This window comes from Sporolactobacillus sp. BBK16-2 (assembly GCF_059878335.1).
This window is the reverse complement of the sequence record NZ_CM187611.1, coordinates 1-57,671: the sequence shown is the minus strand read 5'-3', so window position 1 is coordinate 57,671 and position 57,671 is coordinate 1. Positions and strand designations below refer to the sequence as shown.

The window sequence follows — 57,671 nt, the reverse complement described above, 5'->3', positions numbered from 1 at the left end:
ACGGGCTGCCCTAAGCCATAGCCCTGATACGCAATGGATGCGTCGACAAATCGGTCGCAAAGAACGATTTGTCCGGCGTTAACAGCCGGCACAATTTTTTCTATCACATGCTGACTTCTTGAGGCAGCATAGAGAAGAATTTCTGTCTTTTCGGCCAGTTCTTGATCAGGATTCAGAACGAGCTGTCGAATTTTATCACCGATCTCTGTTCCGCCCGGCTCTCTTGTAAGCAAATAGGGAAGGCCTCGGCGTTCCAACTCTCCCGCCAATCGATGAATTTGCGTTGTTTTTCCGGAACCATCCGGGCCTTCAAATGTAATAAAAAGTCCTTTATGTGTCATTCTTATGATGCTCCCTCAACTGGTAAACCTTGATTTTCCCTTGATTAATCCATTCATTCTGAAAGACTGCCCCAGCCTCTTGCCAATACCGGATCAGCTCCAGACCATGCTCCGTCACACGTTCGCCTTCAACAACAATAGGAATCCCCGGTGGATATGGAATTACCGATTCCGCTGCAGTTCGTCCGACCGACCGATTCAGCTCTGTATGTTCACTGCTCAGCACCGCTAAATTCCGGTACGAATCGACAAGGGAATCGAATTTTGGAAACGAAGGCGCCTGTCCTTGTTCGGCAGAGGTACCCGAGGCACATTGGCCAATGACTTGGTTGATGCACCGAAACGCCTCGTCGTAATCGATGTCCTCAGTTAAGCCGAGAACCAGGAGGATGTGACGCGGATCAGCCATTTCAGGATATATTCCCGAAGCGATCAGCTGCCGCTGTACCTCAAACCCATTCTCCCGAGTAGCCAGCTGCAGCACCACCTTAAATGGATCAAGCATGAAGCGATTTGAATCTGCATGCAGAACGCTTAACCCGTCAATTGAACACAGACGCCGAACGAAAGCATCGCGACGTGCAAGCATCCGGTCGATTCGTATGTCATCAAGAGCCGCCATGTAATAACGCGCCAAATCGAGCGAGGCCATGATCGGGTAAGACGGACTTGAGCTTTGCAGCATAGCACGAACGCTCTCAATTTTTTCTAGTGAAACGCGTGTTGAGTTGACATGCAGATAGGCACCCATCGTCATTGCCGGTAGCATTTTATGTGCCGAGTGAACCACAAGATCGGCACCCAGATCCAAACTTGACGGTGGAACGGGCGCACCGATTTTGAAATGCGGTCCATGAGCCTCGTCCACCAAGACGTACAGTCCCTGTTGATGGGCACAGGCAATTAATGGACCTATTGATTGAGACGCGATTCCATAATAACTTGGATACGTCAAGATAAGTGCTTTTGCCTGCGGATAACGGTTCATACATTCAACAAGCGCCTGGAGTTCGATTCCCGCCGCAAGTCCAGACGACGGATCAACGGACGGAGCGAGAAACACCGGATGAACCTGCGCTAATTTCAAAGCATTGAAAACAGACTTGTGACTGTCCCGCTGAACCAAGACAACATCACCCGGTTCACACGTGGCAAGAACCATCGTCAAGTTCCCAACTGTTGATCCATTAACAAGAAAATAGCTGGCACGCGTCTCGTAATAGGCTGCAAGAAGCCGCTGCGCATCACGCAATATCCCCTCCGGATGGTACAAATCATCCAGATTTGCCACTTCCGTCGCATCGATGGACAGGATTGATTTAAAAACAGACTCCGCCTTTTCAGGAAAAACCAGACCATCTTTGTGTCCGGGAACATGAAAGGAATATTCCTGTTTTCGATGATACTTGATTAATCCGTCATAGACGGGGGTACTTTGCTGATTCATTGTTGAACTTCCTTGACGTTTAATATCTTCATTTTAGCATAGTCAAGGATTTTTCAACCATTATTAACTCGAGGGTTTTTTATTGAGATGAGCTTATTCTCACTGAGAAGTATAAATGCGTGTATCGATTATTTTTTCCCTATCTTAATCGTCAGCTCCGTGACGCCAATAATTAGCAATGCAGCAACAAAAAGAGAAAGTGCAGTAGTATTATCAGACGCTCCAACATTAAAGATTACGAGGCTGAGTAATAAGAGAAGAACGCCGATTATGAATCCGGCTGATTGTTTCATAAGAATCAACTCCATGAGACGCAGCGTGATCGCAGCTTGTGGAAGATCAATGAGGTAGATTAACGCCGCCGCTGCAAAATAGGAACAGCCTAAGCTAATAAGACAGTTGAGGTTTTTATCGAGTGGACATTGTTTCTGAAATATAATCTTTCATCCATTGTTTGGTTTCCATCCAGCGGAAAAACAATGTGCCGAAGAAAACACCAATTCCATTAAGAATCAAGGCATCGACATCAAAAAGGTGTTTTGGAAATTGAGGAATTCCATTCATGAGAAAAAGGGCAAGTTCAACTGCAAAAGAAGCAGACATACCAATCATTATGAGACCCGGAAGAGCGAACCGGCCTCGCGTCATAAAGCCGACAAAAAACATAAAGGGAACAGGCAGACAAATCCGCCACATAAGCAGCCAATGTCCTTGAGTACTTTGAATCTGCAAACCAATCGTTTGAAACGGCTGCAGATTGAGCAATATACTGTCCGGCTTCACGACCGACTGCTCTGCAGCGCCCATCGGCTGAACGGTCAGCAGGGCGGTGATCATAATGTAACCAACGAACAGAGACAGGAAAACACCGCGATTATAAGTCAGCGTATGTCGTATATATTTCTCAAATAACAAACATGCAGAGAGCAAAAGACTGTAGGTCACAAAAAAGTCAAAGATCGTCGGATTGAGTATATGGTCCACCAAGTCGCCACCTCTCGCCTACATTTTTCTTTGTACCCATCATAATATAGATTAGGCCGCATAAACGCGCATTTTTGATGCGTGATCACGCATTTTTGATGCGGTATCACGCATTATTTGAAAAAAGAGAGGATTTTGACTGTTACCTGTTTGTTTTCGTCTGTTGGGCAGCTCTTGTTCTATGGAGTTCATTCCCGATTCCCAGCTCGTTGACTTTTTCAACGGCTTCAATTCGTGAATGGACACCTAGTTTTTGAAAGATGCCGGTCAGATGCTTTTCAACGGTTCTCTGACCAATCAATAAATTTTGAGCGATTTCGCGATTGGTCTCGCCACGCATCACTGCAGAAAGAATAGCTCGCTCATTTTGATTTAAATGCACTTTTGCCCTTCCTGTTCGCGCTGCATCAGCGACCTGCAGGCGCTGGAAAAGCCAGACCGGGAGCAGCACCTCATCACGGAGTGCCGCATGCAGTGCAGCAATGAGCGAATCGATGGAGGCTGATTTACTGACAACACCTGCAATGCCTCGTTGAATCATGGATGCAAAAAGTGGCTCGATTTCTGTTTCATAACCTGTGTAAATAATGATCTTGGCATCGGGATCCAGATCTAAAATTAAGTCGGCTGTTGCCATACCGTCCATATCTGGCATATTAAGATCCACTAAGAAGAGATCGTAGCTCTTTTTCTTTAAAATGGCTTGAATCATTTTTGCCGACTGCTCCGTATCGACTTCAAAACCTGCGTTTTTCAGCACCGCTTTTGTTCCGCTTGCAACTACTGCATGATCGTCAATTACTAATATTGATGTCATAGATTCCAACTCCCTTAAGTGACACTCCAGCCGCTCGCTGTCGCGGACGCACCGCGAGCTCATACATGCTCGTATCAGCCGGGTCTCGCGCTTTCGTGTCTGGTTTCCTAATCCGACTTTCTTTTCTTGTTAAATAGGCAGATGAATTTGCACAGATAATCCTCCATCTGTTCCCTCAATTTTTCTTTCTCTGAACAAGACGTTCCCATTCAGACCTTCAACCCTGCTCATTATTCCGGTCAATCCTGTAGTACTGAAAAAAGGATCAATAGCAGTATTGGCCAAACCGGCACCATCATCTTGATAGCAGAGCAGACAGCTGTCCTCTTCAAAAGAAAGATCCAATCGAACTCTGGACGCTCGCGCATGGTTCATGGCATTGTGCAGCAATTCCTGAATCGCTCGATAAAGACAGAGTACCATTTCTTTGGAGAGTCCATGGGGTATATCGGCAAGGTGCGTTTCCAAATGAAAGTCTGCCGACAGATTGACTCGTTGAAATAACACATCGAGCGCATTTTCCAATTTTCCGTTGAAAATATCTGCCGGATACCATTCTCGAATCATTTTGCGCATTTCTTCAGTATTATCGAGAATGCGTTCGCGAATATAGCTGAGCTTTCTGACGGTCTCCGGATGATGAATCTTTTTAACCGCCGCATCGATTTCGCGGGCAATCGCCAATTGATCCTGAATATTTGTATCATGCATATCCCTTGATAAATGCGCTCTTTCTTGTTCTGAAATGGAGAACAGCCATCGATTCATGGCATGTGGAATTCTTTTGCGATCATTCTCGAGATGATGAAAGGCTTGCAAGAGTCCTTCCGTTTTATAGAGATTATCGATAACGACCCGTGCGTAGCTCACCAATGTCTCAAGCCACATATTTTCATCAAGATTAAGACTACGCCCCGGCTTCATCCACTTTCCGACAAGTACAACTTTATTGGTTTTATCATCTTTAAGCAAAACGGTAAATCCAATATTGCTTTTCTTTAAATCAAAATCATGATCAGCAATGATCGGCATGTGACGCATCAACAACGTTGTCTTTTTATTCACTTGACGCATCCGGCCTTTCGAATTCACAAGAAAAAGTGCCGTTTCTTCAACCGGGAGCTGAGACAAAACAGCACGCCGCAGCATTAAGTCAACATGACGAAGTGTGTACTCGGTCTTGGATTTCTGCAGAAACCGATTCAGCGTTTCCTGTCGCCTTCTGCGCTTTGGATGAAGAAACTGAATCAAATGGTAATCGGTGTACTCTTTGATATAAAAAATAATCAGTCCAACGACAAAGCATAGTGCCCCGAGCCTGGCTACATCCGCCGGACTCTCAGTTATATGCCGCTGTACCAATCCGAGAAAGCTGATCAAAATCAGCAATGTAATTGCGAAACTCAATGCACAGTAATAGCCGAATTGCCCAATATAAAAGGACATGTCGATCAGTGCTGAGGACAAGACGATATAGCACAGAGTAACAGGAAGCATGATCATCCATGGTGTTGTCCACTCTACAGGGACTAATGATGTCCCAATGAACATATTTGGGAGCGCATAAAGCGCAACAAATGGAAATAACGCAAGAAAAAAGCCAGCCATCAGCAAATGAATGATACGGCCGTATTCAGATGCCCGAATCTGATAATAGAGCCGCGTTAACTGAATGCACAACAATCCGAACACGAAAACGGAAAAGACCAATTCTTGCTGATAATAGGCACTGACTTCTCTCGAGGTAAAAAAACAGCTGTTGATGACGATCAACGTCCCGCACAGGTAGAGACAGCCAAGCAGCCAGTTGGACACGAGAAGAAATCCGCACACCGAAAAATAATTACGAAGAAAGTGTACGAGAAAAATTAGTGTGAATACGATTGCCACACTAGTCAGCCGCAAGCTCCAGCTGTCATGCCGGGCGTTAGCCGACATCTCAAACAGCACCGGACTAACCGTGATCAGTAGTGCAATCAAGATACGCACCACGGGACTGCTTTCTTTGCGCAAATAAAGGAACAAAACCGCTACAAAACACGTTGCAAAAAAGGCGAGCGGGATAATTAAATAGAAAAGAAGTGCCCATTCGGATGCACCGTTGTCAATGTTAAGGTTGCGAACAACTGCACCTCTCGCCACAGTGACCTGTTTTGCCTGTCCAACCATACCAAAGGTTGTGATGTTTCTGTTATCTTCCGGCTGCCTGCCATCAACGTTTAAAATGACATCACCCGTTCGCACACCCGCAGATTCGGCCCAACTGTAGGGAGCAACGGCGCTGACCTTGATCTGATTGTCCTCTTGCACGGTATAGATACCGACATACGGCCGATCAAGAATGACCCACATAAAGTGAGCGGCAAGAGTCAGCGCATAGATAAGCGCAGCTAGAAACAGAATGGAGCGCCTCCATTGTTTCCAAATGTTATTAATCATGTGTCCCGCCTCTCTCACAGTCATCCGGCATAGACCTCTTTGCTTGTCCATTGCATGATAATCTCTACGCCCTTTCCTTTTTCCGAGCGAATATTAATGCGCCCGCCAAGACCTTCTACTCGACCGATCATCCCCGGAAAACCCATTGTTCCGAAGGATTTGCCGATTTTAGCGACATCCAGGCCAACGCCATCGTCAGCATAATTCAGCGTAAACAGACCGCCTTCTTTTTTCAGACTTAACGTAACAAGACGGGCATGCGAATGTTTTCGCGCATTATTTAAAAGCTCCTGAACCACACGATAAACGGCCATTTCCCATTCACGCTGAAATCCGTCCAAGTGTTCGTCAACCGCCCAGCGAAGTGTAAAATCGGCTCGCAAATTCACTTTATTAAAGAGTTCAATAAGTGCTGTTCTAAGACCCGTTCGATAGATAAACTCCGGATGAAGATCATTGATCACCTGACGTAGCACATAGATGCTGTCCAGAATCTGCTCGCGAAACTTCACCATCAGCGCCTTTGACTCCGGATTATCGGCGTCTGCCCCCCATGCATCAAGCTGACGGGCAATATCAAGCTGATCCTGCATATTCTGATCATGAAGACTGCGCGACAGCTTCCATCGCTCACGTTCTGAGATGCGCAGCATCATTTTTTTAACGGTGAGCGGCACGGATGTACTTAAGACGGAGGAACCTTCCAGGTTTTCCAGCATATCCTTTGTATTTGCCAAATTTTCAATGACGATCTGTATATAATTAATTAACGTCTCCAACCAGACACGTTCATCGGGGTTTAACCGCCTCCTTGGCATTTTCCATTTACCCATAAGTACAATTTTTCTACGGACATTCTCGTACAGCAAAATACGGAATCCATCTTGAGTCGCGAAGAGCTTGCCCAGACCCTCCTTTGTCTGATTGGTTGCTGAGTCGTTTTCTGTGTCAAACGTCCTCATCATTGATTCATTATGTTCGGTCCGCGACATGCGGACGTCTTCCACAGGCAGGGTTGCCTCCATCTCCCGTTTGATAATTCTGTCGATATCTCCCAAATCATAATCCGTTTTCATCCATTGCAAAAATCTGTTTATACTCGTTTGCGCATCCTGCTGTTTGGGATAAAGTCTCTTCCTGAGTGAATAATCCAGGTATTGCTTTATATAAAGAATCATAAAGATGGCAAAAAAAGAAACAATAACGAAGCGGTAATCATTAACACCGTCATAGGTAATTAAATTCCATCTGTTCAGTGCATAAAAGGCTGTTCCAAGTAAAAAAGATGACGGTGCCGCGATCATCGCACAGTAAATGACGCTAGTCGTTACAAAGGCAGGATCCAAGAAGCGGTCAGAGACGATCATATAAAAAAGGACAAGGGGCAGTATGAATAGAAAAATGCCCGCGAGCGGACGAAAAATGAACTCATCTTGAATAATTGAAGGAATAATCGACAGCACAAGATTGGGAATCAATGAAACCACCAAGCCCAGCAGTAGTGTCTGCAGCATCGGCCTGTGCGCGGGTTCATTATAGTGTCTGGAAGCGTGAATAGCCAAGACAATCGCAAGAATCATCACTGCCGCCACAAAAAGCATACCTAATGATCGTACACCTGCATAATGTGTCATGCTTGCAAACACAAAGAGCACAAACGTTGATGCAGCGCTGCCGATCAGGGCAATTTTGACTTTTCCGGACATCCAGTTAAGGCCCCAATAGGAAAAATAGTTTTGAAGCACCTGCATGAACAAGATAAGTGCAGAATAAAAGATAACTAGATAGAGAATAAGGCAAAAAAAACGTTCGTGTTGCGTACGGCCGGCACCCCATGCAAGCCATAACAGGCTGATATCCGCTAAACACAGGATCAGCGTACGTTCGCCTTTCGCACGCTTATTCATGAACCATAAATAGAGTCCAAGGCTAAAACAAAAAAGGAAAAAGAAAAAAGGAAGGACATTGTCGAGAATCGGGTCGCTGCTTTGACGCCTAATCGTTAACAGAACCATCGCCGCGAGCAGGGAAAAAACCAGACTTGCCAAAGGCATCATCCGTTTTCTTAGTTTTGAATTGACAGCCACTGCCCGCACCTCCGTACTACTAGAGAACCTCTTCTCCATAATGCGGGAGGCCCCCCTTTGCATTCAGTGTAGCAAAAATGAGCCGCTCATAAAATAGCAATCACGCAGGAAAAAAGAAAAGTCGGATACGAATATACATTTATTTTGCTGGAAGAGATGAATCATTGATATGAGAGGATAGAAAGGGTCTCGAGCCTCTTTTGCTACTCTGCTTACTGTCTGGGGCTGTTGTCTTAGGCTTTCAGAGGTTAGAATATAAGGAATGTCCATGGTTTTTCATTAATAAGATGTAATTATAATTATGCGTCTTCATTGCAAAAAAAAGAAGCATCATCATTTGCCTGCTTCTCCTCCCGATCCTGCATGACCCACTGCTGTTTCCATCAACTGTCCCTTTTGGCCGATCTGAAGCTTTGCTAATTTATTCATATAAAATTTGTATTTCCAATCCGTCACATCGGTTTCCACAATTTTTTTCTGACAAGAGTCACAGATTAGTTGATTGCAGATATGAATACCTTCAACATCTTCGCGTCCGCAAATCAAGCATGCTTCCTTCGCCTGATTCAATTCGCGCATTGCCATCTTTCGTCACCTCCACACTCAGTTTCTCCATTCATTCAAAAACTATTCATCAATCAGCTAGCAAACTAGTTTCCCGTCTTATTTTAATAAAATGATGTGCGTCTCTGCTTTATCTAATGTATGTTTTTTGGGCTTGCCCCGTGTATGTGGCACAAAAGCTCACAATTAATCATTCACACTGGTTAACAAGCATTGACAGCATGGTAGAACAATGATTATAATTTATTAAAATTATTAGAAAATTTAATTGTCCCCGCGGGGATGGCCAAATGCCGGATATGCTACAAGATGCACTTCCGCAGGCTGCGGTGGCTTCGACGTTGCTCATAGGATGTACTTTCACAGGAGGTGATGACTTTCGCGTTGTGTACAGGACGTACGCGTACTTAGCGAAAGATCCTTTACTGTTAGTCGAAGATCCTTTATTTATCCGATCACTTACCTAAATTTCTTTAAGTCCTTTTATTTATATCTGTGTTTAAAAATTCAATAAAATTCATTGGGTTTGCGTCTGTTCGCATTGCGGCACAACTAATATTGCCGCAACAGCCCTCCTTAAGGGAGACGAGTTTGCCATGTTTACGATCGACCATTCGAAAACAACCTGCTTTAATGAAATGTTTCTGCCGGACGGTCGGATCAGGACGCACTATCAGAAATTGTTTGATTGTCTGCAGACACTTGGAGAGAACGAGCTTTTGGATCGCTCCAAAGAAATCAAACAACAGATGGTGCGTCAAGGCGTTACCTTTCAACTGTACACGGCAAATCAAGCAAGTGAACGTATCATTCCTTTCGACATCATACCAAGAATTATTTCACATGATGATTGGGAAAAACTAAGTGCCGGACTCAGACAGCGAGTACGTGCACTGAATCATTTTATTCATGATGTCTATCATCAGCAGCAGATTATAAAGGACGGTTTGATCTCTAGAAAACATATCGTGAATAATCCCTATTTTTTGCCGGCAATGGCCAATGTCGAAGTGCCTGAGAATGTCTATATCGCTCTTTCGGGCATTGATCTGATCCGTGATGAACACGGCGCCTACTATGTACTTGAAGATAACCTGCGGACACCGTCCGGTCTTTCTTATGTGTTTAAAAATCGTTCGCTTATGATGCATTATTTCCCTGAACTCTATTTTTCCTCAAACGTTCAAAGCATCGAGCAAGGTACTCAGGATCTGCTTACAGCGTTGCACGATCTGGCACCGCATCATAAGCAGGATCCCTGCATTGTCCTTTTGACTCCGGGTCGATACAATTCTGCCTACTTTGAGCATGTTTTCCTGGCACAGCAAATGGGCATCGAACTCGTCGAGGGACCAGATCTGCGCGTCGTAGACCAAAAAGTGTACATTAATTCTATTGAGGGATTGAGACAAGTCGACGTGATCTATCGCCGGCTTGATGACGATTTTCTTGATCCGCTTGCCTTCAACCCGAATTCACTGCTTGGCGTAGCCGGTTTGATGAACGCCTATCGAGCAGGAAATGTGGCCATCGCCAATGCGCCGGGAACTGGCGTTGCTGATGACAAAGCCGTTTATACCAAGGTTCCGGACATGATCCGCTATTATTTGCATGAAGAACCGATATTGAAAAATGTTCCCACCTATCATTTAGAGAAAAAAGAAGACCGAGAATTCGTTCTGGATCAATTGGAAAAAATGGTGGTCAAAGAAACATCGTTATCCGGCGGCTACGGCATGCTGATCGGTCCGCAATCCACGCCTGAGAAGGTTGCCCTGTTCCGGAAAAAGATTTTGGAACATCCGGATCGATATATTGCTCAGCCGACCATCAATCTTTCTGCCGTTCCGACGCTTACCGACGGCCACATCGAAGATCGGCACATCGATCTTCGCCCGTTTATCATCCAGGGCAAGAAAATTTCTGTTATTTCCGGTGGACTGACTCGCGTCGCCATGACGAAGGGTTCGCTCGTTGTTAACTCGTCGCAAGGCGGAGGAAGCAAAGACACTTGGATTGTTTAATCCCTTCTGCGCGACTCATTAGTTCTAGGAGCAGCAAAGACACTTAGATCGTTTAGTCCCTTCTGCGCGACTCATTAGTTCTAGGAGCAGCAAAGACACTTGGATTGTTTAATCCCTTCTGCGCGACTCATTAGTTCTAGGAGCAGCAAAGACACTTGGATTGTTTAATCCCTTCTGCGCGACTTATTAGTTCTAGGAGCAGCAAAGACACTTGGATCGTTTAATCCCTTCTGCGCGACTCATTAGTTCTAGGAGCAGCAAAGACACTTGGATCGTTTAATCCCTTCTGCGCGACTCTAGTTGTCCCGGAGAGCGGTAAAAAATAAGGGATTGTTTCTCATCTTGTGTAAAACAGAAATACCGGAACGCTCACCTCCATCCCATTTTCCACTCAAGCGGAGATAGATGGGCAAGAAATAAAATTCAGAAGCAAATAAGAGGGGATCCGCATGATCGGTAGAATCGCTGAATCATTATACTGGCTGGGGCGTTATCTGGAGCGTATCGAAAATCACGCCCGCCTCATTGATGTCGACTACCACCGCCAATCCACACACACTGAGCGGGAACAATATCCGTGGAAGGAACTTATTGAAACGCTGGCGGATGTGCACGCTTTTCAAGAGCAGAATCTTGCCTATAACGAGTCCTCCGTGCTCAACACCATTATTTTTGATCAAGCAAATACAAATTCAATACGATCCTGCGTGACGAGCGCACGCGGGAATGCGCAGGCAATTCGTGAACGTCTCCCGAGCGAACTGTGGGATGCAATCAACAGCTTTCACCTGTGGTTGAATGAACAAAAATTGGAGAATCTGCTCATCTACCCGCACACATTTTTTGAGCAGATCAAGAACCAGACCGCACTGTTTCAAGGTATAGCCGGATCAACCATGCTGCGTGGTCAGGAATGGCAGATGCTTCAGGTGGGAAAATATTTAGAGCGCGCCGAGAACACGCTGCGCATCCTGCGCGTCGTCTATTGCCAAAATGGAATGGAACTGCCGTACGGCGATGCGCTCGCTCTACTGAAATCTGTCAGCGGCTACGAAGCCTTCCGCAAGTGCCTCTCCAATAAAATTTCGACGAACAGCATTCTCGAATTTTTAATGCTCAGTCCCGTATTTCCGAGATCGACACGTTTTTCGCTCTATCACTTGAACGAACACCTTGCCAAGCTCTCCGAATTCCGCGGCGGTATCTCGCCTACTATTCAGAATGTGCGTAAATCAATTGGTAAGATGCACGCCCAACTCGATTATATGGATCCTTCCGAAATCGCTCGAACAGGAGTAGCCGATTTTCTCGACCTTGAAGTTCGACGCTGCAACATGATCGGAGCGGCGATCGGTCAAATGTTTTCTGCAAAGGGGGTCAGCGTGCTGTCTTTTTGATCCATTCTTCTCAATAAGCAGCCGCGCCAAACAATGAAATTTCAAATTCAGCATACAACTCATTATCAATACGACGGCGAAGTGGCAGACAGTGTCAATGAAATTCGTCTTTCTCCGCGAACGAATGGAAGTCAGTCTTGCTATCAGCACTCGATTACGACCTATCCCCATGCGCCGCTCTTTGTCTATGAAGATTACTTTGGAAACCGTGTGCATGCCTTTTCCATTTCAGAGCCGCATACGGAACTGACCATTACCGCACGCTCAGTGGTCGTCACCAGCGATGCTATGACGCCTCGAACAAGCATTCTTCCTTTTGAACAAGAGCAAGCAATCATGAAAAGCGATGCATTCCAGGATCAGTTTGCCGAGTATCTGGCACCGACTGACTACACGCAAAACACAACTGATGTTCAGCAGATCGCTCATCGTTTTTTGTCCGGTTCAGTTGAATCCGTATCACAGCTGTTGGCTGAAGTCACAACGGCAATTAAGAAGGAATACATTTACGATCCCGCCGCAACACAAGTACAAACGAAAATCGATGAAATGATCAAAATCCGCAGAGGGGTTTGCCAGGATTTCGCTCATCTGATGCTTGCGCTCTGCCGATGCCTCGGTATTCCCGCGCGGTATGTCAGCGGCTATCAATACATATCGGATTTAAGCGGCGGCAACGCGGACTTCGAACAAGCCTCGCATGCCTGGATCGAGGCCTACATCCCTGATGTAGGCTGGACAGGATTTGACCCGACAAACGATGTGCCCGTCGGCTGGCGCTACATCATACTTGCCTATGGACGGGATTACAAGGATATCGTACCCGTCAAAGGTGTTTACCACGGCACCCCGCGGCAGAATCTTAAGGTTGATGTGGACGTAAAAAAATTAGCTGATATTGTATAAAAGCAGACGCTCGGATTTTCCGGCGCCTGCTTTTTAATCTTGATTTAGTTCTTTTAATATATTCTGAATTCCATGTGTCGCATTTTGCGCCTTTGCCATTCGATCAATGTAGTCATATCGATTTTTATAAACCATGGAAAGGGTCTGTTTCAATTCATCGGGCGTCAACGAATCATTGTCGAGTACTTCGCAGAATCCTTTTTCTTTAAAGGATTTAGCATTAAGGACCTGATCACCGCGGCTGACGCGCAGCGGCAGCGGTATTAAGATCATTGGCTTTTTTAGTGCCAGAAACTCGAAAATTGCATTGGAACCGGATCTTGATAAAATAATTGAGGCAGCTGCCATGACATCCGGCAGTTCTTTATCAATAAATTCAAACTGCCTGTATCCTTCTGTGGACCCAAGTTCGGGAATGATATACCCCTTGCCGCACAGATGTACAATCTGATACGTTTTCAGTAGTTCAGGCAGCAGCTCACGGACTACATCATTGATTTTCTTTGCGCCAAGACTGCCGCCCATAATAAGCAGCACCGGTTTTTCTCCTTGAAAACCGAGAAATTCCAAACCCTTGCTTCGATCCCCTTTGCGCAGTACATCGCGTATCGGCGCCCCGGTATACACGACTTTGTCCTTCGGAAGATGCGCCCCGGCTTCCTCAAACGTCACAAAAAGTTTGGTGGCAAATTTAATCGCAATTCGATTTGCCAGTCCAGGCGTTATATCCGATTCATGAATATAAACCGGAATTCGGTTCATCCAGCCGCCGATGACTACCGGTACCGATACAAAACCGCCTTTAGAGAAGATGACATCCGGTTTAATTTTTTTCAAAATCAGATAAGCCTGCATTACACCCGCAAGCACCTTGAACGGATCCTTAAAATTTTTTAGATCAAAATATCTGCGTAATTTGCCGCTGGAAATGGCACGATAGTCGATTCCATGTGCCTGCACTAAATTTTTTTCGATCCCGGTCTTTGAACCGATATACGTAACCTCGCAGTCCTTCAATTCATCAATAAGCGCCAGATTCGGGGTCACATGTCCCGCTGAACCGCCGCCGGTAAACACAATTTTTTTTGCCATTGATCTGCCTCGCTTTATTCTTTACTCCACTGTAAAGAGTTTAATATACTTGCCCGCAAAGTAAAACAAAAAACGAAAAAAAGATTGCAGACAGAAAAAAAAGCAACCGGAACGCAGTCCGATTGCTTAGATTACATGAAATTATCCGATTTCCAAATGCTTCTCTTCATCAGCGAATTGACTGTTGTACAGATCAGCATAGAATCCTTGTTTCTCAAGCAGTTCATGATGCGTTCCTTGTTCAATAACATGACCGTGATTCATCACGAGAATCAAATCTGCCTCTCGAATGGTCGACAAACGGTGTGCTATGACGAAGCTTGTGCGATTCTTCATGAGCGTATTCATCGCTTTCTGGATATGAACCTCAGTACGCGTATCAACACTGCTGGTCGCCTCATCAAGAATGAGAATGACCGGATCAGCGAGGATTGCCCGTGCAATCGTCAGCAACTGCTTCTGCCCTTGAGAAATATTGCTGCCTTCTTCATTCAAAACAGTGTCGTAGCCCTCCGGCAGGGTACGGATGAAATGATCGGCATGAGCTGCTTCAGAAGCGCGCACAATCTCTTCTTCCGTCGCTCCCGCGCGTCCATAAGCAATATTCTCACGAATGGTCCCCTTAAACAGCCAAGTGTCCTGCAGCACCATGCCGAAGAGCTGATGCAGCCGTTCCCGTTTAATTGATCGGATATCTGTGCCGTCAACAGTAATTTTCCCTTTGCGCACCTCATAGAAGCGCATGAGCAAATTGACGAGCGTTGTCTTGCCCGCACCAGTTGGTCCAACAATGGCTACTGACTGACCTGCTTTCACGTCAATCGTCATATCCTCAATCAGCGGCTGATCTTCTTTGTAGCTGAAGTTTACATGATCGAAGGCGACATGCCCTTTCGGCAGCTGCAGTGGCTCCGATGCCTCATCATCCTTCGATACCTCTTCTTCATCAAGAATCTCAAAGATGCGTTCTGCGGACGCAATCGTCGATTGAATAATATTGGATATATTAGCGATCTGGTTGAGCGGTTGGCCAAATTGACGAGCGTACTGAATAAACGCTTGAATATCGCCGATTTGAATAGACCGATTGATCACTAAAATACCGCCGACCACTGAGATCAGAACGTAGCCGATGTTGCCGACAAACATCATCATCGGCATCATAATTCCAGACAAAAATTGTGCCTTCCATGCGGAATTGTAAAGCTTACCATTAATCGATTCAAATTTCCCTACCGACTCGCGTTCCTTTCCGAATGCCTTAATCACTTGATGACCGGTGAACATTTCTTCAACATGACCGTTGAGCTTCCCAATCTGCTCCTGTTGCTGTTTGAAATAGCCTTGTGAACGTTTCGTAATCTGCGCGATCCCAATAAAGCTGAGCGGAATCGTCACAAGCAGCACTAAGGTCAAAAGCGGACTGATCGTCAGCATCATCACGATAACACCGACAAGCGTGATAATCGATGTAATCGACGCCGTAAGGCTTTGCTGCAATGTGTTGCTGATGTTTTCCGAATCATTGACTGCACGGCTGAGCACATCCCCGTATGGATGCGCATCATAATAGCTGACAGGCAGCCCAGCCAGCTTCTCATTGACCTGCTTGCGCAGCTTATAGACCATTTTTTGCGAAACACCACTCATCAAGTACTGCATGATGAACGTGAATAATGAACTGAGTACATAGAGAAGAACAAGTGTGATCACGATCCCCCATATATAATTAAAATCAATATGGGCGCCCGGTACACCTTTCATTTTCATCATCATGCCTTCAAAAAGCTTTGTCGTCGCATTCCCCATTAATTTTGGGGCAATAATGGTAAAAATTGTGCTGAGAACAGCGGTTATAAATACCGCAATCAGCACCGCATAATGCGGTCTCAAATAACCCATCAGACGGCGAAATGTCTTCCGAAAGTTTTTTGGCTTTTGCACAGGCATCCTCATATGTCCGGGACCAAATCCGCCGGCACGTCGATTATTCTTAGTATCACTCATGCCAGTTCCTCCTTCTCCAATTGCGATGCGACAATTTCCTGATATACGGCACATGTTTCCATCAGCTCGGCATGCGTGCCTTCACCAACAATCTTTCCGTCATCGAGGACAATAATCTTATCCGCATGCAGAACGGTGCTGACTCGCTGCGCAACGATAATTAAAGCTGCCGTTTGCGTCATCCGTCCAAGCTCCGCCCTGAGCCGCGCGTCGGTACGATAATCGAGTGCGGAGAAGCTGTCATCCAAAAGATAGATATCCGCTTGGCGTGCTAATGCTCTAGCGATTGCCAGACGCTGCTTCTGGCCTCCGGAGACATTTTTACCGCCTTGTGCGATGACCGAATCGTAGCCGTCACTCATCTCCTGAATAAATTCGTCCGCCTGGGCAATGCGCGCTGCCTCTTTAATTTCTTCATCAGTAGCCCGCTCATTTCCATAGCGAATGTTTTCCGCAACGGTTCCAGAGAAGAGTACTGATTTTTGTGGGACATAACCAATCATTCGACGAAGCTTTTCAATAGAAATGGTCTTTACATCGACTCCGTTGACTCGCACACTGCCACTCACTGCGTCAAAATACCTTGGGATAAGATTAAGCAGTGTTGATTTTCCGGCACCCGTTCCACCGATAATGGCAGTTGTTTCTCCGGTTCGTGCCATAAATGATATGTCGTTTAATGCCGGATTTTCCGCCCCCGGATAACTGAACGTGACATTTCGAAATTCCACGCCTTGTGTGTTCTCATCATTGTTCACTAATGCAGTACTCTTTGCATCCTTAATATCCGGCCGAATATCGAGTACTTCATTGACACGTGTCGCAGAAATTTGCGCACGGGGGATCATGATGAACATCATCGCTCCCATGAGGACCGAAAACATAATTTGCATCGCATATTGGATAAATGCCATTAGATCACCAACCTGCATCGACCCGCTGTTGATTCGCAACCCGCCAAACCAGACGATAGCAACCATCGATAGATTCATAATTAGCATCATGAGCGGCATCGCAGCTGACATAATTTGATTGATACGAATAGACGTCTGCGTTATATCCTTGTTTGCATCATCAAAGCGATCAATCTCATGTTTTGTTCGGTTAAAGGAACGAATGACACGAATGCCTGTCAATTCCTCACGCAAGATTAAATTAAGCCGGTCCATTTTTTTCTGGATTTTTTTAAAATAAGGCAGACCCTTCTGCGCAAGCAAAAGAATTGATACAATCAAGAGCGGCAGCGTCACCACTAACACAAGCGAAAGCTTTGCATCCTTGTACACTGCCATGATGATTCCCCCGATGCACATCAGCGGTGCCATCGTCATCATCTTGAGAATCATCATATAAACCTGTTCAATCTGTGCAATATCATTTGTGGTCCTCGTGATCAGTGAACTCGTACCTACTTGATCAAATTCTTTTAATGAAAATGTCTCGACATGTGCAAACATTTTATTTCGCACATCGCGTCCGAATCCGGAAGCTACCTTGGACGCCAAATAATTAGCGAGAACGGTCAGAACCCCTGCAGCAAGCGTCACAAGCAGCATATATGCACCCATCTTATAAATATAGGGCATATCGCCTCTGACAATGCCCGTATCAACAATATCTGCCATTAGGGTCGGCAGATACAAGTTAGCCAATGATTGCAGGAATACAAAGAGGACGGAAAACAATGCCGGCCACAGATAAGGCCGCAAATATCTAGCCAAACGAATCATATACTTCATCTCCATTCTTCATAAAACATTATTTCAATACTTAAATGAATCATACTATGATGACTTTCTAAGTGTAACTGGTCTCTGTGAACCAATTATGAATCCATGCACAAAATTTTTTAGTTTCTTTGAATTTTTCGCTTCACACTATAATGGTCTGGGTACACAAAGGTAAACCCGGTTTTTAAAACATCTTGATCTGGGAAAAATCTGCTTTATTTAGAGTCCAAAAATAAATTTAACCTAATTTTTACCGACTCACCACATAACAACTATAGTAAAGGCTTTATATCAAGCATAAAAGTCGTTTACAAACTTGGGGATGCACTCAACCTTTCAGAAATAAAAAATTGGTTTTTTTGAAAGCAAAAACACGCACCTCTCAAAATTGAGAAATGCGTGTTTTTCAATTGCCTGGCAGTGACCTACTCTCACAGGGGGACAGCCCCCAATTACCATCGGCACAGAAGAGCTTAACGACCGTGTTCGGGATGGGAACGGGTGTGACCTCTTCGCTATGACCGCCAGACTTCCGGCTCGCATGAGCCTTCAAAACCGGTAACGAAAGCAATCGAAACAAAACAAGTGAATCCAAGTTCTTCTGGGTTAAGCCCTCGACCGATTAGTATCTGTCCGCTGCACACCTCACGGTGCTTCCACTTCAGACCTATCAACCTCATCATCTCTAAGGGGTCTTACTGATTTAAAATCATGGGAAATCTCATCTTGAAGGGGGCTTCATGCTTAGATGCTTTCAGCACTTATCCCGTCCACACATAGCTACCCAGCGTATGCTCCTGGCGGAACAACTGGTACACCAGCGGTGTGTCCATCCCGGTCCTCTCGTACTAAGGACAGCTCTTCTCAAATTTCCTACGCCCGCGACGGATAGGGACCGAACTGTCTCACGACGTTCTGAACCCAGCTCGCGTACCGCTTTAATGGGCGAACAGCCCAACCCTTGGGACCTACTTCAGCCCCAGGATGCGATGAGCCGACATCGAGGTGCCAAACCTCCCCGTCGATGTGAACTCTTGGGGGAGATAAGCCTGTTATCCCCAGGGTAGCTTTTATCCGTTGAGCGATGGCCCTTCCATGCGGTGCCACCGGATCACTAAGCCCGACTTTCGTCCCTGCTCGACTTGTAGGTCTCGCAGTCAAGCTCCCTTGTGCCTTTACACTCTGCGAATGATTTCCAACCATTCTGAGGGAACCTTTGGGCGCCTCCGTTACCTTTTAGGAGGCGACCGCCCCAGTCAAACTGCCCGCCTGACACTGTCTCCGAACCGGATCACGGTTCAGGGTTAGAATGTCGATATCGTCAGGGCAGTATCCCACCGATGCCTCCACCGAACCTAGCGGTCCGGTTTCCAAGGCTCCTGCCTATCCTGTACAAACGATACCCACATCCAATATCAAGCTGCAGTAAAGCTCCATGGGGTCTTTCCGTCCTGTCGCGGGTAACCTGCATCTTCACAGGTACTATAATTTCACCGGGTCTCTCGTTGAGACAGTATCCAAATCGTTACACCTTTCGTGCGGGTCGGAACTTACCCGACAAGGAATTTCGCTACCTTAGGACCGTTATAGTTACGGCCGCCGTTTACTGGGGCTTCAATTCAAAGCTTCTCCCGAAGGATAACCTCTCCTTTTAACCTTCCAGCACCGGGCAGGTGTCAGCCCCTATACATCACCTTACGGTTTAGCAGAAACCTGTGTTTTTGGTAAACAGTCGCTTGGATCTTTTCACTGCGGCTCATCGGACCCGTAGGTCCGACGAGCACCCCTTCTCCCGAAGTTACGGGGTGATTTTGCCGAGTTCCTTAACGAGAGTTCTCCCGAGCGTCTTAGAATTCTCTTCTTGCCCACCTGTGTCGGTTTGGGTACGGGCACCGTTTCACTCGCTAGAGGCTTTTCTTGGCAGTGTAGGATCAGGCGCTTCGGTACTTAAGTTCCCTCCTCATCACCGTTTGGCGGATAGCAGCGGGATTTGCCTCGCTGCCGGCCTCGCGGCTTGAACGCACACTTCCATCCGTGCGCTCGCCTTACCTTCCTGCGTCCCCCCATCACTCAAACGTGAAACGCTGGTACAGGAATATCAACCTGTTGTCCATCGCCTACGCCTTTCGGCCTCGGCTTAGGCCCCGACTAACCCTGAGCGGACGAACCTTCCTCAGGAACCCTTAGGCTTTCGACGGAGAAGATTCTCACTTCTCTTTTCGTTACTCATACCGGCATTCTCACTTCCAAACGCTCCAACATGCCTCACGGCACATCTTCAATGCCCTTGGAACGCTCCCCTACCATGACCTTACGGTCATCCGCGACTTCGGTGCTGTGCTTAGCCCCGTTACATTTTCGGCGCGACGCCACTCGACCAGTGAGCTATTACGCACTCTTTAAATGGTGGCTGCTTCTGAGCCAACATCCTGGTTGTCTGGGCAACGTCACATCCTTTCCCACTTAGCACAAACTTAGGGACCTTAGTCGGCGGTCTGGGCTGTTTCCCTTTCGACGACGGATCTTATCACTCGCCGTCTGACTCCCGGACGTAAGGGCTTGGCATTCGGAGTTTGACTGAACTCGGTAATCCTGTGGGGACCCCTTATTCAATCAGTGCTCTACCTCCAAGTCTCACTCATCCGAGGCTAGCCCTAAAGCTATTTCGGGGAGAACCAGCTATCTCCGTGTTCGATTGGCATTTCACCCCTACCCACACCTCATCCCCGCATTTTTCAACATGCGTGGGTTCGGGCCTCCATTCAGTGTTACCTGAACTTCACCCTGGACATGGGTAGATCACACGGTTTCGGGTCGACAACCCTAAACTCATTCGCCCTATTCAGACTCGCTTTCGCTGCGGCTCCGCCTCTTCAGCTTAACCTTGCTTAGAATCGTCACTCGCCGGTCCATTCTACAAAAGGTACGCTGTCACCCCCCGAAGGGGGCTCCAACTACTTGTAAGCACACGGTTTCAGGATCTCTTTCACTCCCCTTCCGGGGTGCTTTTCACCTTTCCCTCACGGTACTGGTTCACTATCGGTCACTGGGGAGTATTTAGCCTTGGGAGACGGTCCTCCCGGATTCCGACGGGGTTTCTCGTGTCCCGCCGTACTCAGGATCCACTCCGGAGTGCACGTTCCGTCGGCTACAGGGCGTTTGCCTTCTTTGGCCGACCCTTCCAGGTCGTTCGCCTGAAACGTGCATTTCTGACTCCATGTGGAGTGTCCTACAACCCCAAAGAGCAAGCTCTTTGGTTTGGGCTGTTTCCCTTTCGCTCGCCACTACTCAGGAAATCGCATTTGCTTTCTCTTCCTCCGGGTACTGAGATGTTTCAGTTCCCCGGGTCTGCCTTACTCTGCCTATGGATTCAGCAGAGCATCCTATCTGTTCAAGATAGGGGGTTCCCCCATTCGGAAATCTTCGGATCAATGCTTACTTACAGCTCCCCGAAGCGTATCGGCGTTCGTTCCGTCCTTCATCGGCTCCCAGTGCCAAGGCATCCACCGTGCGCTCTTTAAAACTTAACCACTGACGATGAAAATATTGCTCCTCATCCGCCACATTCATGATTAGTTTCTTGATCGTAAGATCAATTCAATAATCTTCTTGGATGTTTCTTGACTTTCTTTCGTTGCTTTCGTTATCCAGTTTTCAAGGTTCAAGGCTGCCTTTCGGCACGCCGGTGAAGGAATGATTCCTTCAAAACCAAACAAAAGTCCAAGCGCTTCGCTATTGATCGTTTCCTTAGAAAGGAGGTGATCCAGCCGCACCTTCCGATACGGCTACCTTGTTACGACTTCACCCCAATCATTTGTCCCACCTTCGGCGGCTGAGTCCATAAAGGTTCTCGCACCGACTTCGGGTGTTACAAACTCTCGTGGTGTGACGGGCGGTGTGTACAAGGCCCGGGAACGGATTCACCGCGGCATGCTGATCCGCGATTACTAGCAATTCCGGCTTCATGCAGGCGAGTTGCAGCCTGCAATCCGAACTGGGGGTGGCTTTATGGGATTAGCTCGACCTCGCGGTTTCGCTGCCCTTTGTACCACCCATTGTAGCACGTGTGTAGCCCAGATCATAAGGGGCATGATGATTTGACGTCATCCCCACCTTCCTCCGGTTTGTCACCGGCAGTCACCTTAGAGTGCCCAACTGAATGCTGGCAACTAAGATCAAGGGTTGCGCTCGTTGCGGGACTTAACCCAACATCTCACGACACGAGCTGACGACAACCATGCACCACCTGTCACTCTGTCCCCCGAAGGGGAACGGCCTATCTCTAGACTTGTCAGAGGATGTCAAGACCTGGTAAGGTTCTTCGCGTTGCTTCGAATTAAACCACATGCTCCACTGCTTGTGCGGGCCCCCGTCAATTCCTTTGAGTTTCAACCTTGCGGTCGTACTCCCCAGGCGGAATGCTTAATGTGTTAACTTCAGCACTAAGGGTTGGACCCCCTAACACCTAGCATTCATCGTTTACGGCGTGGACTACCAGGGTATCTAATCCTGTTTGCTCCCCACGCTTTCGCGCCTCAGCGTCAGTTACAGACCAGAGAGCCGCCTTCGCCACTGGTATTCCTCCACATATCTACGCATTTCACCGCTACACGTGGAATTCTACTCTCCTCTTCTGTACTCAAGCTTCCCAGTTTCCAATGACCGTTTGCGGTTGAGCCGCAAGATTTCACATCAGACTTAAGAAGCCGCCTGCGCGCGCTTTACGCCCAATAATTCCGGACAACGCTTGCCACCTACGTATTACCGCGGCTGCTGGCACGTAGTTAGCCGTGGCTTTCTGGCCGGATACCGTCACTGCAAGAGCATTTCCTCTCCTGCACGTTCTTCTCCGGCAACAGAGCTTTACGATCCGAAAACCTTCTTCGCTCACGCGGCGTTGCTCCATCAGACTTTCGTCCATTGTGGAAGATTCCCTACTGCTGCCTCCCGTAGGAGTTTGGGCCGTGTCTCAGTCCCAATGTGGCCGATCACCCTCTCAGGTCGGCTATGCATCGCTGTCTTGGTGGGCCGTTACCCCGCCAACTAACTAATGCACCGCGGGCCCATCTGTCAGTGATGGCCGAAACCATCTTTCAGCCCTGCACCATGCGGTGCAGGGGATTATCCGGTATTAGCTGCGGTTTCCCACAGTTATCCCAGTCTGACAGGCAGGTTACCCACGTGTTACTCACCCATCCGCCGCTCACTTCCGGGAGCAAGCTCCCTTCTATGCGCTCGACTTGCATGTATTAGGCACGCCGCCAGCGTTCGTCCTGAGCCAGGATCAAACTCTCCAAAAAGTGTTACTTGATGTCGGATACGAGATCCGGCCTTGCTTTTTCGTTCATAAGATCCATAGCAAAATTGAATTGATTATGGGGTTTAAAACCCTTATATCACGCTTGGCTTTTGTTCAGTTTTCAAGGAACATTCTTCGTTGCATCGTTCCTAACAGCAACTTTTAAATAATAACACGTTTCTATCAGGAAGTCAACATCTTTTTTTAATTCATTTTCATCGCGTTTCAGCGACAAGAAACATCTTAACATAGATTCAATATCTCGTCAACAACTTTTTTTGTCCTCCGAAACACGGCAAGAAACATCATATCATTCGATGTATAGTAAGTCAATACCCCTTTATCAAAAACAATAAACATTAAAAAAATAACTTCTCCTCTGGCAAAGTCTCTGTCGTGACGGCAATGAACAGCTACATGAGCGTGCATATACATTAGAAGAAACTTTTTTAGAATCGTTTATAACCAACTTGCTACAATCTATAGATTATAAATAAAAAGCCCCCGCTTATCCGCCCAGCGAGAACTTAATAATAACTAATGCAGCGATACCAGGTAGCCCAAGGAGTCCGCTGACTGCCGACGTCGCTAAATTAATTGGAATATGCATGCTGAATGATTCGCCGATAACATTCAGCAGAAAGAGCAGCAATGCACCGACCACAAGACGAACTGCCAACTTGCCTATCCATTTTACAGGATGGAACGAAGCACCTGCGGCCATGACCACAAGAAACAAAATAATAATGCCGACAATTATATAGATATAATTGGTCAAAAGACACGCCTCCTCACCTAATATAATAGAAAAGCCATAGGTTGTCCCCAATGATTCCCGTTTATAAAAGGTATGAACGCATGTCCCTTTTAGAACCTTATTTATTTATGAAGTGTTTTTGCGCGCGAATTTCCTTTAGTAAGTAGAAATATTTAGCTTCCGCGAGTTTCAGCTGATGCATGACCTCATCGGATGGATCAATACTGGCATCAATCACTCTTTTCTTTGTCATCCACTCGGTTTTGCATTGTTCGAGCAGTCCAAGGAGTGATTCATTCATTTCCTTACGCAATACACCTTTTTTTCGGCCAAACATCGCTAACATCTCCAATAATTCCGTTTAACCTTCCTGATAAACATCAAAGCCGCGAACGATACCCTTAATCAGAGTTCTCTTCGCCCTTCTAATGCTTTAGAAAGTGTCACTTCATCCGCGTATTCCAAATCACCGCCTACCGGCAGTCCATGAGCAATACGTGACGTTTTGACGCCGATCGGCTTTACAAGACGCGAGATATACATCGCCGTCGCTTCGCCTTCAACCGTTGGATTGGTTGCAAGGATAATTTCTTTAACTTTTTCATCTTCAAGTCGGCGAATCAGTTCGGCGACCTTAATATCTTCCGGACCAATGCCGTCCATTGGTGAGATAACACCATGCAGCACATGATATAAGCCATGGTAATCACGCATCTTCTCAAGGGCTACCACGTCCTTTGGATCCTGTACAACACAAATGGTAGAATGGTCTCGCGAAGAATCATCGCAGATCGGGCACGGGTCATGATCACTAATGTTCTGACATACCGAACAATAGACTAATTTTCGTTTCACATCGACTAGCGCGCGCGCAAAGCCCATGACATCCTCTTCGTTCATATCAACTGTATAGAACGCGAGGCGCACCGCTGTTTTCGGGCCGATTCCCGGAAGCTTCATAAAGCTGTCGATCAATTTCGCAATCGGTTCAGGATACTGCATCACCGATCTCCTTCCGCTTGTTGTCAAGAAAGCTCATAATGAACGGACAGCGAACTCCGTTTTATCTAGTCACGGAATTCGCCGCCCGATCGATTGACTCAATTACATTCCAGGAAGATTCAACCCCTGAGTAAACTTGCCAAGCCGCTTTTGCGCCAGTTCATCCGCATGCGCAAGTGCATCGTTTACTGCAGCCACAATGAGATCTTGCAACATTTCCACGTCGTCCGGATCTACAGCCTCCGGATTGATTGCCACGTCAACAATCTGCTTTTGTCCGCTTGCCTTGACCGTAACAACGCCGCCTCCGGCTGTTCCTTCTACAATCTCTTCTTTTAATTTATCCTGAGCCTCAGCCATTTGTTTTTGCATTTTCTGTACCTGACGCATCATGTTGTTCATATTTCCTCGCATCATGTCAATCGCCTCCACTATTGATTAATCTTTAATATCGAGCAAATCGGGACCGACCAGCTTTTTTGCTTCTGCAATAAGAGGATCCTCCTCCTCTTTCTTGCCGTCATTGTCCGGATTTGATTTCGAACGTTCAATAAAATCTTTCTTCAGGGTTTTCCATGTATCCTCAGGAATAGGATACATGGTTTTCTGTTTCTTTGTCACGTCCTGAACAATGGATTGGACTAACCCCATGATATTACTTTTGTTTTCCATGACCATCTGACAATGAAAATCATATTTAAAAGCTTGCACAAAACCTTCCGCGGAGCTTGCTACGGGCTGACTCTCCAGCATCCAAGCATGTGCCGCCACATTTTCCGAACGAATCTTCGCCATCACCTTTGCCCATACCGATCGCAGTTCAATTAAATCCTCTTTTGTCGCATCCTCAAGGACACGATTAATATGCGCGGTCGGAATGCGCAGACTGCTGTTTCTGCGCGGCGCGCGCGCATGATTTGATTCCGGTTGAGGATCTTGACGAGACGCAGCAGGAGATGCAACGGACAATTGATGAACCTGTTGTTCCAGCGCGTTGAGCCGTTTCTGCAGGGCAGAAGAGTCGGAAGAACCCGCTGCCGCCCCACTCATTGTCTCTGAATGCTCGCACAATCGAACAACAGCCATCTCAAGCAAAATTCTCGGATGGTTGGTCCTTTTCATGTCAAGAAGTGCACTGTTCAACTGATTGATGACTTGAAAAAGCCTGTCGGACGGAACATTTTCCGCTTGCTTGCGGAAATCATCGTCAACTCGTGGACGACTCAACAAGTCTTCAAGCTGTGGAGACGTTTTATAAAGCAGAAGATCTCGATAATAGAAGATCATTTGCTCCATCAACCGCAGCGGATCCTTGCCCTGTTCCAAAAGTTCGCCGATTTTCCCAATCGCTCCTGCTGCATTGCTATCCTCAAGGAATTCAATTAATTCACGAACCATCTGGTCGGCAACCATGCCCGTCACATCAAGAACATCTTGAACGGTAACCGTTGCTTCGCTGTAAGCGGCAGTTTGGTCCAATACACTTAGTGCGTCACGCATTCCGCCTTCACTTGCCTTAGCAATCAGTTGAAGTGCTTCGTCTTCCGCATCAATTTTCTGATCTTGGACGACAAAACGCAGCCGCTCAAAAATTTCAGATGAAGGGATGCGGCGGAAATCAAATTGCTGGCAGCGAGAAATGATCGTGAGCGGTATTTTCTGAGGCTCAGTTGTCGCAAGGATAAAAACAGCATGTTCCGGCGGTTCTTCCAGCGTTTTAAGCAGCGCGTTAAAGGCACCTGTTGACAGCATATGCACTTCGTCAATGATATAAACTTTGTAACGGACTTCACTCGGCGCATATTTTACCTTGTCGCGAATATCACGTATCTCATCCACGCCATTGTTCGACGCGGCATCAATTTCAATGACATCGGCAATGCTCCCGCTCGTGATGCCCCGGCAGGCCGCGCACTCATTGCACGGTTCGGCAGCCGGCGCATGTTCGCAGTTAATCGCCTTCGCAAAAATCTTAGCGGCGCTTGTCTTCCCTGTCCCGCGCGGTCCGGTGAATAGATAAGCGTGAGAAAATTGCTGTTTTGTCAGCGCGTTCTGGAGAGTCTGGGCAATGTGCTGCTGCCCGGCCAAATCATGAAAAGTTTGAGGCCGGTAGACTCTGTAAAGCGCCTGATAAGCCATCTTCTTCCCCCTTTTACCGAATACGCTCGGCGTTAATGATATACGTTCATTATAACGGTTACTGTGATTGAAAGAAACTGCGGCACAAATCTTTCTGCACGAAAAAGCAAGAGCCGCCGAAGATCAGCTTCGACAGCTCTTGCAAAATTATTTTTAACGCCGTGCACCTTTCGTCGATCAAGACATCATGAGCGCTTCTCAAGCCGCCGGCTCAGCCCAGGCAGCCCCGCGGCACACGAAAGGTCTCACTTACTGCTGCTTCCTTCCGGACCTGACAGGGTTCATGAGTTTCCGTTGCGCGGGACCCAAGCGTCAACACCACGTACTTGAGGCTGCCCCACAATGCCGAGACCTCGTGAAAGGAATTCAACCTCGCTACAGCGGATTGCGAGTTACAGGGCACCGCTACCTCCCCATCTAGCACGGCTAATTTTCTAACAAATTAATGGCGGAGGCGAGAGGATTTGAACCCCCGCGGCGCCGAACGACGCCCTAACTGATTTCGAGTCAGTCCCCTTCAGCCACTTGGGTACGCCTCCACAGCCAAATACCGTAACTGCTTCAATTCAGATTCATGCTTGCTTCATAAATCGTTACGACGATGGTTAGTTTAACATAAAAATTAAGAGAGAGCAAGAAGGCACAACAACTGTATATCCCCATTATAAAATCACTTTTACAACACAATCCGTCTCTTTTATTAAAAGATTTGCCACCCAAGAAATTGATGATGCCTGATTTCGCGAAGATTCATTTAAATAATTCGTTAAATTGCTGTTTTCCCCGTTTCGTTAAGGCCACAGCTCGAGTTTGATTAGGGCGATAGAGCCATTCTTGATCAAACATGGCTTCTAACAAACGCCTGCCCATTAAGCCTTTTAAATGAAATTTACGTTCGCTCCAATCGATGCATGGCAGAATTAAATCATTTTGCCGGCATTCATGATCAGTAAAAACAATCTCAAAGTGTTTTTCTAGCAAAGCAAAGCCCTTAGAGGTTATGGTTAGTCCAGCTCGCTCTTGAGTAATCCAGTTCTTTTCCACTAGTTGCTGCATGAGCACGACACCCAGTTTTCCAGCAAGGTGGCTGTAACACGTTCGAGCATTCTGCAAAGCGGCTTGCTGTTGGTTTTCCCTAAAAGAATGTACGTTTTTTTGTGGGGAAACCACTAAAATCTGCTCAATTAAATCTGCAATTTGTCGATCGGCTAGTCGAAAATAATGCCAGCGTCCTTGAACATAACTTTCTAACCAATTTTGAGCTGTTAATTTAGCCAAATGGAAGGAAATAGTATTTGCCTTTAAGGTTGTTGCTCTAGTAATTTCATTGACCGTATGAAAACGGTTATCCATCAAAAAAACCAAAATTTTTGTACGATGGGTATTTCCTAATAGATTGGTAACTACTGAACTATCTGGTGTCTGCATTGATCATTTCCTCATCTCGAACGCATTCGATATGTTTCCTTTATAAAATAAAGCATACCATGTTAAATGAAGAGGAGCATACCGATGGCGCATATCAAAACACAATTAAATAGTCTTTACTATGGATTTCCTGTAGCTTTATTGACGAGTTGGGACCAGAAAACAGGCACGACCAACATCACACCCGTTTCTTCCGTTTGGTCATTAAGTGATCAAGTCGTTTTGGGAATCAGCCAAAACAGTAAATGTTTTGATAATCTGCAAAATACACCGGAACTGGTCTTAAATGTACCTGACCGACAATTGTGGACCCAGGTCGAAGCTATTGCGAAAACGACTGGTAAAAAAAGTCTTCCCGAGTATAAGAAAAAACGCGGCTATCACTACTGCTCGAATAAATTTGAATTGGGCGGTTTCACGGCAGACCACAGTTTGTTCGTCAAGCCAGAAAAAATTAAAGAATGCGGCATTCAAGTTGAATTGGCAGTCAATAAAATTAATTCAAGAACAGACTTTGCCATTATTGAAGCACAAGTTTTAACCAGCTATGTCGATTCCTGCTTGCTGGATGGTCAGCACATCGCTCATGCAAAATGGCATCCCATCTTTTACAAATTTAGAGAGTATTGTACGGATAATCAATCGTTAGGATTCAATTTCAGGTTCAATGAACATTAAAGACGCCGATCGTCAAAAAACGTAGCACATCAAGCTTGGTTCTACCAAAAAACCTCTCTATTTTTTTCTAGAGGGGTTTCAATCAACACATATATTATTTTTCCGTCCATCATTAAGAGGAGCTACCGTTTTGGGACTCACTACTTGTTTTCTTCCTTTTCTCTCTCAGCTTTCGAAAGAAATCTGTGAGCATCCGGCCACACCGATCACTAAGCACTCCGGCGACGACTTCGGTACGATGGTTGAAGCGGGGCTCCTGGACCAGATTCATCAGAGTGCCTGCGCATCCCGCCTTGGGATCTGCCGCGCCAAAGACCAAGCGGTCGATGCGTGATAAGACAATGGCGCCGGCACACATCGGGCACGGTTCCAGAGTGACATAGAGTGTGCATCCTGATAGGCGCCATGTTCCGAGTTCTCGGCTTGCTTCTTCAATTGCCATCAGTTCGGCATGTGCTGTCGGCTCCTGCAGCGTCTCGCGTTTGTTATAGCACCGTGCAATCACTTCACCGTTCTGAATAATTACCGCGCCGATCGGTACTTCGCCGATCGCTTCCGCCTTACCGGCTTCATTAATTGCGAGCTCCATAAAACGTTCGTCATCCGTGCACACAGATATCCCTCCTGTCTGAACAGCAGTATACCCAATGATGCGGCATAATTCAAATATGGAAAAAGAGACGCCTCATTAAAGAGCACGCCTCTTCATTAAAAATCGGAAACCAATTATTCTTCTTCATTAGAAAGATGCAACTTGTTAATCAGTGCAAAGAACAAGCTGAGCAGCACGCCAACGATCGTCGCAAGACCCATGCCGTTCAGAGGAACCTTGCCAACATTGATCGTCACACCACTAAGCCCGGTCGCAAAGATTACCGTTGCGAGAATGATGTTTTGCGCTTTGGCAAAATCAACCTTCGATTCGACAAAAATACGGAAGCCGTTGGATGCAATGACACCGTAAAGGATCAGCGAAATGCCGCCGATAACAGCCGAAGGAATGGATGAAATCAGTGCCGAAAGCTTACCGACAAAGGAAAGAACAACGGCAATAACCGCCGCTCCGCCAATGATCCATGTGGAATAAACGCGCGTAATTGCGAGTACACCAATGTTTTCGCCGTAAGTCGTATTCGGGGTCGCCCCGACAAATCCGGAAATGACCGTTGAAATACCGTTACCGAACATCGAACGATCAAGTCCCGGATCCTTAATCAGATCCTTGCCGACAATATTACCGGTAACAATCAAGTGGCCGATGTGTTCGGCAATGACGACTAGTGCTGCCGGAAGAATAATGGAAATGCTTGCCATATCCCAAGTCGGTGTATAGAAGTGAGGCAGAGAAAGCCAGCTTGCCGACGCAACCGGTTTAAAATCCAGAATACCGACACCCCAAGCAATAAAATATCCGGCAACAATACCGATCAGAATCGGAATAATTTTCATGAATCCGCGGAACAGTACCCATCCGAGAATGGTAATTAAAATCGTCAGGAGCGAGACAAGAACCGTTTTCGGATCCATTGCCCACTTGGCGACTCCTGCCGGGGCAATTAATCCGGCACTCGTTGCTGCTGTCGGAATCAGTTGCAGTCCGATGATCGCAACAATTGATCCCATCGTGACCGGAGGAAAAACAATATCAATCCACTTTGTACCAACGAGATGAATAATAAATGAAACAATAATGAAGACCAAGCCGACGGCGATAAATCCGCCGAGCGCAGCTTGATAGCCGCTCGTTCCGATTACCGCAAGCACCGGCGAGATAAACGCGAAGCTTGAGCCTAGATAAGCCGGAATTTTCCCACGACAGATTGCCAAATAAAGCAGCGTGCCAATTCCGTTCATCAGTAAAATGGTTGCCGGGTCAACCTTGAAAATAAGCGGTACAAGAACCGTAGACCCGAACATCGCAAATAAGTGCTGAAAACTTAAAGGAATACTTTCAATTAATGGAAGCTTTTCGTCTGTTTGAACGATGCGTCCTGCCACGTGCAACTCCTCCAACTATGTATAATTTGTCCAACTTGTTAAGTATAACGGATGTTCCATGACATGCAAAAGAATAAAATGAGCAAATATCCGAAAATTTTTCCCAAAAAAAGAAGACGCCGCAACGTCTTCTTTATATACTCACATTTAGTTTTTCGATCCGATACCGATGAATTGCAGAATATAAAGGAACAAGTTGATAAAGTCGAGATAGATCGACACAACAATCATCGGGATATCTTCATCCGTAAATCCATGCACGGTCAATCGGCTGAAATCAAACAATGTATACCCGACGAAAATAAGAATGCCAAGTCCTGAATAAATCTGCGCCGTCATCGTAGACACAGGGATAAAAACACTGAAAAGTGATAAAACAATCAGCGCAATTAGGCCAATGAATAAGAATCCGCCGAGAAAGGAAAAATCGCGTTTACTTACCATGGCATAAATCGCAATAGCGGCAAACGAAACCGTTGTTACCGTGAATGCCTGCATCACGAGCGACGCGCCAAGCAAGCTTACGTAGTGATTAATCGCCGTATATAAGGTCACACCGGAGATAAACATGAACCCATACATCAATGAGTAGCCGACCGCCTTACGCTTTCTTACACCCATCATCATAAAGAGCATCACAAATTCTACAATAAACAGCGGCAAGCGCAGTGCATCAGAGACGTATTGTCCCAAATAGAGTCCGACTGTTGTCACCAGCAACCCGGAAAAAAACGTTGCGAACAATTTCGAGTACGGTTTGCGAACCGCGTTCGATGCAAATTCAACCATAAGCTGTCATCCTCCTTAAAGCTTGTAATATACATACGTCTGATTTTCATCAAAAGTTTCCGTTGTCCACTACATATCTTTATGCTTTTATTAACCATTTTAAAAGGCTTACATCCATTATACAAAGAAAATTTGAAAAATCAAAAATAAGGAAAAGGCGGTTTCCTTTTCGGAGAACCGCCTTCCTCACCTTTTGACCCGGTTTTACTTTTGGTGTCGCCTTGCATTGACTTCAAGAATTTTTCCTGATTGTGTCTGCTGCGTTTCGCCGTTCACTTGATTGGGCGAATGCTTGGCATGTGACATGCCAAAACGTTTGATCAATTCATCGGTACTGCCCGGCTCTTTCACCTGTCATCCCTCCGTATGATCGCTATTCCGCTGCTTTTCATGTGCAGAAAACATCCGCTGCCCGGGGCGGGTATTTATGCTCCCGTCCGTACGCTTCGATACGTGCGAAGGATCCGCCGCCGGCCAAAGTTCCTCTTCATTCTGCACGCTGTATCGTGTTCCCGGCTTATCCACCAAGGTCAAAACCTCCTTTTCAAAAGGTGGTTTTATTATGTGCGGCATCACTTTTTCTATTCACTAAAAAAGGATTATTTTTTGCTCTGCTCCTCTATGTACTGTTTTTCCTCTGACGCAGATAATAATCCTGTTGCCTTGCCAATCGTCCCGCCTTGAAGCTTCCAAATTGTATTATGATCTTGGACTGCCTTGGAAAAATCGCCGTTTTTCCAGCGGGTCAAAATGGTGCGGTACGTCTTTTCATGGGTAAATTTATTCTTATCCAGTGCACGGTTCAGCCAATCAATACGATTTTTCGAAATTAAAATAAAGCCCCATTTTTGATCTGCCTTGACCTTCTGATGTGCCATTTCATGTATGAACAGCTGCATATCATCATCGGTTAAGTCATTTATCTTTTTATCCTTGCCAAAGGGATTTTTCTTGTCACTAGGATCCGCTTGGTTGATTTTTTCAATCATTTTCTCTGCTGTCTGCTGACGTACTTCGTTATGCTGCTGTTTCTGATAATAAAGGTAACCCGCTCCGCCAATTACAGCAAAGATAATCAAACAGCCTAAGATCGTAAAAAGAACCTTTTTCATTGTCGCGCCTCCCCCATGTTTAGGGTACTGGAGATCGGCACAATGCACAAGAACAAAACAGAAAATACTGGTAAATAAAAAGCCTGGCGCTAAAATGTGCCAGGCTGAATCATTTACTTATAATTTTTCGATGATTTTATCGACAAAGCCATATTCCTTCGCTTGTTCAGCAGTTAAGAAATTGTCACGATCCGTGTCCTTCAAAATCTGTTCATAGCTCCGGTTCGATGTCTCCGATAGAATCTTATTCAGCTTTTCTTTCGTCTTCAAAATATGACGTGCGCTAATTTCGATATCACTTGCCTGACCTTGCGCACCACCAAGCGGCTGATGAATCATCACTTCGCCGTTTGGAAGCGAAAGACGTTTGCCTTTTGTTCCCGATGTCAGGATGATTGAAGCCATTGATGCAGCCATGCCGACACAAATCGTCTGAATGTCTGGCTTAATAAAATTCATCGTATCCAGAATTGCAAAGCCGGCAGACACAGAGCCGCCTGGGCTGTTGACATAAATGGAGATATCCTTCTCCGAATCCTCCGAGGCTAAGAAAAGCAGCTGAGCAACAATGCTGTTTGCAACCTCATCGTTGATCTCCGAACCAAGGAAAATAACGCGATCCTTCAGCAAACGTGAGTAAATGTCATAGGAGCGCTCCCCACGGCTTGATTGTTCAATGACATATGGAATAAAAAATGATGACACAGTAATTCCTCCCTGTAATTCGATTCAATTATTTTATTATTAAGCAGCCAGTCGGCAGGTAATGCCAGAGCCGCCGAAACCGGATTTACGCGCATGGTGCAGGCGTGTTTCCTCATGATAGAGGGCAAGCAGCCGATCAGGATCGCCGCTTTGAAATGCATTGATATAGCGGACCAAACGCCGTTCATCAGGATGCGCATCCGGTCCAGGCTGATTAGATGCAACGCGCCTTTTCGCTCGATGATAAATCACACGCACATTGCCTTCGGTTTCTCCCAATCGCTTGGCGACCACAGGTGCAGTCAGTCCCAAACCTGCCTGCATTAAGTATACCAGTCTTTGCCTTGCATTTAACTTCTCAAGCACGATTTTCATCGCTGAAGCGAAATGTTCACTTGTGTTCTTTTCTTCACTGCGCGCAGCGATATCATCAAAGGATTCTTGACTATGTTCCGTCACACGTACTTTCCGATGCTCATCAATCCATGTGTTTGAAATGATGCGATAGAGATATGCCTTTGTGATCGAACGAGTCGCTCGTTCCTGCCATGCTTTGAAACATTTCATCATCGAACGCTGAAAAAGATCATCGCCGTCCCACACATTTCCCGCCAGTCTCACGCATTGCCTGTGCATCATCGTCATATATGGGCGGATGCGCTGCGCAAATGCATCATCCCGAGCCTGATTTTCCAATTGGCTGTTCATCGTCTGCCTCCTCCTTTGCCCTTATATCTATACAAACGAAATAATATCTCGAATTGTTACACGTTGATTCATTTAATGGACAACCGTCCATTATTCTTTAATAATGTATTTCGTGAAGCCTTCAGAGAATTCCTCCAGCCAATCGCCTGCTGCACCCCAATCCCAGGAGGTAAATAACGAACCTGATCCTCCTGTGACAACAGCCGTTACCTTTGTCGTCCCTAAAAGGTTATCAATGACCGCAGTTAATGCAGCATAATTGCTATTGCGAAAGAAATACTTTTGGTAAACAAGGATGCATTGCTCAACGCCATTTTCGTTTGAATGCGATTCAAACACTTGATCGGCATTCTCCTGCTTTTTTTTAACCAGTCGCTGCCTCTTGAGCCGATAAAGAAACAAAAAATGTACGATCAGCCATTTTCACGCCCCCTCGTTGAAACAAACCAGTAAATTACTTTTGACTTTATCAAAGTTACAATCGACATTCAAGAAAAGCGCAGACAGCTTTATAATAAAGAAAGACTTAATCTGCTGCGAACGGAGGGATTACAATGTTTCTCGTCATTGTCGAAGCTGCAATTTATCAAGGAGGGCGCTGGCTGATTATTAAGCGCAGCGAGAAGGAAGAACACGCTGCCGGACTGCTTGCGCTCGTCGGCGGAAAAGTTGACCTGAGCGATCAGCCGAATGATGTTTTGGAGCACGCGCTGCGCCGCGAAATTAAAGAAGAAATTGCGATTGAAGTAAGCGAGCTCACATACGTAAAAAGTGCATCCTTTGTTCTGCCCGATGGACGATGCGCACTTGAAACAATCTTCTTGTGCATCCCAAAATCCGGCACCCCGCACGCAGTCAGTGCCGATGAAGTCGCCGAATTCTATTGGATGACAACTGAAGAAATACTGGCTCATCCGCAAACACCGTCCTATCTAAAAGATCAAATCGTACAAGCAGAGCGCGTGCTTCGAAGCATTCAGGCTTTAAAATAATAGTTAATTTTATCATCACAAATAACTCATGAAAAAAACTTATAAGTATCATCAATAAAATTGTGTACATTTTGTGTAGATTTTTTGTCATTGCTGTGATAATGTTTGTGACATTGAAATCCATCAGAGTGAGGCATTCATCGAAAATGAAAAGTACATTTTTTAGCAAGCGTATAGGTATTGCACTATTAGTGGCAGCTGCTTTTGTCATCGCGATTTTGGCTGTTTACGGAGAAGTGATCGACTATAAAGCAGCGCAGAGTATTAAATCGGAGCAGGCGGTTGATTCATACTCCTTTCGAAGCAATCGAACAGTTTTGGTGCACTTGAAAAATAGTTATGTTATTCGATTAGATCTCACATCTACGCCGCTTAATGTTACTGTCGGAACGAAAAATGCATTCCGTCGTATTCCAGGCAGCATCTCTAGATACAGCTCCTCTGGGAAAACTTCAGGATATATACTTACATTGACACCAAGTGAATATCAACGTTTTAATAAAGACATGATGAATTATTATGGTTCAATAAACACCTTCCAGCAAAAAAATAATCATTCTGAGTTAGTTTCTGTATCCATCTAACATGAATAGCAGTATGTTTTTTTGCCCACTTGTCCAATCGTATTAAAAAAGTGATCCAGTCTATACCGGATCACTTTTTTAATAGAAAATCTGTAATTTACTCAATTAAAATTTGCGCACGGTCTTAATAACACGACCAATGTTTTCACTGGTTCTGGTAACCGCTTCAGACCCAGATTTTAGTGCTTCTTCTAAACACATGCTACCGGAAACAATGCCGAAAATCGCGGTAAATCCTTTCTCGTACAGTGTGTCAATTTTTTCACCTACATGACCGGCAAGTGCAATGACCGGTTTGTCATGTCTGACTGCCACCTGTGCAACACCAAACGGCGTTTTGCCATATTGCGTTTGATCATCAATACTTCCCTCACCAGTAAACACATAATCAGCATCTGATACATAGTGTTCCAGATGCGTATACTTTATAACCAATTCAATACCCGAAGCGATCGATGCACTGGTAAATGCCAGCATTCCCGCACCTAGCCCACCTGCTGCGCCGCTGCCTGGAACATCAACGATATCTCGATGCACATCACGCTTAATGATCGTCGAATAATGAGCGAGGTTGGCATCGAGCTTTTTTAAGACATCCGGCGTTCCGCCTTTTTGTTTGCCGAAAACATGGGAGGCACCTTGCGGCCCGCAAAGTGGATTCTTCACATCGGATGCAATATCAATTTTCAAATGCTCTATGCGCGGGTCAACTCCTGATTGATCTATTCGAGCCAATCGTGCCAGTGCTCCTCCTCCATAAGGCAATTCTCTTCCTTTATCATCAAGCAACTTCACCCCAAGTGCCTGAGCCATACCCGCACCGCCGTCATTGGTGGCGCTGCCGCCAAGTCCGATAATAATATGACGGATGCCTCTATCCAAGCATGCAAGAATCAGTTCTCCTGTTCCATACGTTGTCGTTACTTCAGGATCCCTTTCTTCCTGCTGAACAAGTTGAATACCGCTTGCGCTCGACATTTCAATGACTGCCGTATCCGGCTGATCTCCTAAAATGCCGATCGAAGCCGTTACAGGCCTGCCCAAGGGACCTGTAACTACCTGATGAATGATTTGCCCACCCGTCGCATCAACAAGCGATTGTGTTGTTCCTTCTCCGCCATCAGCCATCGGAACATGTATATAGCGGGCATTCGGATAAACCTTGCGTAATCCTTTTTCCATAGCCTTGCAAACTTCTTTTGCCGTCATACTTTCTTTGAATGAATCTGGTGCTAGCACAAATGTTGATTTCATCGTTTCCACCTCTTTACAGAATGACACCGTATATAATCGTTGATACAACAACCATCGTTAACCCGACGAGCGCTTCATAAGGAACAAGTGTCAGTCTTTCTTTAATGCTCATCCCCATCGAAGCACGTGTTACGTGGAAATAATTACCTTGAGGAAGCTGATCAATTGTCACAGCTCCGGTCTGCATCATCACAGCGGCTCCCACTGGCGATACACCGAAACTCAGAATTGAGTGTGCAAACGATTGCGTTGCAATAATGACACCTGTAGATGTCGAGGCAACAGCGGCTCCCATCATAATCCCTGAAATGGGGGAAAGCAGAATGCCGGGAATCCCGAAATAGTTCACGCCATTCACAATGACCGTGCTGAGATCCGAAGAGGCGATCAGTCCGGCCAGTGCTCCGGCACCAATTAAGATCATGACTACACCCGTCATTTTCTCGACACCCGAAGAAATATAAGTCATCATGCGGCCTGTTTTTCTCATAGCAATTAAACCGATAATACCCGCAATCGGAAGAATATACATTGCATCAATCTGAAAGCTCTTTAATAGAGCAATGTGAAAAATATCACCAATTGGATTCAGCATTAAAACAATGATGGCCACTGCCGGAGCTACAATGGCTTGTCCAAAACTTGGCAGATGATCATTCGAATCATCTGATTTTTTCTGGGCAGGAGCAACTGCTTTTACACCGCGATGCTTAATGATTGAGGCGATCATGACGGTTGCAATCAAGCCAAAAATGGCAGGAATCAAGCCATGAAGCATGACTTGCGATAAATCAACATGAAATCCTTTAGCGGCCATAATCGTGTTTGCATTAGGAGAAATAATATTGCCCGCCTTGCCCCCGCCGCTGAGCGCCAAAAGCAGACTCAATCTGGTAAAACCTAATTTTTCGCCAACCGCAAGTGCAATCGGAGCAACGATAATTACTGCGACAGGAATAAACACACCGACCGCCGTAATAATCATTGTCGCTAGAGCGAGTGAAAATAAAGCCATACGGTCACTAAAACGATCAACAATCGTCCGTGCGATCCGTTCGGCAGCGCCTGTATCCATCATCACACCGGCTAAAACACCGGCAGCGAGAACACGCACAATCGTACCGGTCACACTAGCCGTGCCATTGACAACAAGATTAACCGTTTCTGTAAAATTCGCACCGCCAATCAGGGCACCAATAATGGCCCCTGTAAATAAAGCATAAACCGGATTCAAATGCTTTAATATTAGTAGAATAGCCAAAATTAATCCGATAATAGCTCCTAACCAACTAACTGTCATGAATAAACCCAGCTCTCCAATATAAAATAAAAACAAACATCAATACTATATCACAGATAAGCTCTGTATTATAACAGAAAATTAAATATTACTATTTTCTTAAAACCTCACTATTTCGGCGCACGGTTTAGGCAGAGAATTCTTGCCAGCTCTTATCTATGCCTTTCGCTGTGATGAATAACCTTCAACTGACATTTTTAAGTTTTTTAATTTCTATCTATAGATTCTTTGAGTTCCACTAAAGCTAACTTACCTTTTCTGAAATGTTCCAAAATAATCCCCAATCCCGACATCTAAAATGCCCATGCCCGAACGCACTATACGTTCTTATTGCACAAAAAAAGAACCCTTCATTATCAAGGGTTCTCACGATTTTCTATAATGGCCCTGGCAGGAATCGAACCTGCGACGCACGGTTTAGGAAACCGACGCTCTATCCACTGAGCTACAGAGCCGCAGCTCGCTATTTTTGCGACATAGACTATTATATGAAGAAAACGGATCGATGGCAAGCCCTAAGGCAGGGTAGGAGAGGTTAGCTGCTATACATCAAGACTGTCTCGTGTTCAAATTAATTGCAGATATGACGTTTTTCTAGATTGCTCATACTTATTTAAAGAGACTTGAATCGAGCGCAGCCTTTGGGGCACAAATAAAAGCAGCCCTTTTTTAGAGAGGACTGCTTCCGCATCATCGGTTATGGCCGAAGATCACAGTTTTGTAACGTTTGCTGCCTGAGGTCCGCGGTTGCCTTCAACAATGTCGAAGCTAACTTCTTGACCTTCTTCAAGCGTTTTGAAACCGTCGCCTTCGATTGCAGAATAGTGTACGAATACATCATTTCCGCCATCAACTTCAATGAAACCGTAGCCTTTTTCTGCGTTGAACCATTTTACCTTACCGTTTTGCATGTGTAACTGCCTCCCTAAAACGTTGCGCTGCCCGCGCGTGAACTAAAACCATCCACCAGTTAACAAAAAGCTTGCATATAAAAACAGACCTTTCCAGAAGTAAAAACTACTACACTTCGAGGAAGGGTCTTCATTCTTACATCCAGATCTTATATTAAGTAGTAAAATGGTTTATTACAATATAGCACAATCACCATTATGTGTCAATGAAATCACATTTTTGTAAGCGGATACTACCTTGATGTATCAACATTTTGCTGTCAAGTGCTTCGATCATTAATTTGGTTCTTGCGCTATTCTCATAATCGACCAAATTCGCATTTTTTATACATCGTCAATCGACATTATTCAACTTTTTTCACTTTTTTTTGCACTTTTTAGGTGATACACTTAATAAATCGTATAAGAGAGGACGTCATGAATGATCAACTCCGAAACATCATCGAATAAATTAATATCGGTCGCCGGGATGGTCGGGATCGGTAAAACAACTTTCGCCACTGCTATAGCAAGTCGTTTGGGATATCGTACCTCTTTTGAGAAAGTTGACGGAAACCCCTATCTTGACCTATTTTATAAGGATTTCAAACGTTGGGCATTTCATCTGCAAATCTTCTTTCTCGGGGAACGCTTCAAGGAAACGCAGAAGATCATGACGAGCGCCGACAATTATATTCAAGATCGCTCTATTTATGAAGACACCGGTATTTTTGCGAAAATGCATCATGATAAAGGAACAATGTCTGAAGCAGATTATCAGACTTATACCAGCCTTTTTCAAGCCATGGTGATGACACCTTATTTCCGCCATCCAGATTTATTAATCTATCTCCACGGTTCATTGGACGCGACCATCAATCGAATTGGCCGACGCGGACGCGGAATGGAAAAAGAAACGCCGCGCAGTTACTGGGAGGAAATGTTTCATCGCTATGAGCAATGGATCAGCCATTTTTCAATCTGCCCGGTACTGAAAATTGATATCGAAGACTACGACATCGTCAATGATCCTAAATCTGCGGATGCAATCGCAGCTCATATCCAGGATTTGTTGAAGGATAAAGCAGAGTGCAATGTTTAAATAAAAACCAAGGTTCGGACGTCTCGTCCAACCCTTAGTTTTTCTTTCCTAGATATCGCTAATTTCTGTTTGTAAAAAAAAAATGAAACGCGCAAGTACGGGTTAAAACCGTATTTGCACGTTTTTTATTTTGTATCTTCGTCTGTGGTATTCTTTTTTTCATCCTGGCTTTTCTTATCTTTGGAAGCCTTTGGTTCGTTGGGATTAAGGGTAATACCAAGATCATCAATCATCTTCGTTAATCTGGCGTCCGTGTTCACTTTCTGATGAAGAGCCATGGCGCACCTCCTGCGATTTTGAGCAAATTAAAATTAGTCTTTTGGCGTGATTTTCTCCACATTTCTCATGTATGGGCGCAACGCTTCCGGTATAATAACACTGCCGTCCTCTTGCTGGTAATTCTCCAGAATTGCAGCAACCGTACGTCCAACTGCCAGACCAGAGCCGTTCAGTGTGTGTACGAATTCAGGCTTTGCTTTCGGCGTACGTCTAAAGCGAATATTCGCACGGCGTGCCTGGAAATCTTCGAAGTTGCTGCAAGAAGAAATTTCACGATATGTGTTCTGACTCGGAATCCATACTTCAAGATCGTATTTCTTCGCCGCCGTGAAACCAAGGTCTCCGGTACAAATTGCGACAACGCGGTAAGGGAGATTGAGCAGACGCAGAACTTCTTCCGCGTGACCTGTCAGCTTCTCCAGTTCATTGTAAGAATCCTCAGGCTTTACAAACCGAACGAGCTCAACCTTGTTAAATTGGTGCTGGCGGATGATTCCGCGTGTATCGCGTCCCGCCGATCCTGCCTCAGAACGGAAGCAGGCGCTGTAGGCAGCAAAGGCAGCCGGAAGCTGATCACCGTTTAAGATCTCATCACGATAATAATTCGTTACAGGTACCTCGGCTGTCGGGATCAAGAAGTAGTCTCGATCATCCGCGATCTTGAACGCATCTTCTTCAAATTTCGGCAGTTGACCGGTACCGGTCATGCTCGTGCGATTGACCATATAAGGCGGCATGATTACTTCATAGCCATGCTGATCCTCGTGCAGATCAAGCATGAAGCTGATCAGTGCGCGTTCCAATCGAACGCCGAGTCCCTTATAAAAGACGAAACGGCTGCCCGTTACTTTTGCGGCACGCTCAAAATCGAGAATACCTAAATTAGTCGCCAGATCCCAGTGCGCCTTTGGTTCATAAGCAAATTTTACAGGATCTCCCCAAAAACGAATGGGTTTGTTGTCATTCTCATCCTCACCTACTGGCACTGTTTCATGTGGAACATTCGGAATCGACAGCATCACTTGTTTCAAATCTTCTTCAACCTGGCTTAGCTTTCCGTCTAGTTCCTTGATGCTGGCACTGACTTCGCGCATCGATACAATCAGTTCCTGTGCGTCTTCCTTCGCCCTTTTTTTTGCAGCAACCTGCGCAGATACTTCATTGCGCTTTGCTTTCAAAACTTCCGTTTGACTGATTAGTTCACGGCGCTTGTCGTCCAATTCAGGAAAACGCTGAAAGTCGGAGAGATCTTCACCCCGCTTATTTAATTTTTCCTTGATTTCATCATAATGATCTCGCAATCGTTTCATATCGAGCATCGTTTTCTGCCTCCTAAAGAAAACCTTGGACCTTGCCAGCCCTTAGTTTTTCTTTTCCTAGATAAAAATAGAAAATCTCGTCCCTTGTAATAAAAGGGACGAGACTTAACCCGCGTTGCCACCCAAATTGCCGACATGCCACATTGCGGTTTGTCGGCCGCTTTAGTCATTGATAACGGTAATGATCCGTGTGATCGGTGCCTTCTCCGATCCAACTCTCAGGGATGGATTCGCATCTGCTCCTTCACCGCTTTCCACCGACTGCGGCTCTCTATTCAAGGAGACAAATGTTACTTTTTCCCGTCATCAAGCGAATAAATTCGACTTACATAAAATCTACACTACTGTTAAAAAAAAAGCAAGCGGTTAATGGTATTCCTCCACCATTCGAACGAAGTAACGATGCATTGCGGGATCATCAGTCAATTCAGGATGAAAGGCACAGGCAAGAAATCTGCCTTGTCGGCATGCCACAATATGGCCTTCACACGTAGCGAGCACGTCCACATTTTCAGCGGCACTTTTGATATAAGGTGCTCGAATAAACACGCCGATATACGTTTCACTAATCCCCTTTATTTCTAAATCCGCTTCAAAGCTGTCGACTTGGCGGCCAAAAGCATTTCGCTTAACATCAATATCCAGTAAAGCCAAATGGGGACCGCGTCTGCCCTCAATTTGCTTCGCCATTAAGATCAAGCCTGCACATGTGCCGAATACAGGTTTCTGTTCAGCAAAATTTTTGACTGCTTCAAATAGATCATAGCGGTCCATGATTCTGCGCATCATTGTACTTTCGCCGCCGGGAAGCACAAGTCCATCCAGGCCGTCCAGGTCGCGGGCATTTTTAACTAGAGCTGTTTCTGCACCTGATACCTCAAGCGAGTGAACATGCTCGCTGACGGCGCCTTGAAGCGCAAGCACGCCAATTTTAACAGACATTGTTCCTCACCTCTCAGATTCCGCGATCCTGCATGCGTTCCGCAGGTTCAAGCTTGCTCATGTCAATGCCCTTCATCGGCGTTCCGAGTCCCTTGGACAGTTCAACAATTCGTTCATAATCCTGGTAGTATGTGGTTGCCTCTACAATTGAACGTGCAAATTTAGCCGGATTTTCCGATTTGAATATACCTGAGCCGACAAACACTCCGTCCGCGCCGAGCTCCATCATCAATGCAGCATCGGCAGGAGTTGCAACACCGCCGGCAGCAAAATTAACAACCGGCAGCCGTCCTGCCTCACGAATTTGCAGAAGTATTTCATAAGGAGCGCCAAGTTCTTTTGCAAACACCATCAATTCGTCCGGAGCCATCGCTACAACTTTACGTACTTGACTGTTCACGAGACGCATATGGCGCACGGCTTCAACAATGTTTCCGGTTCCTGGTTCGCCCTTTGTCCGCAACATAGCCGCACCTTCACCAATTCTGCGTGCTGCTTCGCCCAAATCGCGGCATCCGCAAACAAACGGGACGGTAAATGCCTTTTTATCTATATGAAAAACATCATCTGCCGGAGTAAGCACTTCACTTTCATCGATATAATCGACTTTCATTGCTTCAAGAACACGTGCTTCCACGATATGACCGATTCTTGCTTTCGCCATAACCGGAATGGAAACTGCATTCTGAACCTGTTCTACAATTGTGGGATCAGCCATCCGGGCAACGCCACCCGCCTTGCGGATATCAGAAGGAACCCGCTCCAATGCCATTACCGCTGTTGCACCGGCTTCCTCCGCAATTTTCGCTTGCTCAGCATTGACCACGTCCATGATCACGCCGCCTTTTTGCATTTCAGCCATTCCGCGCTTTACGCGCTCCGTACCTTTCTGTACCACCATAATCCCTCCAGTTGTTTCTTTGTAAAAGTTATGTTTCTTCAATTATTTATAGTGTACAATAAAACCCAGTAAATAAATATGTATAAAAGGTAATTGGTTCATTTTTCTTTTTTTATTATATACATGTGCGAGGAAAGAGAGTAATTTTTTTCGCTGTATCAACCAAATTATATCGCGACTCACTAGTCGTTTCTTAGAAAATTTTCATTTATGATTAGCAAAAAAAAGCCGGGACTTTCTCCCGACTTTTTTACGACTACCTATAATTCTATTTTAATTTAATCAGCTCTCTCAAAAGAGTCCTGCAATCCATGAAAAAATGGATGAAAAGAAGCTGCCAATTCCTTTTAACATACGAACAAACCAGTTGTTTCGATCAACTTGTTCCGCCGCAATGACCGGAACCTTGCTGTTTGTATTGTAGAGATAACCATAGTGTGTATCTCCTTTATGAGAAAGTGTTACATAACCGACTTTCTCGCCTTTCTTCACCGGAGCCTCCAAGGAACCGTCCTTGTTCAGCTTTGATTTATCCAATACGACTTTGAAGTTAGTGGCAACCTTTTCGCCACTTGCAACAGCTGTTTTATAGGAATCACCAAACGCAACATTCACTTCGCCTTTTTTACCGTTGTGAACAGGCACTGTCTTACTGCCTTTAATGAGTTGGCCCTTCTTAGCAATTGTTTTATCAGTAAATTGCTGGTAGCCGTAGTCAAAGAGTGCACGCGTCTGTTCAAAACGCTGAGCATCTGAATTCGTACCCATCACAACACTGATCAGGCGATGGCCGTTGCGGTTAACTGTTCCGGTGAAACAATAGCCGGCAAGATCGGTATGCCCCGTCTTCAGGCCGTCAACACCGTCATATTTAAATTTACTCATATTCGCGCCGAATCCCGGAAGCATATAATTCCAGTTCACCATTTGAATTGGAGCATCCACTCCGGCAGTAAAATTCTTTAGTGGAATCTTGGATATTTCAAGCGCATCAGGATAATCTTTAATCACATGATAGGCCAGTTTGGCAAGATCCAAAGCAGAGAGTTGATTGCTTGCTTTGCTGTCGCCATACGGAGCAAACTTGCCTAAATCCTCATTTTCAAGACCAGAACTATTAATATAGTGGGCACTGGTCATGCCGAATTTCTTCGCCGTTTTATTCATGAGATCTACGAAATTTTTTTCTGTTCCGCCGACTTTTTCCGCAAGAGCAATTGTCGCTCCGTTTGCTGAATAGATTGCCATCGCTTCGTATAATTCTCTAACCGTATACTCATAGTCTTTTTTAAGCGGCACATTGGAGTAAGCACGGTTCTGAGAAATCTGGTAGACATAATCGCTGATCGATACTTTCGTATTCCAGGTCAGTTTCTTCGAATGAAGTGCCTGCATGACCAAGTATTCGGTCATCATTTTCGTCATACTGGCTGGTGGATAAACTTTGCTTGCATCCTTCTCATAAAGAATCTGACCGCTGTTATAATCCACGAGAATCGCTGACTTGGCTTTTAACCCAAGCGGATCTGATGCCGCCTCGGCCTTTGAAGCAAACTGCCCTTGAAAGGTCAGCGTCAAAGCAAGTACAAATGCTAGGCTTGCCGCCGCAAAGCGACCTAGCTTTTTTCTGAAATTCAACCCCTACACCCCCGAAAGTATTCATGCGAAATCAATCAGCGCAAGCATAGAAAACCGAGGCGATACATGCCGTCTCGACTTTTCTTTACTACGTATCTCTTTTTCTAAATAATTGATAATAGACGGTTATGCAGTCCGCCCGTCTGCAAAGCAATGGTCGTTAACATATCAGTACGGAAGCACAATCTATAATTATTTAATAGAATAGTTCGGTGCTTCTTTGGTTATCTGAACGTCATGCGGATGACTTTCAAGTAATCCTGCATTAGTAATTCTTGTAAAACGCGCATTTTCTCTCAATGCTTGTAAATTCGCTGCGCCACAATAACCCATTCCTGAACGCAAACCGCCGATCAACTGATAAATCGAGTCGGCCAGCCGGCCTTTGTAAGGAACTCGTCCTTCAATACCTTCCGGAACTAATTTCTTTGCATTCTCCTGGAAATAGCGATCCTTGCTGCCGTGTTCCATCGCACTTACCGAACCCATGCCGCGATAAACCTTGAACTGTCTTCCTTGATAAATTTCTTTTTCTCCCGGAGTTTCGTCTACACCGGCAAGAAGTCCGCCAAGCATAACGGCACTGCCGCCCGCTGCCAAGGCTTTAACAATATCTCCTGAATATTTAATTCCACCGTCAGCGATAATCGCCACACCGTGTTTATCTGCTTCGTTTGCACAGTCATAAACCGCTGTAATTTGCGGAACACCGACGCCTGCTACGACACGGGTTGTACAAATGGATCCCGGTCCAATCCCCACTTTAACAACATCCACACCGGCATCAATCAATGCTTTTGTGCCTTCTGCAGTCGCCACGTTTCCTGCGATCAAGCTGACCTTCGGAAATTTAGTACGAATGCCGGCAACTTTTTGCAGTACGCCTTTAGAATGCCCGTGCGCCGTATCAATCACGATGGCATCAGCACCGGCATCAACGAGCTTTTCAACGCGCAACAGCGCATCAGCTGTTACCCCGACTGCGGCAGCCACAAGTAATCTTCCGTGTTCGTCTTTTGCCGAACTTGGGAATTCAACAACTTTTTCAATATCCTTCGTTGTAATTAATCCTTTAAGCACGCCATTATTATCAACAAGCGGCAATTTTTCAATCCTGTTCTTGTTCAAAATTTCTTCGGCTTCTTTTAAGCTCGTGCCGACCGGCGCCGTAACCAAGTTGTCCTTAGTCATCATATCGCCGATTTTAGCTGAATAGTCCTTGACAAAGCGCATATCACGGTTCGTCAAAATACCTACAAGATGCTGATCTGCTGTATTGTCAACAATCGGAACACCGGAGATCCGGTATTTATTCATCAAATGCTCCGCATCAAAAATCTGGTTTTCCGGAGTTAAGAAAAACGGATTGGTAATGACGCCACTTTCAGAGCGTTTCACCTTGTCGACTTGTTCTGCTTGTTCTTCAATCGACATATTTTTATGAATAACACCCATGCCGCCTTGCCTAGCCATTGCAATAGCCATTGCTGCTTCAGTGACTGTGTCCATACCTGCGCTGATAATCGGTATGTTCAGATTCAGTGTACGAGTCAGTGCCGTTTGAACGGAAACATCTCTTGGCAAAACCTCAGAAGCTGCCGGAACAAGCAATACATCATCAAAGGTCAATGACTCTTTTACAAACTTATCTTCTCTCATCAATGTTAGATTACCCCCATAGTATGGTTGTCTTACTATCCGAAAAATTTATTGATAGCGTATCAAGTGCGCCTGCACCTGTCAAGAATACGAGATAAAGTTGAATTTTTCTAATAACAATCTTATAAAATAATGGTTTTAATTCTATTTATTGCCACTCATAGCAACTCACGTTCACACAAAATCCCGCAAAAATTTTTAATTAATGGAATGTACCCATTCATTATAAACCGAATGAGAGCCATGCGCAGGTAGTTTCTTTTTCCAATCATTTTTCGACGAACGGCATCTCTAGTGGTTAAAAAGAATCGTCACCATAATCACAGAAAGCGATCAATGGTGACGTTGTTGAATTCAGTCAAAGCATACACACGATTATCAGCGAGATGAATCATCGGCCGTGTTGGTTCTTTCGCTGGTATAAAAGTTATCTCTCCGGTCTGACCGTCCGAGAGCTGGACATTCATGCCAACAAACAAGGTCATTAATTCATAACAAAATTTATCCAAAAGATAGCGAGACAATTTTCCATAAGATGAGATTCTTAAATGGTCAAGAACAGTAAGCAGGCTGCCGGTGCGTTCAGTTGTCATTTGAGTTAATAAACTGTCGCAAATGGCCAGAATCTTTCCATTCATACTCAGCTGAGAGCCGTCGATATTGAGCGGAAAACCGCTCTTATCTTCACGTTCATGGTGCTGAATGACGGCAACCAATGTCTCATCCTTAAGTGTCGGAATCCCTTTAAGCATCTTGTAACTGTCGATTACATGCCTTTCAAAAGCACTTTTTTCACTGCCGATGCGTTCTTTTTTCACAAGCAGCGATGGAGAAAGTTTGGCAAGCCCGCAATCGGCAAGCATGCCTGCAAGTCCAAGCTGAATACTTTCACCGGAACCAAAATTTGATTTTTTGGCAAAAAAAGCAGCCAATAATCCAAAAAGAACACTGCGTTCAGCAATATTGCGAATTCGCCTATGCTTAATAAAATGGGAAGCGAGCCACATCGGATCATCAAACACGCCAGTGATCAATGGCATCATGGCAGCTCTAAAATCACCGATGGACACTCCTGCACCTGACTGCCACTGATGAAAGAAATGCTGATAGTCGCTAACCGACTGCTGATATTTCTTGTCCAATGGGCTGAGCGCAGCTTCAGGCTCTGGAACAGTCAAAGGACTGGTCTCAGGGTCATGATTTGACTCTTTCTCGATCGAACGCTTTACGGAAGACCGCACAAAATGATCAACATCAACATGTGTAATTAAAAAGGCTCTTAGAAACGCAATATGTGTTTCGTTAAGCACCGTTCCTGCTTTCATCAGCGGTTTAACCGATTTGGAATAGACATCCTTCCTCAGGATGCACCCAGCTTTAAGTTCATCGGTATTTACTATCATGCCGGCTCACCTCGCCATTCAGGTCTGTGTGTCGTTACTCTTCACTATCCTCGGGTGCTTCCGATTCTTCATCATCATTATTTTGAATGCGGGCGATTGTTGCAATGCTGTCTCCTTCATCAACTCGGATCAAGGTTACACCCATCGTATTTCTTCCGAGCTTGGAAATCCCGGATACAGGCATACGAATGATGACACCGTTCGCCGTAATAATCATGAGATCTTCCGTTTCCTCAACAGTACGCAGGGCAACCAATTCACCGTTTTTCTCCGTAATATTGCATGTCTTAAGCCCTTTGCCGCCGCGCGTCTGCAGCCGGTATTCGTCACTTGCCGTGCGTTTGCCGAATCCATTTTCCGTAACAATTAATACGTCCATACCGACATCGGCAATACCCATGCCGACAACTTCATCGCCTGCGTCTAAGGTAATTGCTTTGACACCTGCCGCTGTGCGTCCCATTGCGCGCACATCGGTTTCATGATAGCGGATGGCCATTCCTTTCTTCGTTCCGACAATTAGGTCATGACTTCCGTCTGTAAGGCGAACGGCGATGAGTTCATCCTCATCACGAACTGTAATTGCGAACAAGCCGGTCTTTCGGATATTTGAGAAATCGGAAAGAGGTGAGCGCTTTGTGATACCATTCTTTGTCAGGAAAACAAGGTAATGTTCCTCATCAAATCCTTCGACTGGGAAGAAGGCTGTAATTTTTTCGCCTTTTTCGATTTGAATTAAATTAATAATTGGAATACCCTTTGCCGTTCTGCCTAGTTCAGGGATTTGATACCCCTTCAGTTGGTAGACGCGCCCTTTATTCGTAAAGAACAGGATATGATGATGCGTGTTGGTCTGGAACAGATGCTCCACAAAGTCGTTCTCATTCGTTCCCATCGCCTGAATCCCGCGTCCGCCTCTATTCTGACTCTTGTACGTATTTACCGGCATACGTTTTACGTATCCATTATGAGAGACGGTAATGACAATGTCTTCACGCTCGATCAGATCTTCATCCTCAATCAAATCATCGCCGACTGTGATTTCTGTTCGGCGCTCGTCATTGTATTTTTCTTTGATTTCGCGTAATTCTTTGCGGATGATATGCAGTACTTTTTGCTCGTCAGCAAGAATTTCCTTAAGCTCGGCAATTTTCTTGACAAGCTCTGCATATTCCTGCTCGATTTTCTCGCGTTCCAGTCCGGTCAAACGCTGCAGGCGCATATCCAAAATTGCTTGAGCCTGAATCTCGCTGAGTGAGAAGTTCTCCATTAATCCCTGACGCGCAATGTCTGCCGTTTTCGAACCGCGGATCAAGGCAATGACTTCATCCAAATGATCCAAAGCAATACGCAATCCTTCAAGTATATGCGCACGTGCCTCAGCCTTTTTCAGTTCGAATGCTGTGCGGCGGCGGATAACCGTTTCCTGATGCTCAAGGTAGTAGTGCAAGCATTCCTTCAATGTCAGAACACGCGGTCTGCCGTCTACAAGCGCCAGCATGTTAATTCCGAAGCTTGTTTGCAACCCGGTATGCTTGTACAAGTTGTTAAGAAGTACATTCGCGTTCGTATCGCGGCGAACTTCAATCACCATACGCATGCCTTGGCGATCCGATTCGTCGCGCAGATCGGTAATACCTTCAATTTTCTTATCGCGAACCATTTCGGCAATTCGTTCGATCAGTTTCGCTTTATTTACCTGATATGGAAGTTCAGTCACAATAATGCTCTGTTTTCCATTCGCGTTTTCTTCAATTTCAACCTTCGCACGAACGATAATTGATCCCCGACCAGTACGGTACGCGCGGCGAATACCTTCGCGTCCTAAGATCAATCCTCCGGTCGGAAAATCAGGTCCCGGTATACATTGCATTAATTCTTCAACCGGAATTTCCGAATTCTTGCTGAGTGCCAGAACGGCATCAATGACCTCACCCAACTGGTGAGGAGGAATATTGGTCGCCATACCGACGGCAATTCCTGAAGCGCCATTGACCAGCAAGTTAGGGAAACGTGAAGGAAGCACAACCGGTTCTTCTTCGTTCTCGTCATAGTTCGGAACAAAATCAATGGTATCTTTGCGAATATCGCGTACCATTTCCATGGATATTTTCGACATGCGTGCTTCCGTATAACGCATCGCAGCTGCCGGATCACCATCGACTGAACCGAAGTTACCATGACCGTCTACTAATTCATAGCGATAGCTGAAATCCTGAGCCATACGCACCATCGTATCATAAACAGCCGAATCACCGTGCGGATGATACTTACCGATGACTTCGCCGACAATTCTCGCTGATTTCTTATAGCCCTTATCCGACGTAATGCCGAGTTCATTCATGGCGAAAAGAATTCGCCTGTGCACCGGCTTCAGGCCGTCGCGCACATCAGGCAATGCGCGGCTGACGATAACGCTCATCGCGTAACTCAAGAACGAATCACGCATCTGTTTGCCTATATTGACCGGCTTGACTCGCCGTTCATCTTGCTCTGCCATTTTGTTTCCTCCTTGCTTTACTCAAAAAATTAACTCTGCAGATACTGCTGCTGATCAAACATCCAGATTTTCTGCATAACGGGCATTTTGCTGGATAAAATCACGACGCGGTTCAACCCGATCGCCCATCAGCATTTCAAACGTCTGATCCGCTTCAATCGCATCCTCAAGATTTACCTGCAGGACAAGACGATTTTCCGGATCCATGGTCGTTTCCCACAGCTGTTCCGGGTTCATTTCGCCGAGACCTTTGTAGCGCTGCAATGCCGGCTTTACAGTTGGCGGCAGCTCGCTCTGAATCCTTTTTAATTCCAGATCATCATATGCATACAGAAGTGTTTTCCCGTATTGGACGCGGAAGAGAGGCGGCTGAGCAATATAAACATAGCCATTCTCAAGCAGCGGCCGCATAAAGCGATAGAAGAACGTTAACAACAGTGTACGGATATGCGCACCGTCGACGTCCGCATCGGTCATAATAATAATTTTATGATATCTTGCCTTTTCCAAATTGAATTCATCGCCAATGCCGGTACCGAGCGCTGTGATCATGGCTCGGATTTCCGCATTGGACAAGATTTTGTCAAGACGGGCCTTCTCAACATTAAGAATTTTACCGCGCAGCGGGAGAATCGCTTGAAACAGGCGGTCTCTGCCTTGCTTTGCCGAACCTCCGGCTGAATCTCCTTCGACAATATATAATTCCGAGATGCTTGCGTCTTTCGATGAGCAGTCCGCAAGCTTGCCCGGAAGCGAAGATACTTCCAGGCTGCTCTTTCGCCGTGTCAACTCACGCGCTTTTTTTGCCGCCGATCTTGCTCGTGAAGCTACAATACCTTTTTCAACGATGATTCGTGCAACATCGGGATTTTCAAGTAAAAACCGCGAAAATGCTTCTGAGAAAAGTGTATCCGTGATCGTTCGTACTTCAGAGTTGCCAAGCTTGGTTTTGGTCTGTCCCTCGAATTGCGGATCCGGGTGCTTGACCGACACAATCGCGGTCAGGCCTTCGCGCACGTCGTCCCCGGTCAAATTGGAATCGCTGCCCTTTATAAATTGATTTTTGCGTCCATAATCATTAATGACACGGGTCAGGGCGACCTTAAAGCCGTATTCATGTGTGCCGCCTTCATGTGTATGGATGTTGTTGGCAAAGGAATAGAGCTGGCTTGAAAAACCGCTGTTGTATTGCATCGCGATTTCAACCTTAATGCCGTCTTTCTCACCTTCCAGATCAATCGGCTGGTGAATGACTTCCTTCGAACGATTCAAAAATTCCACGTAAGAACGGATACCGCCTTCATAGTGGAATGTTTCTTTTTTGTCCTCCGCACGCCTGTCTTCAATCGAGATCCGTATGTTCTTGTTCAGGAAGGCGAGTTCGCGTACACGTACACGAAGTGTGTCATAATCAAAAGTCGTTGTGTCCGTAAAAATTTCCGGATCCGGTTCAAAATGAGTCGTCGTTCCGGTTTTGTCAGAATCACCGATGATTTTCAGATCAGCTGCCGGCTTCCCGCGATGATATTCTTGATAATAGACATGTCCGTTCCGATAAACCTTGACCCACATTGTCGTTGAAAGGGCATTAACTACTGATGCCCCCACGCCGTGCAGTCCCCCAGAAACCTTATATCCGCCACCGCCGAATTTTCCTCCGGCATGAAGAACGGTCATAATAACTTCAACTGCGGGACGGCCCACTTTCTTTTGAATGTCAACCGGAATACCGCGGCCGTCATCCATAACGGTGATGCCGCCTTCTTTTTCAATGATTACTTGAATATGGCTGCAATAACCTGCAAGTGCTTCATCAATCGAGTTGTCCACAATTTCCCAAACCAAATGATGGAGGCCCTTTTCACTGGTCGTTCCTATGTACATGCCCGGACGTTTTCGAACAGCTTCAAGTCCCTCGAGTACTTGAATCTCACTGGCATTATAAGATTGTTTTTGTTCCTGATTCTCGCTCATCTTAACCCACCTAACTTGGTGTTATCTGAGAAACTCATAGTCTCATGGCACAGAGCCTTGATTTTGAGTTCTTTCAAACAGCCGCTTCTGCTGCCTGCGTCATTCAGATACATTCCGCCGAAGAGGGCGGAAATCCAATTACTGTTTTGTACATTCTACGTTTCCTTGATGTATTTCAAAAAGCGTTGCCCGATCAAGCAAACTATGATCCAATCCGTCGACCGATGTAGTCGTGACAAAGGTTTGAACCTTTTCCTGAAATACGCCGAGCAAATGCGTCTTTCTAATATCGTCCAGTTCACTCAATACATCATCAAGCAGGAGGATCGGATATTCACCTACTTCATGTTTGATCAATTCAATTTCCGCTAGCTTTACAGACAAGGCTGCCGTTCTCTGCTGCCCCTGAGATCCAAATGCCTGCACATCCTTCTCATTCACTAAAAAGCACAGATCATCACGATGCGGTCCGATTAAGGTTGTTCCCCTGTCCATTTCCCTTTTCTTCAAGCGCTGATAGCTGCTCTGATAGGCTTCTTCTATTTTTGACGAATCGCCGCTATCTAATACCTCAGGGACTGAAGATTGATAGACAATAGATAAGTGTTCCCTGCCGTTACTGATCTCCTGCTGGATCGGTGCCGCCCACTCATTAAGCTGTCGGACAAAAACCAGTCTGCGATTAATGATTTCCGCTGCAAGCGAGATCAACCGGTCAGTCAAAATATCGAGAAAACTGCTGTCGCCTTGGGAATTGCCGAACGCCTTGCGGAGCAGTGCATTCCTCTGCTGAAGCACTTTTTGGTACTCAGCTAAATGATGCATGTAAACAGGAGCAATCTGTCCGATTTCCATGTCCATAAACCGTCTGCGCACAGCAGGGCTCCCCTTGACCAGGTTTAAATCCTCCGGAGCAAACATCACCACATTGCACAGACCGACATAATCGCTTAATCTGCGCTTCTCAAGATGATTAGCTTTTGCCTTTTTCCCTTTACCGGAAATAATTAGTTCGAGCGGTACTGATTGACCATGTTTGCCTATTCTACCCTTTATTTTACCATAATCCTGGTCCCATTGGATTAAATCTTTATCATGAGAGGTCCTCGGCGATTTTGCGATCGCCAGGACATAGATCGCTTCAAGCAAATTCGTTTTCCCCTGTGCATTCTCACCTAGAAAAACATTCACAGAGCTAGAAAAAGACAGCTGTAAGCTGTCATAATTTCGATAATGTGCCAGTTCAATCGATTCAAGATTCACAGTGGGGCGTCTCCCCTCTAATCGCGGCTGATGATGAATTCGGCCGAATCCGCAATTTTAATCCGGTCTCCCTCATGTAATTTCTTTCCCCGCCTGTTTTCGTGTTCATCATTGACAAAAATTTCTGTTTCAGCTAAAAAATGTTTGGCTTCTCCGCCTGTTTGGATTAATCCTTCAAATTTCAGCAATTGTCCGAGTGTAATGAACGTTTCTCCAGCATTTAATTTAACGTTCTTCAACGTTTTGCCTCTTTTCTTATTCAAATCAGAAATATCTAAGGCTAAACAACAAAGATTTTGCTTTGCCAACCTAGTCTTTAATTCTGTCCACGCATAAGCATCGTTTTTTTTTATTGAACATAGAATGCAGACATGGCATGAAACTGACCGCCATCCGATGTTCTCATTCACTTTAGAAGGTTCGGATCGGCAAAATCAGCATCAATATATTTTCATCACCGATTGGACGGATAATAATCGGTCTCATTGGTCCGGCAAAATGAATGCGAACGGTTTGAGCGTCGACCTTGCTCAGCGCGTCCATCATGAATTTGGCACTGAAAGAAATACGCAGCGGATCACCTTCAAATTTTTCTGTAACGAGTGTTTCATAGACACGCCCCAGTTCAAGAGATTGGGATGAAATTTCTACCTGATTACCTTCTGCACGCAGTTTAACCACATTGTTCCGCTCTTCTTTTGCGAGAAGAGATGCACGTTCGATTGCGTGATACAGTGCCTTGGTTCCCAAATCAATGGTCGTCTTGCTGTCATTCGGAATCAATCTGCTTGTATCCGGATAATTTCCATCAAGCAGACGCGAATAGAATTGTACGTTATGGCTTTTAAATAGAATTTGATTGTTCGTCATGACAATGTCCACCATTTGTTCATCGTCATCATCAAGGATTTTAGAAAGCTCATTCAAGCTTGGACCCGGAATGACAAGGGTATGAGTACCGGATTCTTCAGCATCTTCGATCGTTACCGAGCGCTGAGCGAGCCGATGACTGTCGGTTGCGACACAGCTCAATCGACCGTCCTGAATGATCCATTTCACTCCGGTTAGGACAGGACGTGTTTCTGTAACTGCTACGGCATAAACGGTTTGCTTGACCAAATCTTTCAGCAGATCTTTTCGAATTCTGAACACATCGTTTTCGTTAATAATCGGCAGATTCGGATATTCTTCCGGATCAAGTCCGTTCAGGCTGAATTCCGTTGCTCCTGAAATAATTTTCGTGATCAGTCTGCTGTCTACTTCAATATGAACTTCGTCATCAGGAAGCTTACGTACAAGTTCGGAAAAAAGTCGAGATGGCAAGACAATTTGTCCCGGAGTATTGATCGTCGCATTTTCATTACCATCTTCTTCAAGAGGAATGAATGATTTAATTGATATATCCGAGTTGCTGCCAGTCAAGGTAATGCCGTCTGATCCGGATGTAATTTTTACACCGGTAAGTATTGGCATTGTTGTTTTCGACGATATAGCTTTCATGACGCGATTTACTGCATCGACAAGTTTTTCCTTCTGTACGGTACATTCCATAGCGAGCGCTGCATTTGGATTTGTGTCTTGCATTTCTTGCATCCTTGTTGCCTCCAAATCTTATATTAAGAAATTAAAAAATAGTAATCATAATAGTAGGGCTTGTGAATATGTTAGTAAGTCCGATAAACTGTGATGATTCTTTTTATCCACATGTTGATAAGCTGTGGATAAAATTGGGGGTGTGCCGGATAATTATACACACCCCTGTCAGTAAAAAAATGCATTTCATTGTTTAAATTTTAAATCAGTTATGCCTTAATCGGAGCTTTTAACTGATCGATGAGCGCGTTCACTTTTTTCTGAAGGTCACGATCAACCGAGAGCTGTTTTGTAATTTTTTCATGAGCATGGATAACGGTCGTATGATCGCGGCCGCCAAATTCTTCGCCGATTTTGGGCAGTGAACAGTCGGTCAGCTCCCGTGACAAATACATAGCGATCTGCCGTGGAAAAGCAATCGATTTCGTCCGTTTTTTCGCAGCAAAATCCTCTAATTTCAAATGATACTCCTCGCCTACAGCAACCTGGATATCTTGAATGGTTATTGTTTTGGGACGAGCAGACGGAATGATATCTTTTAGAGCTTCCGCTGCTAAATCGACATTTATATCCTGGTTGTTCAAAGAAGAGAATGCGATCACACGGATCAGCGCGCCTTCAAGTTCACGAATGTTCGTATCAATTTGGTTAGCAATGTAGATCATGACTTCATTCGGAATATCAAGGCCTTCCGCTTTCGCCTTTTTGCGCAGAATCGCAATTCGAGTCTCTAAATCAGGCGGCGTAATATCTGTAATCAGACCCCACTCAAATCGGGAACGAAGCCGATCTTCAAGCGTTGGAATCTCTTTTGGCGGCCGATCGCTGGAAATGACAATTTGCTTGTATTCTTCGTGAAGCGCATTAAACGTATGAAAAAATTCTTCCTGAGTTTGTTCTTTTCCCGCAAGAAATTGAATATCATCAATCAGGAGCACGTCAACACTTCGATATTTATTGCGAAATTCGACGGTTTTATTGTCACGAATCGAGTTAATAAATTCATTCGTGAATTTCTCGGAAGAAAGATAGACAACGCGTGCCGATGGGTTGTGCTCGATCACGTAGTGACCGATCGCATGCATCAAATGCGTTTTTCCAAGACCAACGCCTCCATAAATAAACAGAGGGTTATAAGCTTTGGCTGGAGCCTCGGCCACGGCTAAAGAAGCGGCATGGGCGAATCGGTTACCTGAGCCGATGACAAAGGTTTCGAACGTATTCTTTGAATTGAGCATACTATTGCCCAAATCTTCCATACGATGCTGATTCCTTTGACTCATACCCCCGAAAGGATTGCCATGGCCATTTGGGCTGAAATTCATTTCATCACTCTTTCCTTTATTCTGTGTGGCAGGCGAGGCGTCACTGTTGTTGTGCCGACTTGGGATGACAAATTGGACATTGTAGCGTGAGCCTGTGATCTCATAAAGAATGTCGGAAATGAGTTTGGCATAATGCTCTTCAAGCCAATCGCGTGAAAATTCATTTGGAACGCTGACAATCATGATCTGCCCCTTAATTGATTGTGCGCGCGTTTCCTTAAGCCAAGTTTCAAAACTGGGCTTGCTCAGCTTCTTTTTAATGATATCCAGTGTTTGAACCCATAGTTCTTGAAGGTTGTTCAA

General features: G+C 45.5%; 49 protein-coding genes, 2 tRNA genes, 3 rRNA genes, 1 other RNA gene and 1 other annotated feature (1 of these 56 running past the window's edge). Of the genes, 7 read left to right on the top strand and 48 right to left on the bottom strand.

What is annotated here, in order from left to right:
- The 8 genes from tmk to AC6F33_RS00240 form a co-directional block, all read right to left on the bottom strand.
- A protein-coding gene (gene tmk, locus AC6F33_RS00275; RefSeq protein WP_255749242.1) for a dTMP kinase crosses the window boundary here: on the bottom strand, nt 1–341 show its 5' portion. It extends 328 nt beyond the left edge of the window; only the first 341 of its 669 coding nucleotides appear in the window; it begins with the start codon at nt 339–341; the stop codon falls past the left edge of the window.
- Entirely contained in the window at nt 331–1,788 is a 1,458-nt protein-coding gene (locus AC6F33_RS00270) for an aminotransferase class I/II-fold pyridoxal phosphate-dependent enzyme (RefSeq protein ID WP_255749241.1), read from the bottom strand. The genes tmk and AC6F33_RS00270 overlap by 11 nt, the downstream gene beginning before the upstream one ends.
- A 128-nt stretch (nt 1,789–1,916) precedes the next feature.
- The gene (locus AC6F33_RS00265) at nt 1,917–2,081 is read right to left on the bottom strand and encodes a hypothetical protein (RefSeq protein ID WP_255749240.1); all 165 of its coding nucleotides are present in this window, start codon (nt 2,079–2,081) and stop codon (nt 1,917–1,919) included.
- 115 nt (nt 2,082–2,196) lie between these two features.
- Nucleotides 2,197–2,772, bottom strand: coding sequence for a VanZ family protein (locus tag AC6F33_RS00260; RefSeq protein ID WP_255749239.1), 576 nt, complete (start codon nt 2,770–2,772; stop codon nt 2,197–2,199).
- Between the two features lie 142 nt (nt 2,773–2,914).
- A complete protein-coding gene (locus AC6F33_RS00255) occupies nt 2,915–3,589 on the bottom strand; it encodes a response regulator transcription factor (protein WP_255749238.1) in 675 nt (224 codons plus the stop codon).
- A gap of 129 nt (nt 3,590–3,718) precedes the next feature.
- Complete coding sequence (locus tag AC6F33_RS00250) at nt 3,719–6,028, bottom strand: ATP-binding protein (RefSeq protein ID WP_255749237.1); 2,310 nt, start codon at nt 6,026–6,028, stop codon at nt 3,719–3,721.
- Nucleotides 6,029–6,048: 20 nt separating this feature from the next.
- Complete coding sequence (locus tag AC6F33_RS00245; RefSeq protein ID WP_500777534.1) at nt 6,049–8,115, bottom strand: sensor histidine kinase; 2,067 nt, start codon at nt 8,113–8,115, stop codon at nt 6,049–6,051.
- 333 nt (nt 8,116–8,448) lie between these two features.
- Nucleotides 8,449–8,700 (bottom strand): sigma factor G inhibitor Gin, encoded by a 252-nt coding sequence (locus AC6F33_RS00240; RefSeq protein ID WP_255749235.1) that lies wholly within the window; start codon nt 8,698–8,700, stop codon nt 8,449–8,451.
- A 575-nt stretch (nt 8,701–9,275) separates the two neighbouring features.
- Here AC6F33_RS00240 and AC6F33_RS00235 point away from each other — a divergent pair.
- From AC6F33_RS00235 to AC6F33_RS00225, 3 genes are all read left to right on the top strand, one after another.
- Entirely contained in the window at nt 9,276–10,703 is a 1,428-nt protein-coding gene (locus AC6F33_RS00235) for a circularly permuted type 2 ATP-grasp protein (protein WP_480948122.1), read from the top strand.
- 449 nt (nt 10,704–11,152) lie between these two features.
- Nucleotides 11,153–12,100 carry an alpha-E domain-containing protein gene (locus AC6F33_RS00230; RefSeq protein WP_255749765.1) on the top strand — a complete coding sequence of 316 codons (948 nt, stop codon included), beginning with the start codon at nt 11,153–11,155 and terminating at the stop codon, nt 12,098–12,100.
- A gap of 33 nt (nt 12,101–12,133) precedes the next feature.
- On the top strand, nt 12,134–13,006 hold the full coding sequence (locus tag AC6F33_RS00225) for a transglutaminase family protein (protein WP_255749764.1): 873 nt from the start codon (nt 12,134–12,136) through the stop codon (nt 13,004–13,006).
- A 33-nt stretch (nt 13,007–13,039) separates the two neighbouring features.
- Here AC6F33_RS00225 and murG read toward each other — a convergent pair whose 3' ends face one another.
- The 14 genes from murG to AC6F33_RS00155 all read right to left on the bottom strand — a co-directional run bounded on the left by murG (nt 13,040) and on the right by AC6F33_RS00155 (nt 28,460).
- The gene (gene murG, locus AC6F33_RS00220; protein ID WP_500777533.1) at nt 13,040–14,098 is read right to left on the bottom strand and encodes an undecaprenyldiphospho-muramoylpentapeptide beta-N-acetylglucosaminyltransferase; all 1,059 of its coding nucleotides are present in this window, start codon (nt 14,096–14,098) and stop codon (nt 13,040–13,042) included.
- 141 nt (nt 14,099–14,239) lie between these two features.
- The gene (locus tag AC6F33_RS00215; RefSeq protein ID WP_500777532.1) at nt 14,240–16,105 is read right to left on the bottom strand and encodes an ABC transporter ATP-binding protein; all 1,866 of its coding nucleotides are present in this window, start codon (nt 16,103–16,105) and stop codon (nt 14,240–14,242) included.
- Nucleotides 16,102–17,835, bottom strand: coding sequence for an ABC transporter ATP-binding protein (locus tag AC6F33_RS00210; protein ID WP_255749759.1), 1,734 nt, complete (start codon nt 17,833–17,835; stop codon nt 16,102–16,104). Before AC6F33_RS00210 ends, AC6F33_RS00215 begins: the two co-directional genes overlap by 4 nt.
- Nucleotides 17,836–18,247: 412 nt before the next feature.
- A 5S ribosomal RNA gene (gene rrf / locus AC6F33_RS00205) occupies nt 18,248–18,364 on the bottom strand.
- A gap of 73 nt (nt 18,365–18,437) precedes the next feature.
- A 23S ribosomal RNA gene (locus tag AC6F33_RS00200) occupies nt 18,438–21,365 on the bottom strand.
- A 221-nt stretch (nt 21,366–21,586) separates the two neighbouring features.
- Nucleotides 21,587–23,135, bottom strand: a 16S ribosomal RNA gene (locus AC6F33_RS00195).
- The 16S, 23S and 5S rRNA genes sit together here, the layout of an rRNA operon.
- A 507-nt stretch (nt 23,136–23,642) precedes the next feature.
- On the bottom strand, nt 23,643–23,912 hold the full coding sequence (locus tag AC6F33_RS00190) for a pro-sigmaK processing inhibitor BofA family protein (RefSeq protein ID WP_255748651.1): 270 nt from the start codon (nt 23,910–23,912) through the stop codon (nt 23,643–23,645).
- A 97-nt stretch (nt 23,913–24,009) separates the two neighbouring features.
- A complete protein-coding gene (locus AC6F33_RS00185; RefSeq protein ID WP_255748652.1) occupies nt 24,010–24,228 on the bottom strand; it encodes a YaaL family protein in 219 nt (72 codons plus the stop codon).
- Between the two features lie 68 nt (nt 24,229–24,296).
- Nucleotides 24,297–24,893 carry a recombination mediator RecR gene (recR, locus tag AC6F33_RS00180; protein WP_255748653.1) on the bottom strand — a complete coding sequence of 199 codons (597 nt, stop codon included), beginning with the start codon at nt 24,891–24,893 and terminating at the stop codon, nt 24,297–24,299.
- Between the two features lie 102 nt (nt 24,894–24,995).
- Entirely contained in the window at nt 24,996–25,310 is a 315-nt protein-coding gene (locus tag AC6F33_RS00175) for a YbaB/EbfC family nucleoid-associated protein (RefSeq protein WP_370646080.1), read from the bottom strand.
- A gap of 21 nt (nt 25,311–25,331) precedes the next feature.
- Nucleotides 25,332–27,032, bottom strand: a complete 1,701-nt coding sequence (gene dnaX / locus AC6F33_RS00170) for a DNA polymerase III subunit gamma/tau (RefSeq protein WP_255748654.1) — start codon at nt 27,030–27,032, stop codon at nt 25,332–25,334.
- A gap of 159 nt (nt 27,033–27,191) precedes the next feature.
- An RNA gene (ffs, locus tag AC6F33_RS00165) (signal recognition particle sRNA large type) lies at nt 27,192–27,458 on the bottom strand.
- A 20-nt stretch (nt 27,459–27,478) separates the two neighbouring features.
- A tRNA-Ser gene (locus AC6F33_RS00160) sits at nt 27,479–27,571 on the bottom strand.
- Nucleotides 27,572–27,782: 211 nt separating this feature from the next.
- Entirely contained in the window at nt 27,783–28,460 is a 678-nt protein-coding gene (locus tag AC6F33_RS00155; protein WP_255748655.1) for an ArsR/SmtB family transcription factor, read from the bottom strand.
- Between the two features lie 84 nt (nt 28,461–28,544).
- Between AC6F33_RS00155 and AC6F33_RS00150 the strand changes: the two genes are divergently transcribed.
- The gene (locus AC6F33_RS00150; RefSeq protein WP_480948126.1) at nt 28,545–29,138 is read left to right on the top strand and encodes a flavin reductase family protein; all 594 of its coding nucleotides are present in this window, start codon (nt 28,545–28,547) and stop codon (nt 29,136–29,138) included.
- Nucleotides 29,139–29,250: 112 nt separating this feature from the next.
- Here the strand turns inward: AC6F33_RS00150 and tadA are convergent, their stop codons facing one another.
- From tadA to AC6F33_RS00105, 9 genes are all read right to left on the bottom strand, one after another.
- Nucleotides 29,251–29,751 carry a tRNA adenosine(34) deaminase TadA gene (gene tadA, locus AC6F33_RS00145; protein ID WP_255748657.1) on the bottom strand — a complete coding sequence of 167 codons (501 nt, stop codon included), beginning with the start codon at nt 29,749–29,751 and terminating at the stop codon, nt 29,251–29,253.
- 113 nt (nt 29,752–29,864) lie between these two features.
- Nucleotides 29,865–31,136, bottom strand: coding sequence for a uracil permease (gene uraA, locus AC6F33_RS00140; RefSeq protein ID WP_255748658.1), 1,272 nt, complete (start codon nt 31,134–31,136; stop codon nt 29,865–29,867).
- A gap of 147 nt (nt 31,137–31,283) precedes the next feature.
- A complete protein-coding gene (locus tag AC6F33_RS00135) occupies nt 31,284–31,925 on the bottom strand; it encodes a Bax inhibitor-1/YccA family protein (protein WP_500777531.1) in 642 nt (213 codons plus the stop codon).
- Nucleotides 31,926–32,129: 204 nt separating this feature from the next.
- Nucleotides 32,130–32,276, bottom strand: coding sequence for a YpzG family protein (locus AC6F33_RS00130; protein WP_255748660.1), 147 nt, complete (start codon nt 32,274–32,276; stop codon nt 32,130–32,132).
- Nucleotides 32,277–32,279: 3 nt separating this feature from the next.
- On the bottom strand, nt 32,280–32,450 hold the full coding sequence (gene sspK / locus AC6F33_RS00125; protein ID WP_255748661.1) for a small acid-soluble spore protein K: 171 nt from the start codon (nt 32,448–32,450) through the stop codon (nt 32,280–32,282).
- Nucleotides 32,451–32,524: 74 nt separating this feature from the next.
- Nucleotides 32,525–33,037, bottom strand: coding sequence for a DUF6241 domain-containing protein (locus AC6F33_RS00120; protein ID WP_255748662.1), 513 nt, complete (start codon nt 33,035–33,037; stop codon nt 32,525–32,527).
- A gap of 117 nt (nt 33,038–33,154) precedes the next feature.
- Nucleotides 33,155–33,742, bottom strand: coding sequence for an ATP-dependent Clp endopeptidase proteolytic subunit ClpP (gene clpP / locus AC6F33_RS00115; protein WP_370646081.1), 588 nt, complete (start codon nt 33,740–33,742; stop codon nt 33,155–33,157).
- A gap of 39 nt (nt 33,743–33,781) precedes the next feature.
- Nucleotides 33,782–34,450 (bottom strand): RNA polymerase sigma factor, encoded by a 669-nt coding sequence (locus AC6F33_RS00110; protein WP_255748663.1) that lies wholly within the window; start codon nt 34,448–34,450, stop codon nt 33,782–33,784.
- Nucleotides 34,451–34,540: 90 nt separating this feature from the next.
- A complete protein-coding gene (locus AC6F33_RS00105) occupies nt 34,541–34,852 on the bottom strand; it encodes a DUF6054 family protein (protein WP_255748664.1) in 312 nt (103 codons plus the stop codon).
- Nucleotides 34,853–35,004: 152 nt separating this feature from the next.
- Here AC6F33_RS00105 and AC6F33_RS00100 point away from each other — a divergent pair, with 152 nt between their 5' ends.
- Both AC6F33_RS00100 and AC6F33_RS00095 read left to right on the top strand, forming a co-directional pair.
- A complete protein-coding gene (locus tag AC6F33_RS00100; RefSeq protein ID WP_500777530.1) occupies nt 35,005–35,442 on the top strand; it encodes an NUDIX hydrolase in 438 nt (145 codons plus the stop codon).
- A gap of 146 nt (nt 35,443–35,588) precedes the next feature.
- On the top strand, nt 35,589–36,026 hold the full coding sequence (locus AC6F33_RS00095) for a hypothetical protein (RefSeq protein ID WP_255748666.1): 438 nt from the start codon (nt 35,589–35,591) through the stop codon (nt 36,024–36,026).
- A 105-nt stretch (nt 36,027–36,131) separates the two neighbouring features.
- Here AC6F33_RS00095 and AC6F33_RS00090 read toward each other — a convergent pair whose 3' ends face one another.
- The 4 genes from AC6F33_RS00090 to cspD all read right to left on the bottom strand — a co-directional run bounded on the left by AC6F33_RS00090 (nt 36,132) and on the right by cspD (nt 39,491).
- Nucleotides 36,132–37,280, bottom strand: a complete 1,149-nt coding sequence (locus tag AC6F33_RS00090; RefSeq protein ID WP_255748667.1) for a glycerate kinase — start codon at nt 37,278–37,280, stop codon at nt 36,132–36,134.
- Nucleotides 37,281–37,293: 13 nt separating this feature from the next.
- Nucleotides 37,294–38,580: a GntP family permease gene (locus AC6F33_RS00085; protein ID WP_255748668.1), complete on the bottom strand. Its 1,287-nt coding sequence runs from the start codon at nt 38,578–38,580 to the stop codon at nt 37,294–37,296.
- Between the two features lie 382 nt (nt 38,581–38,962).
- A tRNA-Arg gene (locus tag AC6F33_RS00080) sits at nt 38,963–39,035 on the bottom strand.
- A 255-nt stretch (nt 39,036–39,290) separates the two neighbouring features.
- Nucleotides 39,291–39,491: a cold-shock protein CspD gene (gene cspD, locus AC6F33_RS00075; RefSeq protein ID WP_253061756.1), complete on the bottom strand. Its 201-nt coding sequence runs from the start codon at nt 39,489–39,491 to the stop codon at nt 39,291–39,293.
- Between the two features lie 421 nt (nt 39,492–39,912).
- On the opposite strand from cspD, the gene AC6F33_RS00070 reads away from it, so the two are divergent.
- Entirely contained in the window at nt 39,913–40,572 is a 660-nt protein-coding gene (locus tag AC6F33_RS00070) for a deoxynucleoside kinase (RefSeq protein WP_480948146.1), read from the top strand.
- Between the two features lie 125 nt (nt 40,573–40,697).
- Here AC6F33_RS00070 and AC6F33_RS00065 read toward each other — a convergent pair whose 3' ends face one another.
- The 13 genes from AC6F33_RS00065 to dnaA form a co-directional block, all read right to left on the bottom strand.
- Nucleotides 40,698–40,850, bottom strand: coding sequence for a hypothetical protein (locus tag AC6F33_RS00065; RefSeq protein ID WP_255748670.1), 153 nt, complete (start codon nt 40,848–40,850; stop codon nt 40,698–40,700).
- A gap of 33 nt (nt 40,851–40,883) precedes the next feature.
- Entirely contained in the window at nt 40,884–42,170 is a 1,287-nt protein-coding gene (serS, locus tag AC6F33_RS00060; RefSeq protein WP_255748671.1) for a serine--tRNA ligase, read from the bottom strand.
- A gap of 91 nt (nt 42,171–42,261) precedes the next feature.
- Nucleotides 42,262–42,486 (bottom strand) — a binding site (T-box leader).
- A 50-nt stretch (nt 42,487–42,536) separates the two neighbouring features.
- Nucleotides 42,537–43,112, bottom strand: a complete 576-nt coding sequence (gene pdxT, locus AC6F33_RS00055; protein WP_255748673.1) for a pyridoxal 5'-phosphate synthase glutaminase subunit PdxT — start codon at nt 43,110–43,112, stop codon at nt 42,537–42,539.
- A gap of 13 nt (nt 43,113–43,125) precedes the next feature.
- Complete coding sequence (gene pdxS / locus AC6F33_RS00050) at nt 43,126–44,013, bottom strand: pyridoxal 5'-phosphate synthase lyase subunit PdxS (RefSeq protein WP_304654870.1); 888 nt, start codon at nt 44,011–44,013, stop codon at nt 43,126–43,128.
- Nucleotides 44,014–44,304: 291 nt separating this feature from the next.
- Nucleotides 44,305–45,651: a serine hydrolase gene (locus AC6F33_RS00045; RefSeq protein ID WP_255748675.1), complete on the bottom strand. Its 1,347-nt coding sequence runs from the start codon at nt 45,649–45,651 to the stop codon at nt 44,305–44,307.
- 192 nt (nt 45,652–45,843) lie between these two features.
- On the bottom strand, nt 45,844–47,310 hold the full coding sequence (gene guaB, locus AC6F33_RS00040; protein ID WP_255748676.1) for an IMP dehydrogenase: 1,467 nt from the start codon (nt 47,308–47,310) through the stop codon (nt 45,844–45,846).
- Nucleotides 47,311–47,630: 320 nt separating this feature from the next.
- Nucleotides 47,631–48,713, bottom strand: coding sequence for an HD-GYP domain-containing protein (locus tag AC6F33_RS00035; RefSeq protein WP_255748678.1), 1,083 nt, complete (start codon nt 48,711–48,713; stop codon nt 47,631–47,633).
- Between the two features lie 34 nt (nt 48,714–48,747).
- Entirely contained in the window at nt 48,748–51,213 is a 2,466-nt protein-coding gene (gene gyrA / locus AC6F33_RS00030; RefSeq protein ID WP_255748679.1) for a DNA gyrase subunit A, read from the bottom strand.
- Nucleotides 51,214–51,267: 54 nt separating this feature from the next.
- Nucleotides 51,268–53,187: a DNA topoisomerase (ATP-hydrolyzing) subunit B gene (gyrB, locus tag AC6F33_RS00025; RefSeq protein WP_255748680.1), complete on the bottom strand. Its 1,920-nt coding sequence runs from the start codon at nt 53,185–53,187 to the stop codon at nt 51,268–51,270.
- Nucleotides 53,188–53,325: 138 nt separating this feature from the next.
- Entirely contained in the window at nt 53,326–54,450 is a 1,125-nt protein-coding gene (recF, locus tag AC6F33_RS00020; protein ID WP_255748681.1) for a DNA replication/repair protein RecF, read from the bottom strand.
- 17 nt (nt 54,451–54,467) lie between these two features.
- Nucleotides 54,468–54,689: a S4 domain-containing protein YaaA gene (yaaA, locus tag AC6F33_RS00015; protein WP_255748682.1), complete on the bottom strand. Its 222-nt coding sequence runs from the start codon at nt 54,687–54,689 to the stop codon at nt 54,468–54,470.
- 172 nt (nt 54,690–54,861) lie between these two features.
- Nucleotides 54,862–56,043, bottom strand: a complete 1,182-nt coding sequence (gene dnaN, locus AC6F33_RS00010; protein WP_370646084.1) for a DNA polymerase III subunit beta — start codon at nt 56,041–56,043, stop codon at nt 54,862–54,864.
- 209 nt (nt 56,044–56,252) lie between these two features.
- A complete protein-coding gene (gene dnaA / locus AC6F33_RS00005; RefSeq protein WP_255748683.1) occupies nt 56,253–57,671 on the bottom strand; it encodes a chromosomal replication initiator protein DnaA in 1,419 nt (472 codons plus the stop codon).

What these genes read in the sequence shown, in the direction of transcription:
- AC6F33_RS00270 (WP_255749241.1), bottom strand. Translation starts at nt 1,788, where the DNA reads ATGAATCAGCAAAGTACCCCCGTCTATGACGGATTAATCAAGTATCAT.
- AC6F33_RS00265 (WP_255749240.1), bottom strand. Translation starts at nt 2,081, where the DNA reads ATGAAACAATCAGCCGGATTCATAATCGGCGTTCTTCTCTTATTACTC.
- AC6F33_RS00255 (WP_255749238.1), bottom strand. Translation starts at nt 3,589, where the DNA reads ATGACATCAATATTAGTAATTGACGATCATGCAGTAGTTGCAAGCGGA.
- AC6F33_RS00250 (WP_255749237.1), bottom strand. Translation starts at nt 6,028, where the DNA reads ATGATTAATAACATTTGGAAACAATGGAGGCGCTCCATTCTGTTTCTA.
- AC6F33_RS00240 (WP_255749235.1), bottom strand. Translation starts at nt 8,700, where the DNA reads ATGGCAATGCGCGAATTGAATCAGGCGAAGGAAGCATGCTTGATTTGC.
- AC6F33_RS00235 (WP_480948122.1), top strand. Translation starts at nt 9,276, where the DNA reads ATGTTTACGATCGACCATTCGAAAACAACCTGCTTTAATGAAATGTTT.
- AC6F33_RS00230 (WP_255749765.1), top strand. Translation starts at nt 11,153, where the DNA reads ATGATCGGTAGAATCGCTGAATCATTATACTGGCTGGGGCGTTATCTG.
- AC6F33_RS00225 (WP_255749764.1), top strand. Translation starts at nt 12,134, where the DNA reads ATGAAATTTCAAATTCAGCATACAACTCATTATCAATACGACGGCGAA.
- murG (WP_500777533.1), bottom strand. Translation starts at nt 14,098, where the DNA reads ATGGCAAAAAAAATTGTGTTTACCGGCGGCGGTTCAGCGGGACATGTG.
- AC6F33_RS00215 (WP_500777532.1), bottom strand. Translation starts at nt 16,105, where the DNA reads ATGAGTGATACTAAGAATAATCGACGTGCCGGCGGATTTGGTCCCGGA.
- AC6F33_RS00210 (WP_255749759.1), bottom strand. Translation starts at nt 17,835, where the DNA reads ATGATTCGTTTGGCTAGATATTTGCGGCCTTATCTGTGGCCGGCATTG.
- AC6F33_RS00185 (WP_255748652.1), bottom strand. Translation starts at nt 24,228, where the DNA reads ATGTTTGGCCGAAAAAAAGGTGTATTGCGTAAGGAAATGAATGAATCA.
- recR (WP_255748653.1), bottom strand. Translation starts at nt 24,893, where the DNA reads ATGCAGTATCCTGAACCGATTGCGAAATTGATCGACAGCTTTATGAAG.
- AC6F33_RS00175 (WP_370646080.1), bottom strand. Translation starts at nt 25,310, where the DNA reads ATGATGCGAGGAAATATGAACAACATGATGCGTCAGGTACAGAAAATG.
- dnaX (WP_255748654.1), bottom strand. Translation starts at nt 27,032, where the DNA reads ATGGCTTATCAGGCGCTTTACAGAGTCTACCGGCCTCAAACTTTTCAT.
- AC6F33_RS00155 (WP_255748655.1), bottom strand. Translation starts at nt 28,460, where the DNA reads ATGCAGACACCAGATAGTTCAGTAGTTACCAATCTATTAGGAAATACC.
- AC6F33_RS00150 (WP_480948126.1), top strand. Translation starts at nt 28,545, where the DNA reads ATGGCGCATATCAAAACACAATTAAATAGTCTTTACTATGGATTTCCT.
- AC6F33_RS00135 (WP_500777531.1), bottom strand. Translation starts at nt 31,925, where the DNA reads ATGGTTGAATTTGCATCGAACGCGGTTCGCAAACCGTACTCGAAATTG.
- AC6F33_RS00120 (WP_255748662.1), bottom strand. Translation starts at nt 33,037, where the DNA reads ATGAAAAAGGTTCTTTTTACGATCTTAGGCTGTTTGATTATCTTTGCT.
- AC6F33_RS00110 (WP_255748663.1), bottom strand. Translation starts at nt 34,450, where the DNA reads ATGAACAGCCAATTGGAAAATCAGGCTCGGGATGATGCATTTGCGCAG.
- AC6F33_RS00100 (WP_500777530.1), top strand. Translation starts at nt 35,005, where the DNA reads ATGTTTCTCGTCATTGTCGAAGCTGCAATTTATCAAGGAGGGCGCTGG.
- AC6F33_RS00095 (WP_255748666.1), top strand. Translation starts at nt 35,589, where the DNA reads ATGAAAAGTACATTTTTTAGCAAGCGTATAGGTATTGCACTATTAGTG.
- AC6F33_RS00090 (WP_255748667.1), bottom strand. Translation starts at nt 37,280, where the DNA reads ATGAAATCAACATTTGTGCTAGCACCAGATTCATTCAAAGAAAGTATG.
- AC6F33_RS00085 (WP_255748668.1), bottom strand. Translation starts at nt 38,580, where the DNA reads ATGACAGTTAGTTGGTTAGGAGCTATTATCGGATTAATTTTGGCTATT.
- cspD (WP_253061756.1), bottom strand. Translation starts at nt 39,491, where the DNA reads ATGCAAAACGGTAAGGTAAAATGGTTCAACGCAGAAAAAGGCTACGGT.
- AC6F33_RS00070 (WP_480948146.1), top strand. Translation starts at nt 39,913, where the DNA reads ATGATCAACTCCGAAACATCATCGAATAAATTAATATCGGTCGCCGGG.
- AC6F33_RS00065 (WP_255748670.1), bottom strand. Translation starts at nt 40,850, where the DNA reads ATGGCTCTTCATCAGAAAGTGAACACGGACGCCAGATTAACGAAGATG.
- serS (WP_255748671.1), bottom strand. Translation starts at nt 42,170, where the DNA reads ATGCTCGATATGAAACGATTGCGAGATCATTATGATGAAATCAAGGAA.
- pdxT (WP_255748673.1), bottom strand. Translation starts at nt 43,112, where the DNA reads ATGTCTGTTAAAATTGGCGTGCTTGCGCTTCAAGGCGCCGTCAGCGAG.
- pdxS (WP_304654870.1), bottom strand. Translation starts at nt 44,013, where the DNA reads ATGGTGGTACAGAAAGGTACGGAGCGCGTAAAGCGCGGAATGGCTGAA.
- guaB (WP_255748676.1), bottom strand. Translation starts at nt 47,310, where the DNA reads ATGAGAGAAGATAAGTTTGTAAAAGAGTCATTGACCTTTGATGATGTA.
- AC6F33_RS00035 (WP_255748678.1), bottom strand. Translation starts at nt 48,713, where the DNA reads ATGATAGTAAATACCGATGAACTTAAAGCTGGGTGCATCCTGAGGAAG.
- gyrA (WP_255748679.1), bottom strand. Translation starts at nt 51,213, where the DNA reads ATGGCAGAGCAAGATGAACGGCGAGTCAAGCCGGTCAATATAGGCAAA.
- gyrB (WP_255748680.1), bottom strand. Translation starts at nt 53,187, where the DNA reads ATGAGCGAGAATCAGGAACAAAAACAATCTTATAATGCCAGTGAGATT.
- dnaN (WP_370646084.1), bottom strand. Translation starts at nt 56,043, where the DNA reads ATGCAAGAAATGCAAGACACAAATCCAAATGCAGCGCTCGCTATGGAA.